The organism is Microvirga sp. KLBC 81 (assembly GCF_003075415.1).
GTDB lineage: Bacteria > Pseudomonadota > Alphaproteobacteria > Rhizobiales > Beijerinckiaceae > Microvirga.
In genome coordinates, this window is the sequence record NZ_QDAH01000004.1 from 111,961 (window position 1) to 167,420 (window position 55,460).

55 protein-coding genes and 4 tRNA genes (2 of these 59 only partly in view) are annotated in these 55,460 nt (G+C 62.7%); 35 read left to right on the plus strand and 24 right to left on the minus strand.

What is annotated here, in order from left to right; all coding sequences use genetic code 11:
- Together DC522_RS04525 and DC522_RS04530 are read left to right on the plus strand one after the other, a co-directional pair.
- Positions 1-696, plus strand: the 3' portion of a protein-coding gene (locus DC522_RS04525) for an enoyl-CoA hydratase-related protein (RefSeq protein ID WP_116527510.1). It extends 96 nt beyond the left edge of the window; only the last 696 of its 792 coding nucleotides appear in the window; the start codon falls outside the window, past its left edge; the stop codon is at positions 694-696.
- Positions 697-707: 11 nt separating this feature from the next.
- The gene (locus tag DC522_RS04530; protein ID WP_116527511.1) at positions 708-914 is read left to right on the plus strand and encodes a hypothetical protein; all 207 of its coding nucleotides are present in this window, start codon (positions 708-710) and stop codon (positions 912-914) included.
- 29 nt (positions 915-943) lie between these two features.
- Here DC522_RS04530 and DC522_RS04535 read toward each other — a convergent pair whose 3' ends face one another.
- A complete protein-coding gene (locus tag DC522_RS04535) occupies positions 944-1,552 on the minus strand; it encodes an AraC family transcriptional regulator (RefSeq protein ID WP_116527512.1) in 609 nt (202 codons plus the stop codon).
- Between the two features lie 113 nt (positions 1,553-1,665).
- On the opposite strand from DC522_RS04535, the gene DC522_RS04540 reads away from it, so the two are divergent.
- Together DC522_RS04540 and DC522_RS04545 are read left to right on the plus strand one after the other, a co-directional pair.
- On the plus strand, positions 1,666-1,977 hold the full coding sequence (locus DC522_RS04540) for a hypothetical protein (RefSeq protein WP_116527513.1): 312 nt from the start codon (positions 1,666-1,668) through the stop codon (positions 1,975-1,977).
- Between the two features lie 263 nt (positions 1,978-2,240).
- Entirely contained in the window at positions 2,241-4,802 is a 2,562-nt protein-coding gene (locus DC522_RS04545; RefSeq protein WP_116527514.1) for a caspase family protein, read from the plus strand.
- A 69-nt stretch (positions 4,803-4,871) separates the two neighbouring features.
- On the opposite strand, the gene DC522_RS04550 is transcribed toward DC522_RS04545, so the two are convergent.
- The 3 genes from DC522_RS04550 to moaA all read right to left on the minus strand — a co-directional run bounded on the left by DC522_RS04550 (position 4,872) and on the right by moaA (position 7,741).
- A complete protein-coding gene (locus tag DC522_RS04550; RefSeq protein ID WP_116527515.1) occupies positions 4,872-5,738 on the minus strand; it encodes an NAD(P)-dependent oxidoreductase in 867 nt (288 codons plus the stop codon).
- Between the two features lie 60 nt (positions 5,739-5,798).
- The gene (locus DC522_RS04555) at positions 5,799-6,539 is read right to left on the minus strand and encodes a transporter substrate-binding domain-containing protein (protein ID WP_165820050.1); all 741 of its coding nucleotides are present in this window, start codon (positions 6,537-6,539) and stop codon (positions 5,799-5,801) included.
- A 164-nt stretch (positions 6,540-6,703) separates the two neighbouring features.
- On the minus strand, positions 6,704-7,741 hold the full coding sequence (gene moaA / locus DC522_RS04560; RefSeq protein WP_116527517.1) for a GTP 3',8-cyclase MoaA: 1,038 nt from the start codon (positions 7,739-7,741) through the stop codon (positions 6,704-6,706).
- Positions 7,742-7,839: 98 nt separating this feature from the next.
- Between moaA and DC522_RS04565 the strand changes: the two genes are divergently transcribed.
- Positions 7,840-8,208: a gamma-butyrobetaine hydroxylase-like domain-containing protein gene (locus DC522_RS04565; protein WP_116527518.1), complete on the plus strand. Its 369-nt coding sequence runs from the start codon at positions 7,840-7,842 to the stop codon at positions 8,206-8,208.
- Positions 8,209-8,262: 54 nt separating this feature from the next.
- Here DC522_RS04565 and DC522_RS04570 read toward each other — a convergent pair whose 3' ends face one another.
- Entirely contained in the window at positions 8,263-8,850 is a 588-nt protein-coding gene (locus DC522_RS04570; RefSeq protein ID WP_116527519.1) for a L,D-transpeptidase, read from the minus strand.
- Positions 8,851-9,098: 248 nt separating this feature from the next.
- Between DC522_RS04570 and DC522_RS04575 the strand changes: the two genes are divergently transcribed.
- A tRNA-Val gene (locus tag DC522_RS04575) sits at positions 9,099-9,173 on the plus strand.
- A gap of 66 nt (positions 9,174-9,239) precedes the next feature.
- On the opposite strand, the gene DC522_RS04580 is transcribed toward DC522_RS04575, so the two are convergent.
- Entirely contained in the window at positions 9,240-9,941 is a 702-nt protein-coding gene (locus DC522_RS04580; protein WP_116527520.1) for an HAD family hydrolase, read from the minus strand.
- 93 nt (positions 9,942-10,034) lie between these two features.
- Between DC522_RS04580 and DC522_RS04585 the strand changes: the two genes are divergently transcribed.
- From DC522_RS04585 to DC522_RS04595, 3 genes are all read left to right on the plus strand, one after another.
- Complete coding sequence (locus DC522_RS04585) at positions 10,035-10,490, plus strand: hypothetical protein (protein ID WP_116527521.1); 456 nt, start codon at positions 10,035-10,037, stop codon at positions 10,488-10,490.
- 124 nt (positions 10,491-10,614) lie between these two features.
- Positions 10,615-11,310 carry a ribose-5-phosphate isomerase RpiA gene (gene rpiA, locus DC522_RS04590; protein ID WP_116527522.1) on the plus strand — a complete coding sequence of 232 codons (696 nt, stop codon included), beginning with the start codon at positions 10,615-10,617 and terminating at the stop codon, positions 11,308-11,310.
- 30 nt (positions 11,311-11,340) lie between these two features.
- On the plus strand, positions 11,341-11,844 hold the full coding sequence (locus DC522_RS04595; RefSeq protein WP_116527523.1) for a DUF2059 domain-containing protein: 504 nt from the start codon (positions 11,341-11,343) through the stop codon (positions 11,842-11,844).
- A gap of 67 nt (positions 11,845-11,911) precedes the next feature.
- Here the strand turns inward: DC522_RS04595 and DC522_RS04600 are convergent, their stop codons facing one another.
- The 3 genes from DC522_RS04600 to DC522_RS04610 all read right to left on the minus strand — a co-directional run bounded on the left by DC522_RS04600 (position 11,912) and on the right by DC522_RS04610 (position 14,931).
- On the minus strand, positions 11,912-13,411 hold the full coding sequence (locus tag DC522_RS04600) for a tripartite tricarboxylate transporter permease (RefSeq protein ID WP_116527524.1): 1,500 nt from the start codon (positions 13,409-13,411) through the stop codon (positions 11,912-11,914).
- 8 nt (positions 13,412-13,419) lie between these two features.
- Complete coding sequence (locus DC522_RS04605; RefSeq protein ID WP_116527525.1) at positions 13,420-13,893, minus strand: tripartite tricarboxylate transporter TctB family protein; 474 nt, start codon at positions 13,891-13,893, stop codon at positions 13,420-13,422.
- A 66-nt stretch (positions 13,894-13,959) separates the two neighbouring features.
- Positions 13,960-14,931 carry a tripartite tricarboxylate transporter substrate binding protein gene (locus DC522_RS04610; protein ID WP_116527526.1) on the minus strand — a complete coding sequence of 324 codons (972 nt, stop codon included), beginning with the start codon at positions 14,929-14,931 and terminating at the stop codon, positions 13,960-13,962.
- A 155-nt stretch (positions 14,932-15,086) separates the two neighbouring features.
- Between DC522_RS04610 and DC522_RS04615 the strand changes: the two genes are divergently transcribed.
- The 3 genes from DC522_RS04615 to DC522_RS04625 all read left to right on the plus strand — a co-directional run bounded on the left by DC522_RS04615 (position 15,087) and on the right by DC522_RS04625 (position 19,222).
- Positions 15,087-16,331, plus strand: coding sequence for an O-antigen ligase (locus DC522_RS04615; protein WP_116527527.1), 1,245 nt, complete (start codon positions 15,087-15,089; stop codon positions 16,329-16,331).
- A complete protein-coding gene (gene gor / locus DC522_RS04620) occupies positions 16,328-17,713 on the plus strand; it encodes a glutathione-disulfide reductase (protein WP_116527528.1) in 1,386 nt (461 codons plus the stop codon). The genes DC522_RS04615 and gor overlap by 4 nt, the downstream gene beginning before the upstream one ends.
- A gap of 123 nt (positions 17,714-17,836) precedes the next feature.
- On the plus strand, positions 17,837-19,222 hold the full coding sequence (locus DC522_RS04625; RefSeq protein ID WP_116527529.1) for a class II 3-deoxy-7-phosphoheptulonate synthase: 1,386 nt from the start codon (positions 17,837-17,839) through the stop codon (positions 19,220-19,222).
- Between the two features lie 70 nt (positions 19,223-19,292).
- On the opposite strand, the gene DC522_RS34235 is transcribed toward DC522_RS04625, so the two are convergent.
- A complete protein-coding gene (locus tag DC522_RS34235; RefSeq protein ID WP_133239225.1) occupies positions 19,293-19,493 on the minus strand; it encodes a hypothetical protein in 201 nt (66 codons plus the stop codon).
- A 75-nt stretch (positions 19,494-19,568) separates the two neighbouring features.
- Between DC522_RS34235 and DC522_RS04630 the strand changes: the two genes are divergently transcribed.
- Entirely contained in the window at positions 19,569-21,302 is a 1,734-nt protein-coding gene (locus DC522_RS04630) for an NAD+ synthase (RefSeq protein ID WP_116527639.1), read from the plus strand.
- Positions 21,303-21,550: 248 nt separating this feature from the next.
- Positions 21,551-22,891 (plus strand): glutamate--tRNA ligase, encoded by a 1,341-nt coding sequence (gene gltX, locus DC522_RS04635; RefSeq protein ID WP_116527530.1) that lies wholly within the window; start codon positions 21,551-21,553, stop codon positions 22,889-22,891.
- Between the two features lie 120 nt (positions 22,892-23,011).
- Here the strand turns inward: gltX and DC522_RS04640 are convergent, their stop codons facing one another.
- The 3 genes from DC522_RS04640 to DC522_RS04650 all read right to left on the minus strand — a co-directional run bounded on the left by DC522_RS04640 (position 23,012) and on the right by DC522_RS04650 (position 26,083).
- Positions 23,012-23,773 carry an ABC transporter permease gene (locus DC522_RS04640; protein ID WP_116527531.1) on the minus strand — a complete coding sequence of 254 codons (762 nt, stop codon included), beginning with the start codon at positions 23,771-23,773 and terminating at the stop codon, positions 23,012-23,014.
- Entirely contained in the window at positions 23,770-24,741 is a 972-nt protein-coding gene (locus DC522_RS04645; RefSeq protein ID WP_116527532.1) for an ABC transporter ATP-binding protein, read from the minus strand. Before DC522_RS04645 ends, DC522_RS04640 begins: the two co-directional genes overlap by 4 nt.
- 217 nt (positions 24,742-24,958) lie before the next feature.
- Complete coding sequence (locus tag DC522_RS04650) at positions 24,959-26,083, minus strand: DUF2865 domain-containing protein (RefSeq protein WP_116527533.1); 1,125 nt, start codon at positions 26,081-26,083, stop codon at positions 24,959-24,961.
- Between the two features lie 153 nt (positions 26,084-26,236).
- On the opposite strand from DC522_RS04650, the gene DC522_RS04655 reads away from it, so the two are divergent.
- Together DC522_RS04655 and DC522_RS04660 are read left to right on the plus strand one after the other, a co-directional pair.
- The gene (locus DC522_RS04655) at positions 26,237-26,620 is read left to right on the plus strand and encodes a VOC family protein (protein WP_116527534.1); all 384 of its coding nucleotides are present in this window, start codon (positions 26,237-26,239) and stop codon (positions 26,618-26,620) included.
- Positions 26,621-26,679: 59 nt separating this feature from the next.
- The gene (locus tag DC522_RS04660) at positions 26,680-27,186 is read left to right on the plus strand and encodes a CreA family protein (protein ID WP_116527535.1); all 507 of its coding nucleotides are present in this window, start codon (positions 26,680-26,682) and stop codon (positions 27,184-27,186) included.
- Between the two features lie 749 nt (positions 27,187-27,935).
- On the opposite strand, the gene DC522_RS04670 is transcribed toward DC522_RS04660, so the two are convergent.
- A complete protein-coding gene (locus DC522_RS04670) occupies positions 27,936-28,262 on the minus strand; it encodes a hypothetical protein (protein WP_116527537.1) in 327 nt (108 codons plus the stop codon).
- Between the two features lie 294 nt (positions 28,263-28,556).
- Between DC522_RS04670 and cysS the strand changes: the two genes are divergently transcribed.
- The 4 genes from cysS to DC522_RS04690 all read left to right on the plus strand — a co-directional run bounded on the left by cysS (position 28,557) and on the right by DC522_RS04690 (position 32,904).
- Positions 28,557-30,026, plus strand: a complete 1,470-nt coding sequence (gene cysS / locus DC522_RS04675; protein ID WP_116527538.1) for a cysteine--tRNA ligase — start codon at positions 28,557-28,559, stop codon at positions 30,024-30,026.
- A gap of 148 nt (positions 30,027-30,174) precedes the next feature.
- Complete coding sequence (locus tag DC522_RS04680; protein WP_116527539.1) at positions 30,175-30,684, plus strand: GNAT family N-acetyltransferase; 510 nt, start codon at positions 30,175-30,177, stop codon at positions 30,682-30,684.
- Entirely contained in the window at positions 30,681-32,276 is a 1,596-nt protein-coding gene (cimA, locus tag DC522_RS04685; protein ID WP_116527540.1) for a citramalate synthase, read from the plus strand. Before DC522_RS04680 ends, cimA begins: the two co-directional genes overlap by 4 nt.
- Positions 32,277-32,454: 178 nt before the next feature.
- On the plus strand, positions 32,455-32,904 hold the full coding sequence (locus DC522_RS04690; RefSeq protein ID WP_116527541.1) for a DMT family transporter: 450 nt from the start codon (positions 32,455-32,457) through the stop codon (positions 32,902-32,904).
- A 10-nt stretch (positions 32,905-32,914) separates the two neighbouring features.
- Here the strand turns inward: DC522_RS04690 and DC522_RS04695 are convergent, their stop codons facing one another.
- On the minus strand, positions 32,915-33,523 hold the full coding sequence (locus tag DC522_RS04695) for a TIGR00730 family Rossman fold protein (protein ID WP_116527542.1): 609 nt from the start codon (positions 33,521-33,523) through the stop codon (positions 32,915-32,917).
- Between the two features lie 128 nt (positions 33,524-33,651).
- On the opposite strand from DC522_RS04695, the gene DC522_RS04700 reads away from it, so the two are divergent.
- From DC522_RS04700 to DC522_RS04730, 7 genes are all read left to right on the plus strand, one after another.
- A complete protein-coding gene (locus tag DC522_RS04700; RefSeq protein WP_116527543.1) occupies positions 33,652-34,920 on the plus strand; it encodes a LysM peptidoglycan-binding domain-containing protein in 1,269 nt (422 codons plus the stop codon).
- A gap of 89 nt (positions 34,921-35,009) precedes the next feature.
- Positions 35,010-36,923: an ABC transporter ATP-binding protein/permease gene (locus DC522_RS04705; protein WP_116527544.1), complete on the plus strand. Its 1,914-nt coding sequence runs from the start codon at positions 35,010-35,012 to the stop codon at positions 36,921-36,923.
- 52 nt (positions 36,924-36,975) lie between these two features.
- Positions 36,976-37,677: a phosphatidylserine decarboxylase gene (locus tag DC522_RS04710; RefSeq protein WP_116527545.1), complete on the plus strand. Its 702-nt coding sequence runs from the start codon at positions 36,976-36,978 to the stop codon at positions 37,675-37,677.
- 172 nt (positions 37,678-37,849) lie between these two features.
- Positions 37,850-38,704, plus strand: a complete 855-nt coding sequence (locus DC522_RS04715; RefSeq protein WP_116527546.1) for a phosphatidylcholine/phosphatidylserine synthase — start codon at positions 37,850-37,852, stop codon at positions 38,702-38,704.
- A gap of 154 nt (positions 38,705-38,858) precedes the next feature.
- Positions 38,859-39,509 carry a Maf-like protein gene (locus tag DC522_RS04720; protein WP_116527547.1) on the plus strand — a complete coding sequence of 217 codons (651 nt, stop codon included), beginning with the start codon at positions 38,859-38,861 and terminating at the stop codon, positions 39,507-39,509.
- A 20-nt stretch (positions 39,510-39,529) separates the two neighbouring features.
- On the plus strand, positions 39,530-39,730 hold the full coding sequence (gene yacG / locus DC522_RS04725) for a DNA gyrase inhibitor YacG (RefSeq protein ID WP_116527548.1): 201 nt from the start codon (positions 39,530-39,532) through the stop codon (positions 39,728-39,730).
- Between the two features lie 106 nt (positions 39,731-39,836).
- Positions 39,837-39,912, plus strand: a tRNA-Phe gene (locus DC522_RS04730).
- 842 nt (positions 39,913-40,754) lie between these two features.
- Here the strand turns inward: DC522_RS04730 and DC522_RS04740 are convergent.
- Complete coding sequence (locus DC522_RS04740) at positions 40,755-41,165, minus strand: hypothetical protein (RefSeq protein ID WP_116527550.1); 411 nt, start codon at positions 41,163-41,165, stop codon at positions 40,755-40,757.
- Between the two features lie 369 nt (positions 41,166-41,534).
- On the opposite strand from DC522_RS04740, the gene DC522_RS04745 reads away from it, so the two are divergent.
- The 8 genes from DC522_RS04745 (at position 41,535) to DC522_RS04780 (ending at position 46,345) form a co-directional block, all read left to right on the plus strand.
- Complete coding sequence (locus DC522_RS04745) at positions 41,535-41,873, plus strand: hypothetical protein (RefSeq protein WP_205769502.1); 339 nt, start codon at positions 41,535-41,537, stop codon at positions 41,871-41,873.
- A 2-nt stretch (positions 41,874-41,875) separates the two neighbouring features.
- Positions 41,876-42,223 carry a hypothetical protein gene (locus DC522_RS35370; protein WP_205769503.1) on the plus strand — a complete coding sequence of 116 codons (348 nt, stop codon included), beginning with the start codon at positions 41,876-41,878 and terminating at the stop codon, positions 42,221-42,223.
- Positions 42,214-42,290 (plus strand) — tRNA-Pro (locus DC522_RS04750). Before DC522_RS35370 ends, DC522_RS04750 begins: the two co-directional genes overlap by 10 nt.
- Positions 42,291-42,330: 40 nt before the next feature.
- Complete coding sequence (locus DC522_RS04755; RefSeq protein ID WP_116527551.1) at positions 42,331-42,636, plus strand: ETC complex I subunit; 306 nt, start codon at positions 42,331-42,333, stop codon at positions 42,634-42,636.
- Positions 42,637-42,658: 22 nt separating this feature from the next.
- Positions 42,659-42,735: transfer RNA gene (locus DC522_RS04760), tRNA-Arg, on the plus strand.
- A gap of 206 nt (positions 42,736-42,941) precedes the next feature.
- The gene (locus tag DC522_RS37070; RefSeq protein WP_305777706.1) at positions 42,942-43,250 is read left to right on the plus strand and encodes an HGGxSTG domain-containing protein; all 309 of its coding nucleotides are present in this window, start codon (positions 42,942-42,944) and stop codon (positions 43,248-43,250) included.
- Between the two features lie 1,443 nt (positions 43,251-44,693).
- Positions 44,694-44,954: a hypothetical protein gene (locus DC522_RS34240; RefSeq protein ID WP_133239226.1), complete on the plus strand. Its 261-nt coding sequence runs from the start codon at positions 44,694-44,696 to the stop codon at positions 44,952-44,954.
- 437 nt (positions 44,955-45,391) lie between these two features.
- Complete coding sequence (locus DC522_RS04780; RefSeq protein WP_245443956.1) at positions 45,392-46,345, plus strand: glyoxylate/hydroxypyruvate reductase A; 954 nt, start codon at positions 45,392-45,394, stop codon at positions 46,343-46,345.
- A 65-nt stretch (positions 46,346-46,410) separates the two neighbouring features.
- On the opposite strand, the gene DC522_RS04785 is transcribed toward DC522_RS04780, so the two are convergent.
- From DC522_RS04785 to DC522_RS04820, 8 genes are all read right to left on the minus strand, one after another.
- Positions 46,411-47,835, minus strand: a complete 1,425-nt coding sequence (locus DC522_RS04785; RefSeq protein ID WP_116527555.1) for an aldehyde dehydrogenase family protein — start codon at positions 47,833-47,835, stop codon at positions 46,411-46,413.
- Positions 47,836-47,874: 39 nt separating this feature from the next.
- Complete coding sequence (locus tag DC522_RS04790; protein WP_116527556.1) at positions 47,875-49,578, minus strand: GMC family oxidoreductase; 1,704 nt, start codon at positions 49,576-49,578, stop codon at positions 47,875-47,877.
- 54 nt (positions 49,579-49,632) lie between these two features.
- Positions 49,633-50,439: an ABC transporter permease gene (locus DC522_RS04795; RefSeq protein WP_116527557.1), complete on the minus strand. Its 807-nt coding sequence runs from the start codon at positions 50,437-50,439 to the stop codon at positions 49,633-49,635.
- 4 nt (positions 50,440-50,443) lie between these two features.
- Positions 50,444-51,262, minus strand: a complete 819-nt coding sequence (locus tag DC522_RS04800) for an ABC transporter permease (protein ID WP_116527640.1) — start codon at positions 51,260-51,262, stop codon at positions 50,444-50,446.
- 239 nt (positions 51,263-51,501) lie between these two features.
- Positions 51,502-52,551, minus strand: a complete 1,050-nt coding sequence (locus tag DC522_RS04805; protein ID WP_116527558.1) for an ABC transporter substrate-binding protein — start codon at positions 52,549-52,551, stop codon at positions 51,502-51,504.
- A 49-nt stretch (positions 52,552-52,600) separates the two neighbouring features.
- The gene (locus tag DC522_RS04810) at positions 52,601-53,905 is read right to left on the minus strand and encodes an FAD-binding oxidoreductase (RefSeq protein WP_116527559.1); all 1,305 of its coding nucleotides are present in this window, start codon (positions 53,903-53,905) and stop codon (positions 52,601-52,603) included.
- 16 nt (positions 53,906-53,921) lie between these two features.
- On the minus strand, positions 53,922-54,653 hold the full coding sequence (locus DC522_RS04815) for an HAD-IA family hydrolase (protein WP_116527560.1): 732 nt from the start codon (positions 54,651-54,653) through the stop codon (positions 53,922-53,924).
- A gap of 41 nt (positions 54,654-54,694) precedes the next feature.
- Positions 54,695-55,460: the 3' portion of an ABC transporter ATP-binding protein gene (locus DC522_RS04820; RefSeq protein ID WP_116527561.1), read on the minus strand. 314 nt of this gene lie beyond the right edge of the window; 766 of the gene's 1,080 nt are visible here — the last part of the coding sequence; its start codon lies beyond the right edge, outside the window — the gene reads right to left on this strand; the stop codon is at positions 54,695-54,697.

Below are 55,460 nucleotides of genomic sequence, written 5' to 3' on the forward strand. Positions count from 1 at the left end.
CATGCCGAACTGCGGGAGATGCTCGAACGGTGCGAGCAGGACGAAGCCGTGCGCGTCGTTGTGGTGACCGGGGAGGGCAGGGCCTTCTCCTCGGGCCAGGACCTCACCGAGAATCTCCCCAAGGACGAGAAGGGCCGCATCGACCTCGGACCGCCGCTCGCTCGCGACTACAATCCCTTGGTTCTGAAGCTCGCCAATTATTCGAAGGTCACCATCGCTGCCCTCAACGGTCCGGCGGTCGGCGCGTCCATGAATATCGCGCTCGCCTGCGACATCGTCGTGGCCGCGCGCTCGGCCTATCTGCAGGAGGCCTTCGCCAAGATCGCGCTCGTGCCGGATGCCGGCGGCACCTGGATTCTGCCCCGCCTTGTCGGACCCAAGCAGGCGCTGGCACTCATGCTCACAGCCGAGCCCATTCCCGCGGAGGAGGCGCTGCGCATGGGACTGATCTTCAAGGTTTTCGACGACGCCTCCTTCCCGGTGGATGTCGCGGCCTTCGCGGCAGGCATCGCCGCAGGTCCGGGACTTGCACAACGCCTGACCAAGCAGGCCGTGGCGCAGAGCCTCTCGAACGATCTGCAGGCGCAGCTCGAGCTTGAAGCGCAGCTGCAGCGAGAGGCAGGTTTCAGCCGTGACTTTCTCGAAGGAGTCACCGCATTCCGCGAGAAGCGCGCGCCTCGGTTCGAGGGACGGTGAGGGGAGAAATCATGCGTCGTCTTCCGTGGATCGTGATCCTCGCAACTTTAAGCGTCGTTCTGACAATCATCGTATCGCGTGATCCTGAGCGCGCCGAGCGCTTGTCAGAGATGTACCGGAGCGTCGCGTTCACCGGCGAGACGCGCGAGATGGTCATCATGCTGCTCGCGCTCGGCCTTGGAGCCTTCATCGTCTATCTCGCCGTGACACGCCGATGACGGGTAAATGCTCTCTATCCTGTTCTCATTCAGATGATACGCGCTAAGGTCTCCCTGGGCGAGACGCCGAAGGTCCGTTTGTAAGCAGCCCCGAACTCTCCCATATGCGAGAAGCCGCAGCTCAGGGCAATCTGCGTGACGGTGCTGAGAGATGGATCAGCTGCAATCAGCGCTCTGTGCACCTTCTGCAGGCGGATCGATCGCAGAAACGCCATTGGAGTGGTGTGGCGGAAGCTCTGGAAACCGTTCTGCAGGCTTCGGGCACTCACGCCCGCTTGCGCAGCGATGTCAGCTAAAGACAATGGCTCGGCGAAGTGCGCCTCGATGAAGGCTTCTGCTCGCTTCACGTAGAAGGGAGCAGCCGCCGATTGCGGCTGAAGAAGTGCATCCGAATAGTTGTGCCGGTGGCCATAGAGCAGGCTTGTGAAGACCAACTGTTCGAGCTGGTTCCAGACTGCCGGCACATGCCGGATGAGCGAATGCGGGTTGCTGAGTTCAGCCGATGCGTATTGGACAGTCCGGAGCCAGCTTTGGCCAGCCCCCGTATCGAGACGTAGGTTGATGTCGAGATCGATCCGCTGTTTCAGATCCCGGCCGAGCAGTTTTGCGCAGTAATCCGATAATCTGCGACGGTCCACGAGGAGAGCGCGGGCATCGCAGTCCTCCGAGAACTGAAGGGAACGTTTGGGTCCGGAGAGAAGATGATGCTTTGGTTTCCCGAAACGGTGAACTCGTCACGCCCATAGAGTAGTTGAGCACTACCCGTCTGAGCCATGACAAAGGCGATGTTGTTGAGGCGATCATCCGTCTCATCCGGAGGAAGATCGATGAACAGCTTTCGCCCAAATCGAACGTCAAAGACGCCAAGATTCTGAAGGCCACGAAAACGAAACCCACCGTCAAGCTGCCCGACCCGTGTCATTGGGGCAAGCCTCTGGGACGCAACGAATTGGCTCAACGCCTCTTCGAGTTCCTCAAGTTTTCTAGTCGTGCAAGAATGATCGGCGATAAGCATTCCGGTCTGAGCGGACGCGGGCTGGAGAAGGTTGTTGGCTTTACCTGAGAGAGTTATATTGTCCATGACTGCAGCTCGACAGTTTCTAGGCTTACACAGATGGCCCAGCATGTCCACGATCCGATCCGTCATCTGAACCAAGCAGCTATTGCCGCCCTCGATGGACCCGTATTCGGCGCCTCCATGAGCATTGCGCTCACCCGACACTGAAGCGCCTCAATGCGTTCTCGTTTGTTCACGAGGCATTCAAGTACAGCATCTCATCTTCAATCCGAAATGCCCGTTCTCCGGGTGAATAAGGTTCGCGCATCGTGTACCAACTGAAACGTACTATCGTTCTTGCCGTCTTCGTTCTGGCCTCCCTGGCTGGTTCGATGCCTTACGCCTCGGCTCAGCAGCAACAGCAGCGCCTTGCCCTGGTGATCGGCCAGAGCGCCTATGACGGCCGTCAGCTCGCCACCGCCGCCAATGACGCGGGCCTCATTGCCCAAACGCTCACCAGCGCCGGCTTCGAGGTTGTCCAGGGCCGTGACCTGAATGCCAACGATCTGCGCAGCGTGGTGCGGGACTTCCTCGACAAGGCCCAGGCCCTCGAGGGCGATGCCGCCATCATGGTCTATCTTTCGGGCTTTGGGATTCAGCTCGAAGGCGAGAACTATCTCCTGCCGGTCGATGCCCGCATTCAGCGCGATGTGGATGTGCCGATCGAGGGCTTCCGCCTGTCGGACCTCGTCCGCTCGCTGGAGCGCACTCCGGCTCAGGCCCGCATCATCGTGGCCGATATGGCGCGGGATTATCCGCTCCCCACCGGCAGCGATCCGATTGCTCGCGGCCTTGCGCTGATGGAGCCGCCCGCCGGCTACCTGATCGCCTTCTCGTCCGCCCCGAACATCACCTCCAGCGATGCGCCCGGACCTTATGGCCATTACGCTACCGCTCTGGTGGAAATGATGCGTCAACCCGGCGTGCCGGTGGATGAGGTATTCAACCGCGTCCGCCTGCGCACGCATGAGACCACGAAGGGCCTGCAGACGCCCTGGCACAAGACCAATCTCGGCAACACTCCATTCGTGTTCTTCGAGCCCGAGGAATCGGCCGCCGTACCCCCACCCGTTCGCGAGGTGCGTCGTATCGAAGAGGTTCCTGCCGAAGAGGCCTACCACATCGCCGTCGAGCGCGACACGATCCAGGATTATCAGGCGTTCCTGCGCCGCTATCCCGATCATCCGCTCGCTCGTCGCGTCTCGGCGCTGCTGGCCGCGCGCCGTGAGGCCATCGTCTGGCGCCAGACCGTCAACCGCAACACGAGCGAGGCCTACTGGACCTATCTGCGCCGCTACCCGAACGGCCCGCACGCGGCTGACTGCCGCCGCAGGCTCGCGCGTCTCTCCGCGCCGGTTGCTCCGCCGCCGGTGTTCGAAGAGGTCGTTTACGAGGACCTGCCGCCTCCGCTTCCCGTGGTGGAAACCGTCGAGGTCGTCGAGGTCGTGACGATCATCCGCGAGGTGCCGCCTCCGCCACCTCCGCCGGTCTATCTGCTGCCGGCTTATGAGGAGGATGTGGAGTTCGTCACGATTATCCGTGAACCGCCCCCGCCTCCGATCCTGGTCGGCGTGCTGCCGATCCCGGCTCCGATTCCGGTGCCGCGTTATGCCCGTCCGCCGCGCTCGTTCTATGAGCCAATTGCGCCTGTGACGCCGCGGGGTCCGGTTGCCATTCCTGTGCTGCCGCCTCGGATTGCTTCTCCGCGTGGGCCGACGGCTCGTGAGCTTTCAGGCGCTCCGGACGCGCCCCGGTTCAGGCCTTCCCGCGGCCTTCGTCCGGAGCCGGTCGTGCCGCGTCAGCCCGGCCTGGCCGCTCAGCCGCAGCCGATTCCGGTTGCCGCACGTCCTGCCCCGCCACGTGCGCCCACCGCGCGTGAGCTCTCTGGCGTTCCGGACGCGCCTCGGATCCGTCAGCCTCGCCTGCCGAGCCGCCCGATCCCGGTGCCGACGGCGGCGCGGCCGGAAGCGGATCGCCCTGCGCCTGCGGCTCCCGGAGCCGCTGCGCCCGTGGCGCCTCGCCCAACACCGCCGGTGCCATCAGCGTCCGGGCGACCTCCTGCTGCGGATGAAAGGCAGGACGAAACACCGAGGCCGTCGCTTCCGGCCGCGCCGCGACTGGGTCGTCCGCCTGTCCCATCGGCTCGGGATGTGCCCGATACCGAGCCGCGCGCCCTGCGCCCCGGTATCGAACAGGATCGTCCTTCCGCAGCCCGTCCGGCGCGTCCCGATGTCGAGCGGGATCGACCATCCGCAGTGCGTCCGCCGCGTTTCGATACCGAGCGGGAACGTCCTGCGGCACCGCGCCCACCCCGTCTGGGCGTCGAGCAGGAGCGTCCTGCCGCGTCGCGTCTGTTGCGGCCGGAAGTGGATGACGACCGCTTGGATGGACCTCGTCGGCTGCGCCCGACAGTCAGAGAGGAGGAGCGTCCGCGTCCGCCTCGTCCTGCAGCTCAGCCCAGGCCCGAGCCTCGGATAGAGGTGGAACGCCCTGTGCAGCCCGCACGTCCGCGTGTGCCGCAGGTGCGGCCCGAGCCGGAATTCAGACCCGCGGCCCCGCGAGTGCCCCGAGCACGGCCCGAGCCTGAGTTCAGGCCTGCGCCTGAGCCGAGAGAGATCCGGCCGCCACGGCCGATGGTGCAGCCCCGTCCTGCTGCGCCTGAGTTCAGGCCGGCGCCTCCCGCGGCCAGGCCGCAGCCTGCCGCGCCCGCATTCCGGCCCGCTCCCCCTCGGGTGCCGTCGGCAAGGCCTCAGCCCGAGAGGCCGTCAGCTCCTGAAGCAGCGCCGCGCAGGCGCGGTTGCCAGCCCGGGCGGCCCTGTCCTCAGGATTGAGCCAAACATGACGAAAAGCGCCGGAGCCCTTAAGGGCTCCGGCGCTTTTTTATGAAGCTGAGGTGTGGCTTATTTCTCGAGTCGTGCGATGAGGCTCGACGTATCCCAGCGGTTGCCGCCCATCTTCTGAACATCGGCATAGAACTGATCGACGAGTGCGGTCACCGGCAGGCTCGCGCCGTTCTTGCGAGCTTCGCCCAGCACGATCGACAGGTCCTTGCGCATCCAATCCACCGCGAAGCCGAAATCGAACTTGCCCTGATTCATAGTCTTGCCTCGGTTCTCCATCTGCCAGGAGCCGGCGGCTCCCTTGGAGATCACCTCCAGCACGGCCTCGATGTCGAGGCCGGCGCGCTTGCCGAAGTGGATGCCCTCGGCTAGGCCCTGCACGAGGCCCGCGATGCAGATCTGGTTGATCATCTTGGTGAGCTGGCCGGCGCCGGCTTCGCCCATGAGGCGGCAGGCGCGGGCAAAGCTCATGATGACGGGCTCCGCCTTGGCGTAGACGTCCGCATTGCCGCCGCACATGACGGTGAGCACGCCGTTCTCAGCCCCCGCCTGGCCGCCGGAGACAGGCGCATCGATGAAGGAAAAGCCCTTGTCGCGTGCCGCAGCATAAAGCTCGCGGGCCACTTCCGCCGAGGCGGTGGTGTGATCGACGAAGATCGCACCCGTAGGGATGCCATGGAAAGCGCCGTCCTCACCGATGGTCACCTGGCGCAGATCGTCGTCATTGCCCACGCAGGCGAAGACGATCTCCTGGCCTTCCGCTGCCTCGCGCGGCGTCTTGGCGGCGCGACCGCCGTTCTCGGACACCCATTTGTCGGCCTTGGCCGCCGTGCGGTTATAGACCGTCACCTCATGCCCCTTGGCCGCGAGATGTCGCGCCATGGGATAGCCCATTACGCCCAGACCTAGAAATGCCACCTTCGCCATCGTGTGCTCCCGTTTCATCCCAGAAGTTCTAGAAACCGAAAGGGCAGGGGTCAAACGGGTCTATTTGATATCGAAGGAAAAATATTTGGCGCGGATCCGATCATAGGTGCCGTCCGCCTTCACCTGCGCGATGGCGCGGTTGAAGCGAGCGCGCAGATCCTCGTCTTCCTTGCGAAGACCGATACCGTAAACCTCGCGGCGATAGGCGGGCTCGGCCGGGGCGTCGCCAAGCACATGGCAGCATTCGCCCTCGCGGCTTTCGAGGAATTTCGAGAGCAAAAGCTCGTCTCCGAAGACAGCATCGAGCCGTCCCACGAGCAGATCGAGATTGGCTTCCTCGGCTTTCGCGTAGAGGACGATCTCGGCGTCCCTGTAGAAGGTCTTCAGGTAAGTCTCGTGATCGCTGCGCTCGGTGGTGCCGATCTTCTTGCCGGCAAAAGCCTGCGGCGTGACTTCGCCGGGCTTGATCTCCTTGGAGCCGATAAAGACAGCCGGAATGCGATAATAAGGATCGGAGAAGGCAATCCTCTTCTGGCGTCTCTCGGTGATCTCCAGCGACGACATAATCGCATCGTACTCGCCGCGGATCAGGCCCTTGATGATGCCGTCCCACTCACGCTGAACGAGCTCGCACTGGGTCTGCATCACATCGCAGAGGCTTTTCAGAAGATCGATCTCGAAACCCTGCAATTCGTTGCTGGTCGGGTCGATGAAGTTGAAGGGGGGATAGGCGCCTTCAATCGCGACGTGGATCACGGGCTTCTGAGGGGGCGTCGCTTCTTGAGCGGATGCCACAGGCACGGCAAGCCCCAGAAAGAGACCTGCAAGTATTGCCAGTTTCCGCCCGAAATGAAACGCGTTCACAGTTCTTCAGCCCGCTGATGTAAGGCCGGTATCTCTTGAAAGGCCTGAACAGTCAATCGACAGAAAGCACCAGTATTCTGATTCAGTCGCCGCAGAACGACTTACCCTCCCGTCATGCTCATGTGGCGTCTGACGGCAGGGCGGGAGTGGTCCCGGTCGATGATGAAATCGTGCCCCTTGGGCTTGCGGGCGATGGCGTCGGCGATGGCCTGCGTCAGCAGCGTGTTGTCCGCCGAGGCGCGAACGGGCGCGCGAAGATCGGCAGCGTCCTCCTGGCCCAGGCACATGAAGAGCTGGCCCGTGCAGGTCAGCCGCACCCGGTTGCAGCTCTCGCAGAAATTGTGCGTCAGCGGCGTGATGAAACCGAGCTTGCCGCCGGTCTCGGCCACCTTCACGTAGCGGGCCGGGCCGCCGGTGCGCTCGAGGAGATCGTGCAGGGTGTAGCGCGCCTCGAGCCGCTGCCGCACCTCCGAGAGAGGCAGGAACTGATCCACACGCTGCCCGTCGATTTCGCCGAGCGGCATGACCTCGATGAGCGTCAGATCCATCCCGCCTGCATGGGCCCAATGGATCAGGCTCTCGATCTCTTCCTCATTCACACCTTTCAGCGCCACGGTGTTGATCTTGATCTTCAGCCCCGCAGCCTGCGCGGCATCGAGTCCCTGCAGCACCTTCGACAGATCGCCCCAGCGCGTGATCCGGTGAAACCTGTCGGGGTCGAGGGTGTCGATCGACACGTTCACCCGTTTCACACCGTAACCGCTAAGCTCCCGCGCGAAGCGTGCGAGCTGCGATCCGTTGGTGGTGACGGTGAGTTCGTCGAGTGCGCCGGACTCGAGATGTCGGGAAAGAGAGCGGAACAAAGTCATGATGTCCCGCCGCACCAGCGGCTCGCCGCCCGTGATGCGCAGCTTGCGCACGCCATGTTCGATGAACACCGTGCAGATGCGGTCGAGTTCCTCGAGGCTCAACAGATCGCGCTTGGGCAAGAACGCCATATCCTCGGACATGCAATAGACGCAGCGAAAATCGCAGCGGTCCGTCACCGAGACGCGCAGATAGGTGATGGCACGCCCGAAGGGATCCAGCAGGGAGCTGCCGGAGGGGGGCGATTGAAACTGGATCGGTACTCCCTGCATCAGGGGCCTGCCTCATGGTTGCGCGCGAGGATTTGCTTTAGACTTCATATGTAGAGAGCCATCGTCAAAGCACAAAGCCGAGAAGAGGTCCAACCCCCATGATAACCGAGCGCTGGCCCACGGAGCTTCGCCTCGCCAAGGACAGGCGCAGCCTGCGTATCGTTTTCGATGATGGAACGGCTTTCGACCTGCCGGCAGAGTACCTGCGCGTGACGAGCCCCTCGGCGGAAGTGCAGGGTCACAGTCCCTCCGAGCGCAAGACCGTGCCGGGGAAGAAGGATGTGGAGATCATCGGCGTCGAGCCGGTGGGCAATTATGCGGTCAAGCTCGTCTTCGACGACCTGCACGATTCAGGCATCTATGGCTGGAACTATCTCTACGAACTTGGGGCTCGACACGAAGAGAAGTGGCGGGCCTATCTCGACGAGCTTGCCGCCAAGGGTTTGTCCCGCGAGCGGCTGCGCTGAGCGCCAAGGAAAGGGTCTTTCGCCGTCACCCCCGGACATGACGCTGTATTCGATTTAGCGCTGGACGATCACACGGGCGCCGACCTTGGCACGGTTGTAGAGGTCGATCACGTCGTCGTTCGTCATGCGGATGCAGCCGGAAGACACGGCCTCGCCGATGGTCTCGGGCTCGTTCGAGCCGTGAATGCGATAGATCGTGCTGCCGATATACATGGCGCGGGCGCCGAGCGGGTTGTCCGGGCCGCCCTCCATGTAGCGGGGCAGGTCGGGACGGCGCTTGAGCATGGCCGCCGGGGGACGCCAATCGGGCCACTCGCGCTTCATGGTGATGGAGTGGGCGCCTCTCCAGGTGAAACCTGGACGGCCCACGCCCACGCCGTAGCGCATCGCCTTGCCATCGCCGAGCACGTAATAGAGACGGCGCTCACTCGTGGAGACCACAATGGTGCCGGGAGCATAGCGGCCCTCGAAGGACACGACCTCGCGCGGGACCGGAGAGGCCAGCGCCTTCACAGCTTCGTCTTCGGCGCCGTAGAGGGGCTGGCGGGTGAGGGGGTCGATTGCAGTAAATGCCGCAGCCGGAGTCGCGAGAGCGACGAAAGCGCAGACAAGACCGGAGAGGGTTGCGCGCATGCGTCCCATGATTGCCTCGAAATGAACAAGTTTGGTGGCGGATTTTGTGATTGGTCAAAGCGTATAGCCGCGCTTCGGGTGCAGTGTTTATCAGGATTTTGCTATAAAATCCTAGCCCGGATGTGCCTTCTTTTTGCCACTTCGTAACCGAGGCGTTAAAGCCGCGCTGCCACGATCTGAATTTGAAAAATCTTCACGCGGTCCCCAAATCAGTGGCTTGACGCCGGGCCTTCGTCGCCATTAGAAGGCCCTGGTCAGGGCGCGTAGCTCAGCGGGAGAGCATTCGCTTCACACGCGAAGGGTCACAGGTTCAATCCCTGTCGCGCCCACCATTTTCTTCCTGACAATTGCAGTGCAGATCAACCTGTTCGCAGCGGCGACGCGTGCGAACCTCCGCATCAGGCTGCCAGCGGCTTCATCAGCGTCTCGACGGCAGCGAACAGCTCGTCGAAGTGATCGATCACGATGTCCGGGTTGAGGTCCTGCACCGGAATGTCCGTATACCCGAAGGGAACCGCGACGACCGGAATGCCCGCGTTCTGGGCCGTTACGATATCGGTGCGCGAATCCCCCACCATGATCGCTCGCGACGGATCGCCGCCCGCCCGCTCGATGGTCAGGGTCAGGTGCCGGGGATCCGGCTTGAAGTAAGGGAACGTGTCGCGACCGCAATTGGCCGCGAAGCGATGGCCGACTCCAAGCTCGTCGAGCAGTTTGATCGAATGCTCTTCGACCTTGTTGGTGCAGACCGCCAGGATGAAGCCTGCCGCCTCGAGCCGGTCTAGAGCCGCCGTAACACCCGGGAAAAGCTCGGTCCTGACGCGGATATTCTCGCCGTAATGCACCATGAACTGCTTGAAGAGCGTGTCGAGGTGAGACGGCGTCAGCTCCTTGCCCGCAGCCTCGAACCCGCGCTCGATCAGAGCCCGGGCACCCGCGCCGATCATGTCGCGCGCCTTTGCGAGGGGCAGGGATGCGAGGCCTTCCTGCTCGAGAATGACGTTCAGGGTCCCCACGAGATCGCCGGCCGTATCGGCCAGAGTGCCGTCGAGATCGAAGACGGCGATGGGCGGGGCGATTTGCGGGGTATGAATGACCATGAAGCTCGGTTACCTGCTCAAAGCAAGGGAATCAATTGGTGGGGATGATATGGTGCCCGTGGTTGATTCGTTCTTACCGTAATGGAGTGATGAATGCGGCTTTTTGGTTGCACGGCATTTCTGTCGATGGCCGTGGCAATGGTGAGTCTGCCGGGCTCGGCCCAGGCGGCATCTTATGATTTCGTGCCCGCGCCGCAGACCGACCTGAACCGGATCTACCGGATCGACCGGGTCACCGGTGAGGTCAGCTCGTGCCAATATGGACTTCAGGAAGGCACCATTGGTGTCACCCTCTGCTTCAGCCCGGGTGAGGGGGCAGGAGCCCAGCAGCCAGGCGAATATGGGCTCGTCGCGTCCCGCCACGAGCGCGAAGGCGGTGTGTTCCGGGTCAATTACCGAACCGGTGAGATGAGCATCTGCTACGTCTTCGACGAGCGGGTCGTGTGCACCCCGCAGGCTAGGCCGTCTTCGGCCGCGTCCACACTGGCGCCTTCCGCTGCGACACCGAGCGTCAACTCGGGCTCGGGAGCCTCTCCCCAGCGTCCTTGAACCTTCCCGCCGGGGCTTTCGTGCTCTGCCAGATATGAAACCATCTTTCTTTTCAATATCCTCGCATGCTAGACGCGGGCTGTGGCCCTCATCTCAAGCGGGGCGACATTTTTAGAGGTCCTCAGTGAGCGACAATCTCAAGCGTGCAGCAGCCGAAAGGGCAGCCCAACTCGTCACCGACGGCATGAGGCTCGGTCTCGGCACCGGCTCGACGGCGGCGCATTTCGTGGCGGCCATCGGCGCGCGCGTGCGCGGCGGCCTGAAGGTCGTCGGCGTGCCGACGTCCGAGGCGACCCGCGAGCAGGCGCAGCGCGAAGGCATTCCGCTCGCGACTCTCGACGAGATGCCGGAACTCGACCTGACGGTCGATGGCGCCGACGAGCTCGATGACGACCTGCGCCTCGTCAAGGGTGGCGGTGGCGCGCTGCTGCGCGAGAAGATCGTCGCTTCCGCCAGCCGGCGCATGGTCGTGATCGCGGACGGCTCCAAGCGCGTCGCGAAGCTCGGCAAGTTTCCGCTGCCTATCGAGGTCGTGCCCTTCGGCCTCACGGCCACGGAGCGGGCCATCGCCAAGTTGCTGGAAAGCCTCAGCATGACCGGCGAGCTGCGCCTGCGCCGCGCCGCCGATGGGGCTCCTTACGTCACCGATGGAGGTCACTTCATCCTCGATGCCCATCTTGGCCGCATCGACAAACCCAATGTTCTCGCCTCGACGCTCAACAACATTCCCGGCGTCGTCGAGCATGGTCTCTTTCTCGGCCTCGCTACCGGCGCGATCCTCGCGACCGGGGAGGGGCTCGTCGAACTCGGTCAGCTCTGACCATCAGCCTTCACGATTGGAGTCCCTTCTATGATCCGTCCCGCTTCACGCCTAGCTGCGACCTCGGTCGCCCTGTTCATGCTGGCAAGCCCCGTTTTCGCGCAGCAGGCCCAGCCGGGCGCCAGCCATCTGGCTGTCGCCCGTGAGGTCGCCATCAGCTCCCGCATCACAGATGCCTTCAATGAACTGCCCGGCCCGCTTCTCGGCCGGCTGCAGCGGATGAGCGTCACGAGCCCCGAGATCCAGAAGGACCTGGATCAGGTCGTGACCATGCTCCGTCCCGAAGTCGAGCAGAAGAAGCAGGAGCTGATCGACGCCAGCGCACGCATCATCGCCGCTAAGATGACCGAGGCCGAGCTGAAGGAGGTTGCGACCTTCTACAAGTCCGCTGTCGGTCAGAAGTACGTGCAGGTTCAGCCGATGATTCTCGACGACATCGTCCGCGAGATGAGTATCTGGTCGCAGAAGACCGCAGAGTTCATCATGACCCGCGCTCGCGAGGAAATGAGCAAGAAGGGCCATGCGCTGAACTAATTTCGGCAGATTGCAGATATGAAAAAGGCCCGGGAAACCGGGCCCTTTTTGTTGGTTGCTTTGGCTCTTAATCCTCGACGGCCTTGAAACGGCCGAGGCCCTTCATCACGAAGGGGAGGATGAGGGCGATCAGCGCAATCGCGAGCAGGGTCGCCGAGATCGGGCTCTGCAGGAGCACCATCGGATCGCCGAGGCTGATCGACAGCGCGCGCCGCAACTGGCTTTCCGCCACGGGACCCAGAATGAGGCCCACCACCACCGGGGCAATCGGGAAGTCGAAGCGCCGCATCAGGAAGCCGAGCACCCCGAACACCGTCAGCATGATGAGCTCCACCGGCGAAGGATTGGCCGCGATGGTGCCGATGGTGGCGAAGACCAGGATGCCCGCGTAGAGCCAGGGCTGAGGAATGGCCAGAAGGCGCACCCACAGGCCGACGAGCGGCAGGTTCAGCACCAGCAGCATGCCGTTGGCGATGAAGAGGCTCGCGATCAGGCCCCAGACGAGATCAGGCCGCTCCGCGAACAGCAGCGGGCCGGGATTGAGGCCATATTGCTGGAAGCCCGCCAGCAGCATGGCCGCCGTCGCGGAGGTCGGCAGGCCCAGCGTCAGCAGCGGCACGAGCGTGCCGGCGGCGGACGCATTGTTGGCGGCCTCCGGCCCGGCCACGCCCTCGATGGCGCCCTTGCCGAACTCTTCCGGGTGCTTTGTCAGACGCTTTTCGGTCGAATAGGACAGGAAGGTCGGGATCTCCGCGCCGCCGGCCGGAAGAGCCCCGATGGGAAAACCGTAGAGCGTTCCGCGCAGCCAGGGTTTCCAGGAGCGCTTCCAGTCCTCTTTCGTCATCCAGAGGGAGCCGCGTACCGCCTCGAGCTTCTCCTCCTGGATATGGCGGCGAGAGGCGACATAAAGGGCTTCGCCAACGGCGAAGAGGCCGACCGCCAGGGTCGTGACTTCGATGTTGTCGTACAATTCCGGGACGCCGAAGCTCAGGCGCGACTGGCCCGACAGGATATCAATGCCGACAAGTCCGAGCATGAGGCCGATGAACAGGCTGGTGAGGCCATGGATCGGCGAGTCGCCGAAGGTCGCGGAGACCGTCACGAAAGCCACGCACATGAGGGCGAAATAATCCTCAGGCCCGAAGCTCACGGCGATGTCGACCAGATAGGGGGCCAGGAAGGTCAGGCCCAAGGTGGCGATGGTGCCGGCGACGAAGGAGCCGATGGCGGAGGTGGCGAGCGCGGGGCCGCCGCGTCCGGCCTTGGCCATCAGGTTGCCCTCGAGAGCGGTGGCCATGGAGGCGCTTTCGCCCGGCGTGTTGATCAGGATCGCGGTGGTCGAACCGCCATACATGCCGCCGTAATAGATGCCGGCGAACATGATGATGGAGCCTGCCGGATCGAGCTTGAAGGTGATCGGCAGGAGCAGCGCCACGGTGAGTGCCGGGCCGATGCCGGGCAGAACGCCGACGGCGGTGCCGAGGAGAACGCCGATGAGCGCGAAGAGCAGGTTCATCGGCTGTATGGCGACGGAAAGGCCGTTGGCGAGCGAGAGAAAGGCTTCCATGTCAGGCCTCAGAACAGGTTTTCAAGCGGTCCTGCCGGCAGGGACAGGGTCAGGAGCTTGCCGAGCAGCAGGTAGATGAAGACGGCCAGCCCCGCTCCGATCAGGAGATCCACAAGGAAGGCGCGGCGTCCGAACGCCGCGGAGGTCGTGGCGAACAGAATGGCCGTGCCGATCATGAAGCCCCAGCCGAGAGAGATCAGAGCAATCAGGATCGCAAGCCCGCCGAGAATCAGGATGATCGGCTTCCAATCGAGGCTCTCGCGCTCCGGCAGATCTCCCCTGAAAGCCGAGATGGCATTGCCGAGGGCGAGAACGGCAAGACCGATGGATACGATGACCGGCATGACCTTCGGGCCGAGATCGTAAGGGGACAGGATCTGGAGCCTGGTCATGTCCCACCAGACCACGCCGGCGAGAACCAGGAGAATGAGCGCGATGGCAAGGCCTGCCACGTCGATGCGCCGCTGCGGAGTTGTCGTCATGGGATATCCTAAAAAGAAGCGCCGCGCTCCGAGAACGCGGCGCCTCCTACGGCATTATCGTGATTTTTAAGACTTCACCAGTCCAACCGAGGTCAGAACCTCTTTGGTGCGAGCCTGCTCGTCGGCCAGGATCTTCGCGAAAGCGTCACCGGAGATGTAGGCATCCTCCCAGCCCTTGGCCTTCAGGATGTCCTGCCACTCCTTGGACTTCGCCATCTTGTCCATGGCGTCCGTCAGAGTCTTCTTCTGGTCGGCGGAGAGGCCCGGAGGAGCAACGACAGCGCGCCAGTTGGCGATCTCGATGTCGACACCCTGAGCCTTGATGGAGGGTTTGTCGGCGGTGGCCTTATCGGCAGGCGTCGTCAGGCCGATAAGGCGCAGCTTGCCGGCCTTGATCTGGCTTTCGAACTCGCCGTAGCCGGAGATACCGGCCGTCACCTTGCCGCCGAGGATGGCCGCCAGGGCTTCACCACCGCCGGAGAAGGGGATGTAGTTGATCTTGGTCGCGTCGGCACCAGCCGCCTTGGCGAACAGGGCCGCGGCGATGTGGTCGACGCCGCCGGCCGAGCCGCCGGCCCAGGTGACCTTGGCCGGGTCCGCCTTCAAGGCTGCCGCAAGCTGCTTGGCGTCCTTGATCGGGGAATCGGCCGGAACGACGATGGCCTCGTATTCCGCCGTCAGGCGGGCGATGGGCGTCGTCTGTTCGAGGGTGATCGGCGATTTGTTGGTGAGCAGCGCGCCGACCATCACATAGCCCATGACCATGAGCTGGTTGCCGTCGCCTTTGGAATTGTTCACGAGCTGGGCGATACCGATGGAGCCGCCGGCGCCGGGAACGTTTGTGACCTGCACGCTCTTGGCGATGCCGGACTGGGTCAGAGCCTGCTGCATGGACCGGGCGGTCTGGTCCCAGCCGCCGCCAGGGGCCGCCGGGGCCATGATCTTCAGCTCCATCTGGGCCGCAGCCGATGTCACGAAGCCTGCAACAGCAGCGGCGGCTAGGGCGCCGCGCCAAAGGCTCTTGCGAAGTTGGCTCATAGTGTTTCCTCCATGGGACTTTAAGTCACGTCAGAGCGTGGTGCCGCAGACCGTAAAGGCGCTTTTCCTGAGGGGCAAGCGTCTGGGTCCTTTATCGCTGTTGAACCTTCGCGTAAGAGCCTGATGTAAGACCCTAACGGAGAGCGCACTTTCTTATGGCCTTCATTGACGTCCCCATGACCAGCCAGCGGCTTCGCGTTGCCGAACGTTTTTGGCGCGCCGCCATGGTGAGCCTGGCCATTACGCCCTTAGGAATGTCGATCGCCCACCGCTCCAGTCCTGTGTATGTGGTCCTGAGCGCTGTCCTTTGCTTGGTGGCGACGAGCCTTGAGGGACGGATCCGCCCTTTCCTGCGGCGCCTTTCAGCGGCATTGACCTCGCCTCTGGGGCTCGCCGTGCTTGCGTTCGTTGGCTGGACCCTGATGTCCGTCGGTTGGAGTGAGTTCGGATCCGTTTCCCTTCGCGCCTTCGGGGAATTTTGGCTGCCGATTGCGGCCGCCCTGATCCTGGCTCTGACCTTACCCAAGTATCTGACGCGGCAGATGTTTTGGATTCTGGCCGGCACCTTCCTGTTGTCGGGCATCATCATTGTGGCGGAGCTCGGAACGGGCTTGGTTCTGCGCAAGGCCATCGGCGTGCGTGCCGATCCCTTTATTTTCAATCGCCCTGTGTTGACGCTGCTCATGCTGGCCCTGCCTCTGACGGCCTGGATCCTCGACGATCTGCGGAGAGGGGCGGTCTGGGGCTTGGCTCTGCTGCTGTTCCTCACTGCAGTCGTGATGCAGTCCGAAAGCGATGCCGCCGTTCTGGGGCTGGCCATCATCTGCCTCACCTTTCCCATGGCCTGGTTTGTGCCACGAGTGACCTTTGTCTTGGTGGCCTTCGCCGTCCTGGTGGCCTTCTGCGTTTCTCCTCTCGTCGGTCCCATTGCGGCTCAACTGATCCCCCCCGCAATGCATGAGAAAATGGCCAGCAGCCACTCGAAGGAGAGGGTGGAACTCTGGCAGAGCTTCGGCTATGTGGTGCGGGAGAAGCCCATTCTGGGCTCCGGCTTCGGCATAAGCCCGCGCATGGCGGAAACCACCATTGCTCAGAAGGTGCCAGTGGAGCATCAGCGGATGCTGAACATCGGGCATCCTCACAATGCAGCTCTGCAGATCTGGGTGGAGCTTGGTGCGATCGGTGCCGCTATTGCGGTGTTTATTGCGTTTCTCACCCTGCGGGCGGTCTGGCGGTTACCCCACCTGACCAGGTGCGCTTCCATGGCACTGATAGCCGGAGCAGGCCCGGTAGCACTCGTTGGTCATGGCGCTTGGCAGGGATGGTGGGCAGCATCGCTTGGCGCAGCCATTATATGGATGCAAGCTGCCAGCCGATTCCAAACGGAGACCAAGTCATGACCCAGTTCGATGTAGATCTTTTCGTCATCGGAGGGGGGTCGGGTGGTGTCCGCGCCGCTCGCATCGCCGCGAACTACGGCGCGAAGGTGATGATCGCGGAGGAGTACCGGATCGGTGGAACCTGCGTCATTCGCGGCTGCGTGCCCAAGAAGCTCATGGTCTATGCCAGCCGCTTCGCCGACGAATTCCACGATGCGGCCGGGTTCGGCTGGACTGTTGGCGAAACGAGCTTCGACTGGGCGACGCTCATCCGCAACAAGGACGAAGAGATCGACCGGCTGGAGGGGATCTACCGGGCCAATCTCGAAAGGGCCGGGGTCGAGACCATCAACAGCCGCGCCGTGATCGAGGATGCGCATACGATCCACATTCTCAAGACCGGCGCCCGGATCCGCGCGCGCTACATCCTCGTAGCGGTCGGCGCGCATCCGACCCTGGAGCCCGCCATTCCGGGCGGTGAGCTGGGCATCACCTCGAACGAGGTCTTCCATCTGGAAACCCAGCCGAGGCGCATCATGGTTGTCGGCGGCGGCTATATCGCCGTGGAATTCGCCGGCGTGTTTGCGGGGCTCGGGAGCGACGTGACCTTGGTTCACCGGGGCGACAAGCTCCTGCGCGGCTTCGACGAGGATGTGCGCGATGCCCTGGGTGAGGCCTATGCTCAGCGCGGGATCAATCTCGCTCTCAAGACGACTGTGACGCGCCTGGACAAGGCTGCAGACGGCATTGCCGCGACCTTGTCCGATGGCTCCGTGGTTACCGTCGACCAAGTGCTGGTTGCGACAGGCCGACGGCCGAACACGAAGGGGCTCGGCCTCGAGAAGGTAGGCATCACTGTCGACGAGGTGGGGGCGATCCCGGTCGATACCTATTCTCAGACGCTTATCCCTTCGATCTATGCGGTCGGCGACGTGACCAATAGAGTCAATCTCACGCCCATCGCCATCCGCGAGGGACACGCCTTTGCAGACACTGTGTTCGGCAGAAAGCCCACTATCGTCGACCACGACCTGATCCCCACGGCCGTCTTTTCGACCCCCGAAATAGGCGTGATCGGCTGCGGCGAGGCGGCAGCCCGACAGGTCTACGGGGATATCGATGTCTACAAGACGGCGTTCCGGCCCATGAAGGCCACCCGGTCGGGCGGCTCCGAACGGGTGCTCATGAAGCTCGTCGTCGACAAGGCCACCGACAAGGTCGTAGGCGTCCACATCATGGGGCACGATGCGGGCGAGCTGATTCAGCTTGCTGGGATTGCCGTTACCATGGGGGCCACCAAGGCCGATTTCGACCGCACCGTCGCCGTTCATCCGACAGCTGCGGAGGAGCTGGTGACCATGCGCACGCCAGTGGTGGTCAAGAAGCCGGTTGCGGTAGGGTGAACGGAGTTTCGAAAAGACGCGGCCTTTCGGCACTCGCCTTTTTATTTATGTCGTGTATAGGTGCCTTTTCGTGCTGCTTGTTGCGGTGAACGAGAGGATACAAACGACACGGGGGTAAGTGTCATGACTGAGCGGTGGACGCCTGATAGCTGGAGACACAAGCCGATCCAGCAGGTCCCGGCCTATCCGGACCCGGAGGCGCTTGAAAGCGTGGAGCAGCAGCTCGCCGGCTTTCCCCCGCTGGTTTTTGCGGGCGAGGCCCGCAAGCTGAAGCGCGAGCTGGCGAAAGTGGCCAAGGGCGAGGCTTTCCTCCTCCAGGGCGGCGACTGCGCCGAGAGCTTCGCCGAACACTCCGCCGACAACATCCGCGATTTCTTCCGCCTGTTCCTGCAGATGGCCGTGGTGCTCACCTATGCGGGCGGCTCGCCCGTGGTGAAGGTCGGCCGCGTGGCCGGCCAGTTCGCCAAGCCGCGCTCCTCCGCGACCGAGACCATCGACGGCGTCGAGCTGCCGAGCTACCGCGGCGACATCATCAGCGACATCGCCTTCACGCCTGAGGCCCGCACGCCCGATCCGCGCCGCCAGCTCATGGCGTACCGCCAGTCGGCCGCGACGCTGAACCTGATCCGCGCCTTCGCGACGGGCGGCTACGCGAACCTCGAGAACGCGCATCGCTGGATGCTCGGCTTCGTGAAGGATTCGCCGCAATCCTCGCGCTACAGCGAGCTGGCCGAGCGCATCACCGAGAGCCTCAACTTCATGCGGGCCATCGGCATCGATCCCGAAACGCATCCCGAGATGCGCTCGACGGATTTCTACACCAGCCACGAGGCCCTGCTGCTCGGCTACGAGGAGGCCCTGACCCGCGTGGATTCCACCACCGGTGACTGGTACGCCACCTCCGGCCATATGCTCTGGATCGGCGACCGCACCCGCCAGACGGACCATGCCCATGTGGAATACATGCGCGGCATCAAGAACCCGATCGGCCTCAAGTGCGGCCCGTCGCTCACGCCGGACGGGCTTCTCAAGCTCATCGACACCCTGAACCCTGAGGACGAGGCTGGCCGTCTCACCCTGATCTGCCGCTTCGGCGCGGACAAGGTGGCCGATCATCTGCCGGGCCTGATCCGCGCGGTGCAGAAGGAAGGCCGCACGGTGGTGTGGTCCTGCGATCCGATGCACGGCAACACGATCAAGGCTGCTTCGGGCTACAAGACGCGCCCCTTCGAGCGCGTCATGGGCGAGGTGAGGGACTTCTTCGCCATCCATCAGGCGGAAGGCACCCATGCCGGCGGCATCCACCTGGAGATGACCGGCAAGAACGTGACGGAATGCACCGGCGGCGCCCGCGCGCTCACCGATGCGGACCTCTCCGACCGCTACCACACCTATTGCGACCCGCGCCTCAACGCGGAGCAGGCACTGGAAATCGCCTTCCTGACCTCGGAACTGATCAAGCGCGAGCGCCAGTCAAGGGAAAGGCCCACCGCTCTGGCGGCTGAGTAAAAATAAAAGAAAAGGGGCGTTTTCGGCGCCCCTTTTGCTTTATCCGTGAGGCTGCTGAGCAATACTCAACTCAGCTCAGCCAGCCCATGAAGAAGAGAATAAGGATGATCGGCAGAGGAATGCCGATGAGCCAAAGCAAAGCGCCTTTAAACATGGTTGCCTCCATTGTCCAAAACGTGTGAGGACAACGACCTGAGCTATATTGGGTTCCGCAAATTGCTGCGAGCCGCTTTTTCTGCCGTTTCAGCTTTGATGGATCGGAGCGATCCATTCGGCGTTAAGCTCACGGGATAGCTCAGGCTTTGCATTGCTGCGCATCCGGCAGCGCGCTAATTCTTCGGGTGCCATGGCTCAGAACACACTCAAGATCGCTCTCGCGCAGCTCAATCCCACCGTCGGCGATGTCGCCGGCAACGAGCAAAAGGCTCGTTATGCCCGCGCGGAGGCTGCCCGGATGGGAGCGGATCTCGTGATGTTCGCCGAACAGTTCCTCGCGGGCTATCCCGCCGAGGATCTCGTGCTCAAGCCTGCCTTCCAGGATTCTTGCCGCGCCGCGCTCGAGCGCCTCGCCCGCGAGACGGCGGATGGCGGTCCTGGCATGCTCATCGGCCTGCCATGGCGCGAGAAGGACGAACTGTACAACGCCTATGCGCTTCTCGATAACGGTGCGATCTCGGTACGCTTCAAGGTCGATCTGCCCAATTACGGCGTCTTCGACGAGAAGCGGAATTTCGAGTCCGGCCCCTTGCCGGGACCCGTTAATTTCCGCGGCATCCGGCTGGGCATTCCGATCTGCGAGGATATCTGGACCGGCGACGTGGTCGAGTGCCTGGCCGAAACGGGAGCCGAGATGCTCCTCGTTCCCAACGGCTCGCCCTATTGGCGCGGCAAGACGGACGAGCGCTTCAACATTGCCGCCGCGCGCGTGACGGAAAGCGGATTGCCGCTCGTCTATCTCAATCAGGTCGGTGGCCAGGACGAACTCGTCTTCGACGGCGCCTCCTTCGTCCTCAACGTCGATTGCTCGCTTGTCTGCCAGTTGCCTGCCTATGAGGAGATGATCGCGCTCACCTTCTGGGAAAAGGGCGAGGAAGGCTGGTTGTGCCGCGAGGCCCCCATGATGACGGTGGAGGAGGGCGAACAGGCTGATTATGCCGCCTGCGTCCTCGGCCTTCGCGATTACGTGGACAAGAACCGCTTCCCCGGCGTGGTCCTCGGGCTTTCCGGTGGCATCGATTCCGCGATCTGTGCCGCCATGGCCGTCGATGCGCTGGGCGCTGAGCGCGTGCATTGCGTGATGCTGCCCTACCGCTACACCTCGGGTGAATCCTTGCGTGATGCGGAGGCCTGCGCGAAGGCCTTGGGCGTGCGCTACGACATCCTGCCCATCGCCGATCCCGTGGAGGGCTTCGAGGCCGCGCTCCAGCCTCTCTTCCAGGGCAGGGAGCGTGACATCACGGAGGAGAACCTCCAGAGCCGCGCGCGCGGCACCATCCTCATGGCGATCTCGAACAAGTTCGGCGCCATGGTGGTGACCACGGGCAACAAGTCCGAGATGTCGGTGGGCTATGCCACGATCTACGGCGACATGAACGGCGGCTTCAACCCGATCAAGGATCTCTACAAGATGGAGGTCTACCGCCTGTCCGCGCTCCGCAACCGGTGGAAGCCGAAGGGGGCTCTGGGCCCGGATGGCATCGTGATCCCTGAAAACATCCTCACCAAGACTCCTTCTGCGGAGTTGCGCGAGAACCAGAAGGATCAGGACTCGCTGCCGCCGTATGAGGATCTCGATGCGATCCTGCGCGGCCTGGTCGAGGAGGAGCTTCGCGTATCCGACATCGTCGCCAAGGGCTATGACCTTGAGGTGGTGAAGAAGATCGAGCGCCTGCTCTACATCGCCGAATACAAGCGCCGACAATCGGCGCCGGGCGTGAAGGTCACGCGCAGAAATTTCGGCCGCGACCGCCGCTATCCCATCGTGAACCGCTTTCGGGATCAGGGCCTCGTCGCCGATCAGAGGGACGAAGCCCTGGAGCGGGCCATCGGCAAACCACGCATGGGCTCATTGGACGTTTAGAGCCCTCGACACCCTCCACGTCATCACCGGCCTTGTGCCGGTGATCCCGATCGTGTGAGACGGTGCGCTCTTCGGATCGGGATGGCCGGGACAAGCCCGGCCATGACGTGAGGAAGGCTTTCGCATCCGGTCGCACCACCTCCACCCCTTATCCCTCCCCGCAAGGGGGAGGGGAAATGACGGAGAGCCTCTTGTCTGAACTGTTCACCTCTTGCACTGCCCGGCTCCCTTCGCCATAGGGTTCGCTTATGTCCAAGCCCATCGTTCGCTTCGCCCCGTCTCCGACCGGGCACATCCATATCGGCAATACCCGCGTGGCCCTGCTCAACGCGCTCTTCGCGCGTCGGGAAGGCGGCACCTTCATCCTGCGCTTCGACGACACGGACCTCGTGCGCTCGAAGCAGGAATACGCCGATTCCATTGAGGCCGATCTCCAATGGCTCGGCATCCCGCCGGATGTCACCGTGCGGCAGTCGCAGCGTTTCGATCTCTATGATGCCGCGGCGGAGCAGCTGAAGGATGTCGGCCGTCTCTACCCTTGCTACGAGACGCCGGAGGAGCTGGAGTTTCGCCGCAAGCGTCAGCTCGCCCGCAGCCTTCCGCCGATCTACGATCGCGCTGCGTTGAAGCTCACGGACGAAGAGCGCGCGAAGCTCGAAAGCGAAGGCCGCAAGCCTCATTGGCGTTTCCGTCTCGACCACACGAACGTGGTGTGGAACGACCTCGTGCGCGGCGAGTGCCACGTGGATTGTGGATCACTCTCCGATCCCGTGCTGGTGCGCGAGGACGGCACCTATCTCTACACGCTGCCATCGGTGGTCGATGACATCGACCTCAAGATCACTCATGTGATCCGCGGCGAGGACCACGTCACCAACACGGCGGTACAGATCCAGATCTTCCATGCACTCGGTGCTGGTATTCCCACCTTCGCGCATCACAGCCTGCTGATCACCGCGAGTGGTGAGGGTCTTTCCAAGCGCCTCGGTCACCTCTCGGTGAAGGGCCTGCGCGATGCGGGCCTTGAACCGCAGGCGGTGGCGTCGCTTGCCGTGCTTGTCGGTTCCGCTGAGGCCGTGCGTCCCGTGGCCGATCTCAACGAACTCGCCAAGCTCATCGACTTCTCGCACATTTCCCGCGCGCCTGCGAAGTTCGACGAGAGCGAGCTGGAGCATCTCAACGCGCGTCTCATCCATGAGATGCCGTACGAGACCGTGCGAGAGCGTCTTGCGGCGCTCGATGCGGATCTCGGCGAAGTATTCTGGAATGCCGTGCGCGGCAATCTCACGAAGGTTCGCGATGTAGCGGAATGGGCCAAGGTCGTGCGTGGGCCGGTGACACCCGTCATCGAGGATCGCGCCTTCATCGATGCGGCCGCCGAAGTGCTGCCGGATGGGCCGTGGGATACCACGACCTGGAAAGCCTGGACAGAAGCCGTGAAGACGAAGACAGGGGTAAAAGGCAAAGCGCTGTTCATGCCGCTGCGCCTCGCGCTCACGGGTCTCGATCACGGTCCGGAACTCGGCAATCTCCTGCCGCTGATCGGCCCCGAGCGGGCGAGGGCTCGGTTGTCGGGGCAGGCGGCGTAACGAGCAGGAAACACTCTTGTCATGGCCGGGCTTGTCCCGGCCATCCCGATCCGAAGAGCGCACCGTCTCACACGATCGGGATCACCGGCACGAGGCCGGTGATGACGTGGAGAGTTAGCATTACGCCTTGATCTTGTAGCCCGTCCGGAAGATCCACCAGACAGCGGCAAGGCAGACCGCCATGAACACCAGCGTCATGCCGAGGCTGATGCCGACATCCACGTCGGCGACGCCATAAAAGCTCCAGCGGAAGCCGCTGACCAGATAGACCACCGGGTTGAACAGAGCGACCTTCTGCCAGAAGGGCGGCAGCATGTTGATGGAGTAGAAGCTGCCGCCGAGGAAGGCCAGCGGCGTCACGATCATCAGGGGGATCACCTGCAGCTTCTGGAAGCTGTCGGCCCATATGCCGATGATGAAGCCGAAGAGGCTGAAGGTGACGGAGGTCAGGACCAGGAAGGCGATCATCCAGACGGGATGTTCGATGGAGAAATCCACGAACAGCCGTGCGGTGACGAGAATGATGGTGCCAATGATCACCGACTTCGTGGCTGCCGCGCCCACATAGCCGATCACCGTCTCTATGGCCGAAATGGGGGCCGAGAGGATCTCGTAAATAGTGCCGGTGAATTTCGGCATGTAGATTCCGAACGACGCGTTGGAGATGCTCTCGGTCAGGAGCGAGAGCATGATGAGACCCGGTACGATGAAAGCGCCATAGCTCACGCCATCGATATGGGCCATGCGCGATCCGATGGCCGAGCCGAAGACGATGAAATAGAGCGAGGTCGAGAGAACCGGCGAGGCGATGCTCTGCATCAGCGTGCGCCAGGTGCGGGCCATCTCGAAGAGATAAATGGCCTTGATGCCGTAAACGTTCACGAGCGCCCCCTCACCAGGCTGACGAAGATGTCCTCCAGCGAGCTCTCGGAGGTGTGAAGATCTTTGAAATCAATGCCATGCTCGTTGAGCTGGCGCAGCAGTGTGGCGATGCCTGTCTCCTCGCTCTGCGTATCGAAAGTGTAGACGAGGTCCGTGCCATCGGCGGAAAGCTGCAGGTGCTCGGATTGCAGATCGGTGGGCAATGCTGCGAGCGGGCTCTGCAGGTGCAGGGTCAGCTGCTTCTTGCCGAGCTTTTGCATGAGCACGTCCTTGTCCTCGACCAGGACGATCTCGCCCTTGTTGATCACCCCGATCCGGTCGGCCATCTCCTCGGCCTCCTCGATGTAGTGGGTGGTGAGAATGACGGTGACGCCACTCTCGCGAAGGCCGCGCACCATGTTCCACATGTCCCGCCTGAGCTCCACGTCGACACCTGCGGTCGGCTCGTCGAGGAAGAGGATCTTCGGCTCGTGCGAGAGTGCTTTTGCGATCATCACGCGGCGCTTCATGCCGCCGGATAGCGCCATGATCTTCGTGTCCTTCTTCTCCCAGAGGGAGAGGTCCTTGAGGATCTTCTCGACATAGGCGGGGTTCGCGGGCTTGCCGAAAAGGCCGCGGCTGAAGTTCACCGTCGCCCACACGCTCTCGAAAGCGTCGGTCGTAAGCTCCTGTGGGACGAGGCCGATCTTGGTGCGGGCGGGACGGTAGTCGCGGATGATGTCGTGCCCATCGGCCGTTACAGTACCGGTGCTCGGATTGACGATGCCGCAGATGATGCTGATGAGCGTCGTCTTGCCTGCGCCATTGGGGCCGAGCAGCGCGAAGATCTCGCCCCGGCGGATATCCAGGTCGATATTGCGCAGGGCCTGGAAACCCGAGGCGTAAGTTTTGGAAAGCCCCGAGACCGAGATGATCGGGTCGGATGCACCGGAGGCGTTCGGGATTCGCGAATGATCGAGCGGTTTCATGACGAGCCTGATAGCATAAAAATGCCGTACGAACTCCCCCGTCATCACCGGCCTTGTGCCGGTGATCCCGATGGGTGAAGCGCTGCGCTTTTCTGTGTTGGGATGGCCGGGACAAGCCCGGCCATGACGAGGGGTGTCAGAGGAGAAGAGGGCGCTCTCTGTTCTGTCTGCGATCCCGAATCGGCTTCGCCGTCCGGGATGACAGACCAATCCGTCCTCAGTTCTGCGGGTTCGGCACCGGAATGAGGTTCGGCGCAATCACGCGCACTGTCTTCTTCTGGCCGCTGTCGGTGACGACCTCCTGCTTGTTGCCCTCATTCTCGCCGACCACGCGCGTGGTCTCGATCGATTGCGGACCGATACCGGAGGATTCCTTGCTCGCGGTCGGAGCGGAGGCCGCGCTCTCAGCCGCGGCCTTCTCTTCCTCGTCTGCCTTCTTGTCTGCAGCCTTGCGGGCCTGCACGGCCTTCGGACGCGACATCTCCTCCGCCTTCTCGGCCGTCACGATCACGTCGCCCTTGCGCTGCTCCAGCATGCCCTCGGCCTTGCGCAGTACGACCGCCCAGCTCTCGTTGGGCTTCTTGCAGGCGCAGCTCTCGTCGAAGGACTTGCGGAACTTGAAGGCGTTGGCGAGCGACGTGTAAGCCTTATTGCTCGAGAGCGAGACGGCGCGTGTCAGGCCGTCGTCGCCGCCCGGATAAGCATAAGCCGTCGTTTCCGTGCCGGGGCAGAGGGCCTGGCACATCTCGTCGGCGCTCTGCTGGCCGCCGGGCGGGGTGGTGAGGGGGAAGAACGAGCCGTCGCAGGTCTTCACGCAAATCAGACGACCGCCGCCGAGGGCAGGCCGTCCTTCATCGGCGATGATCGGCTGGCCTTCGGGGGCGATCTCCTGCTGCTGCTGACCGCGCGGGGGACCGAAGAGCGATTCGAAGAAGCCGCGGGGCTGCTCGGTGGAGCAGGTCTGCTGCACGGCAGCCTGAAGCTGGCGGCGGCGCGCCTCCACATCAGCGGGATCGAGGGACTGCTGGGCAAGGCGGGCATAGCCGGCCTCGAGCTGGCGAATCTGTGCGGCGATGGAGCCGCACTCGCGCGGGGCAGGGCCCGCAAAGAAGCCCAATGGACCCCGCTCGCAGCCGATGGAACTGTAGTAGCGCACCAGACGGTTGATCTCCGCCCGCTGGGCCTGCATCTGCCCGGACGGCGCCCCGCCGCCGCTGCGCTCGAGATTCGCCAGTTCCGCGCGATAGCGCTGGCACTCGGGCGATTGGGCGAGGGCTGCCTGTCCGGCGGCCAGGAAGGCCGTCACGGCAAGGAGGGTGCGGAGAAAGAATGTCTTTGTCATCAAGCTGATCGCAGAATCGGGTCCGATACGGCGCCATGGCCAGGAAGCTGGTCATCTGACGCCGGAATGGGGCCCTATTGTGATTACCGTCTTGCCGGCTCCGGGGGAAGGCCTCTAGCCTGCCCGTCGAAAACGACCCTGACGAGGCCCTGCATGTACTCCCATACGACTGTTGGAGCAAATGACCTGGCGCGAGCGCGCGCCTTTTACGATGCCGTGCTGGCTCCCCTGGGGCTCGAGGTTCGGTTCACGGACGAGGATATGGTGGGCTATGGCCTGCCGGGCGGCCGTCCCCAGCTCTTGGTCGTACGGCCCTTCGACAGGGAAGAGCCCTCCGTGGGCAACGGCTCCATGATCGCCCTGCTCGCTTCCAAGCGGGCACTGGTCGATGCCTGCTATGAGCTGGCGATGAAGCAGGGCGGGACGGATGAGGGCGGGCCTGGATTGAGGCCCCATTATCACCGCAACTATTACGGCGCTTACTTCCGCGATCTCGACGGCAACAAGATCTGCATTTGCAGCCATCACGCCGAATAGCCCTCGTCAAAGGCAGACAGCATTCCCACATGACAGCGTAACATCAGGAGACAACGGGAATGCTTGCTCGAATCGCTCTGGCCCTGACCCTCGTCGTGGGGGCAGTCACCGGCGCTGCGGCCCAGGAGCCGGATCTGATTTTCAAGAAATCCACCGTCTGGCGCGCGCTGACGCCTGACGACAAGCTCGCCGTCTACGGCATCGACGATCCCCTCGTGGAAGGCGTGGCCTGCCATTACACGACCCCCGAGCGGGGCGGCATCTCCGGCACCCTCGGCATGGCGGAGGAGGTGTCCGACATCTCGCTCGCCTGCCGTCAGGTCGGTCCGGTGAAGTTCAAGCAGCGGTTCGGCCAGGGCGACGTGGTGTTCAGCGAGCGCCGCTCGCTCATCTTCAAGCGCATGCAGATCGTCCGCGGCTGTGACGTGAAGCGCAATACCCTGGTCTACATGGTCTATTCGGATCGGCCGATTGAAGGTTCGCCGAAAAACTCGACTTCCACCGTACCTCTGATGCCTTGGGGCGCCGAGGTTCCGCCGAAATGCGGCGACTGGCTGAACAGGTAAAGGGGGCGTTTGTCCTTGCAGTCATGCCCAGCCTTGTGCCGGGCATCCAGGTCTTTATCGCCCTGTGCCCTGAGGGCGTGGATGACCGGATCATGGCCCGGCCATGATGGGGAGAGCGTCATTCCCGGCCGGAGATGGCGCAGCCATCGGAGGGGAAGGGAAACCAGAGCGTAGCGCGTGAGGGTGGATCCCGTTCCCGGTCCTTGCGGACCGCCGGGGATGACCCAGGAAGGCGATGGCGGAGGGCGATATCAAAGAGCGCGCGGAAGCGGCCTCGGGGCTGGCGAGCCTGCCGAGGGTGAATGGGTCGAGGGGGGCGCGAGGAGCGGTCCGGCTCGATGTCTGATGATGATGCTTGGAACCCGACGGCTCCTCGCGCACGGCTTCTTTAGGCGGACACCGCAGCGGTCGCTCGGGACCTGCGGGCGGCCTCCTGCCGGTGGGCTGGCGTTCAGCCTCCTCCGCAGGACCGTGCCCCGGCTCCGCCACCTGCGACGCCTCGCGAGCGCGCCCCTCGGTGAGCCGGGACAGGACAGGATATAGCCGAGCTTAGGACAATTGTCAAGAACGAACAGAGAACATTCTTTCACCGACACTCCCTCGTCATGCCCGCGCTTGGCGCGGGCATCCACGTCTTTGGAAGCGCTGCGGATCCAAGACGGGGATGACGCGGAGGGTGTCATTGACGATGTGAACAAGAGCGGATAGCCGGGACACGCCCGACCATGACGATAAGCCAGTATAGAGCATTAGTTCGAGCAGGTGATCGAGATCGGACGATGCTCGGGAACTGTGACGGATACCTTGCGGATCGAGCCGGTGGTCTCCTCAGCCTCGACCTGGCGGAAGGAAGTCGCGCGGGTGTAGCCTTGAGCCTCGCACCAGGTATCTGCCACAACTTGGCCACAAGCCTGGTTTGAGATGAGGCATTCCGCGACGCCGTAGCCATCGGCGGCGGGAACCAGGAAGGTCGCTTCGGTCGATGAGGCCTGAGTGCCGTTGGGAAGCAGCGTCATGGACGCGGCTCCAATGAACATGGCTGTGCCCAATCCGAGCACGGCAAATGCGCGGCGCATAGAAAACCTCATTGATTGAATACGTGCTTTATTGTCACGGAGCCCCGTGAATAAAGCTCTAACGGGTTTGGTAAAGACCCGTTTCTTGCATGCCTGCAAAGCAATTGTGCTCTTCAGCACGGGAACCTTGACGCCTGTCGCCGGACGGGGCATTGATTGGTTCATGAACACGGCAACGATCCTCATTTCCGGGATTATTTGCGGCTAGCGCACCACGCTGGCTGGAGCCGTCTCGTTCTCGTTCCAAGAATGAAACCAACCTCCGGCCTTGTGGCCTGACAGGGATTTGGTTTCATGGCGCCCCAGCTGAAGCTCTACAACACGCTCACCCGGTCGAAGGACGCGTTCGTCCCGATCGACCCCAAGAACGTGCGCATGTATGTCTGCGGCCCCACGGTTTACGACTATGCGCATATCGGGAACGCCCGCCCCATCATCGTCTTCGACCTTCTCTTCCGTCTGCTGAGGCATGTTTACGGTACGGAAGAGGTCACGTATGTGCGCAACATCACGGATGTGGACGACAAGATTAACGCCCGCGCCGCCCGCGATTACCCGGACCTGCCCCACAACCACGCCATCCGCGAGGTGACCCGGAAGACGGAGGAGCAGTTCCACGCCGATATCCGCGCGCTCGGCGTCCTGATGCCTGAGGACGTGAACGTCCCCGGCAAAAGGCCAAGCTTCGTGGAACCTAGGGCCACCGAGCACATCGACGAGATGCGCATGATCATCGAGCGGCTGATCGAACGGGGTAACGCTTACGTGGCAGAGGAGCACGTGCTCTTCTCCGTCGCCGGCATGCAGAAGCTTCCCGGCCTGCCGAAATACGGTGCCCTCTCCAAGCGCTCCCTCGACGAACTGCTCTCCGGTGCCCGCGTGGACGTGGCGCCCTACAAGCGCGACCCCATGGATTTCGTGCTCTGGAAGCCCTCCGGTCCGCAGGATCCGGCCTGGCCGTCGCCGGCCGGCATCAGGACCCCGGGCCGTCCCGGCTGGCATATCGAGTGCTCCGCCATGTCGTGGAAGCACCTGGTCCAGGCCTTTGCGACGCGGCTTTCCTGCAGCGATCCGACGGAGCGCGAGATCTTCGACATCCATGGCGGCGGGATCGACCTCGTGTTCCCGCACCACGAGAACGAGATCGCGCAGAGCTGCTGCGCGTTTCAGACGCCGCGCATGGCCAATGTCTGGATGCACAACGGCTTCCTGCAGGTGGAAGGCGAGAAGATGTCGAAGTCCATCGGCAACTTCTTCACCATCAACGACCTGCTTCAGCAATGGCCGGGCGAGGTGCTGCGTTTCAACATGCTGCGCACCCATTACCGTCAGCCCATCGACTGGACCGAGAAGGGCCTGGAGGAAACCCAGAAGACCCTCGACCGCTGGTACGAAATGGCGGGCCATGGGCGATCGGCTCAGCTGTCGGAGCAGATCGTCGAGGCGCTCGCGGACGATCTCAACACACCGAAGATGCTTGCGGAGCTTCATGCCCTCGACGGGCAGGGGGCCCACGAAGAGCTCGGCGCGAACCTGCGCGCGCTCGGCTTCCTCCTCGAAGGAGCCGAGGCATGGAAGGCGCGAAAGCAAGCCTCGCTCACCGTCGATCCCGCCGTGGTCGAGGGCTTGATTGCCGCTCGCAAGGAGGCGCGCGCCGCGAAGAACTGGGCCGAGTCGGACCGCATTCGCGACGAACTCGCCGCGCTCAATGTTGTCGTGAAGGACAACAAGGACGGCACTACCACCTGGGAGGTTGGGCGATGACCTTTCAATCTCTCCACCGTCATGGCCGGGCTTGTCCCGGCCATCCCGTTCTGGAAGAGCGCTGCGCTTCTCCTTATCGGGATCACCGGCACAAGGCCGGTGATGACGAAGGTGTAAGCTGCAGCTTATTCGTGCAGGAGATGTGCTGATGGGACAGTCTTTGCCGAAACCGGGGCTTCGTCCCTTCCTTCCCGCCGACGTACCGGTGCTCGTCGAGATCTTCCAGGCGAGCATCGAGGAACTGACGGGCGAGGATTACAGCGACGCCCAGCAGGAAGCCTGGATGGGGCAATCCGAGGAAGAGGATTTCGCCGAGAAACTGGCGAAGGATCTCACCCTCGTGGCGACGCTCGAGGGGTCGGCCGTCGGCTTCATTGCGCTGAAAGACAACGAGTTGATCGAGCTGTTCCATGTGCATCCCGCCGTGGCCGGGCAGGGGATCGGCACGATGCTCTATGATGCGGTCGAGAAGCTCGCGACCGCACGCGGCGCGGCGCGCCTCGTGGCCGAGGTCAGCGACAACGCGCAGCCCTTCTTCCAGAAGCAGGGCTTCCAGCCGCAGCGCCGCAACACCCTCTCGCTCGGCGACGAGTGGCTCGGCACCACCACCATGGAAAAACGCCTCGCACCCGCCGAGGACAGGAAGATGTCGTCATGAGCGTTGAACGCGTCTATCTCTTCGACACCACCTTGCGCGACGGCGCGCAGACCACGGGTGTGGACTTCTCACTTGAAGACAAGCGCGCGATCGCCACGCTCCTCGACAAGCTCGGCATCGATTACGTGGAAGGCGGTTATCCGGGGGCGAACCCGCTGGATACCGCCTTTTTCTCTGAGAAGCGCACGAAGAAAGCCAAGTTCACGGCGTTTGGCATGACGAAGCGGGCAGGGCGCTCGGTTTCGACGGATCCCGGCGTTTCGGCGCTTCTGGAGGCTGAGGCCGATGCGATCTGCTTCGTCGCCAAGTCCTGGGACTATCACGTTCACGTGGCGCTCGAGACGACGCTGGAGGATAACCTCGCCGGCATTCACGACAGCGTCGAGGCGGCGCGGGCCAAAGGCCGCGAGGTGATCGTCGATTGCGAGCATTTCTTCGACGGCTACAAGGCCAATCCCGATTATGCGCTCTCCTGCGCGAAGACCGCTTACGAGGCCGGTGCGCGCTGGGTCGTTCTCTGCGATACCAACGGCGGCACACTGCCTCATGAGGTGATGGAGATCGTCAAGGCCGTCACCAAGGTTGTGCCAGGCACCCATGTGGGCATTCACGCTCATGACGATTGCGGCTGCGCCGTTGCCAATTCCCTGGCGGCGATAGAGGCGGGCGCGCGCCATATCCAGGGCACGCTTAATGGTCTGGGCGAGCGCTGCGGCAATGCCAATCTCATCACGCTCATCGGCGCGCTGAAGCTGAAGGACGGCTACGCCTCTCGCTTCGAACTGGGCGTGACGGACGAGGCGTTGAGCGGACTCACCCATGTCTCTCGGCAGGTGGACGAGATCCTCAACCGTCAGCCCAACCGCCACGCGCCCTTCGTCGGCGCGAGCGCCTTCGCGACCAAGGCAGGCATTCATGCCTCCGCCGTGCTGAAAGACCCGCGCACCTACGAGCATGTGGAGCCGGAAGTCGTCGGCAACGTGCGGAAAGTGCTGGTGTCGGATCAGGGTGGCCAATCAAATATCCTTGCCGAACTCAAGCGCTGCGGCTTCGAGCTGGAGAAGGGCGATCCGCGTATCGCCCGCGTGCTCGACGAGGTGAAGCGGAAAGAAGCAGAGGGCTTCGCCTTCGAAGGAGCGGATGCCTCCTTCTATGTGCTGGTCAAACGCATGCTGGGCGAGGTGCCGGCCTTCTTCGATGTGGAGCGTTTCTCGGTGAACGTGGAGCGCCGCTACAACGCGATGGGCGAACTCGTCACGGCCTCGGAAGCCATCGTGAAGGTGCGTGTGGGCGATGAGGTTCTCATCTCCGCCGCCGAAGGCAACGGCCCCGTGAACGCGCTCGACGTGGCGCTTCGCAAGGATCTCGGCAAGTATCAGAACCTGATTCAGGATCTGGAACTGGTGGACTATAAGGTGCGCATCTATCAGGGCGGTTCGGACGCCGTGACACGCGTGCTCATAGAATTCACGGATGCCACTGGCGAACGCTGGACCACCATCGGCGTCTCGGCCAACATCATCGATGCCTCGTTCCAGGCACTGACCGATTCCATGATCTACAAGCTGCTCAAGGGTGGGGCGACGCTTTAGCGACCTGCCTTAGGAAACACTGCCCTCATCCTGAGGAGGTCGCGCAGCGAGCGTCTCGAAGGAGGATCCAGTGTGCTCTGGAATCTCCTTCGAGACGCCGCTTTCAGCGGCTCCTCAGGATGAGGTTGGAGTTTGAACATCAGCCGCAAACAGCCTCATCCAAAGACCGGGACGATCCATGAACATCTCGCTCCTGCTGCCGCTCGCCGGCATTCTCATCGGCGGCGTCTTTCTGTCGTCGCAGGCTCCCATCAATGCCGCACTCGCCCGTGCGCTCGGCGATCCCCTGCTGGCCGCCTGCATTTCCTTCGGTGTCGGCTTCTTGGTGCTTGCCATCCTCAGCGCCTTTCGCGGCGTATGGCCTTCCGGCAGCGCCCTGGCTTCCGCGCCCTGGTGGGCGTGGCTCGGCGGATTCTTAGGCGCGTTCTATGTGGCAATCGTGATCTGGGGCGTGCCGCAGCTCGGTGCGGTGAGCACCGTGGCGGCTCTGATCCTCGGCCAAGTGGTTGCGGCTCTCGTCCTTGATGCGATTGGAGCCTTCGGCCTGCCCGTACAGGCGATTTCCTGGCAGCGCATTGTCGCGGCAGGTCTCATCCTGGGCGGGCTCGTTCTCTCCCGCGCAGGATGAGCGGCGTTCCTTAGAACTTCGTCTCGATCAGGTCGGCATTCTCGACGATGCCGATGCGCCGCGCGGCGGCCTCGATCATCGGAATCACATCCTCGACCTGTTCAGCCACGAGGTAGCTGAGTTCGAGGCCTTGGCGGATAAAGCCCTGTTCGCGCATATGGGCGAAAAGCGTGAGCAGGGGCTTCCAGAAGCCCTTGGTGCTGAGCATCAGGATCGGCTTCGTGTGACGGCCGAGCTGTGCCCAGGTCATCTGCTCGACGAGTTCTTCCAGCGTTCCGATGCCGCCCGGCAGCGCCACGAAGGCATCGGCCTTTTCGAACATCAGACGCTTGCGGGTGTGCATGTCCGGCACGACGATGGTTTCCTGCACCGCGTCGAGAAGCTTCTCGCGGGATTTCAGGAAGTCCGGGATGATGCCGGTGACATAGCCGCCATGATCGAGAACGGCCTGAGCGACGGTGCCCATGAGCCCCACATTGCCGCCTCCATAGACGAGATTGATGCCCTGCTCGGCCATGGCGCGGCCCAAGGCCGCGGCATTCGCAGCAAAGACGGGATCGTCTCCGAAACCGGAGCCGCAATACACACAGATGGATTTGACAGGCTTTTGATCTGACATGGGCATTTCGGGGAGGCGGGGAGCCTCCCGCGTTGAATCATAAAACATTATATTCCCTTTATGGCCGTAGCCTTTTGAAAGATAAACGGCTTAAATGCATGAAAGTGCCGGAGTTGAGAAAAAGCGTTATGGCGCAGGCGACAGAGCTTAAAGGAACCATCGCGATCATCGGCGCGGCAGCCGCCGGCGTCGTCGCGGTTCTTGTTGGCGCGCTTTATTGGGCGTGGCCCGGCGCTCCTGAGCAGACTCGCGGTGCGGCAACGCCTCAAGCTACTCTCCAGCAGCCTGCCCCGCAACAGAGTTCTGCTCCGCAAGCTCCGCCTGCCAAAGCCCCCGAACCGAAAGCCGCCGATGCGAAGCCTGCCGAGGCTCCCATCGTTCCGTCCTTCGATCTCGTGCGCGTGGAGCCCAACGGCGAGAGCGTGATCGCCGGGCGGGCCGCTCCAGGGGCGACCATCGAGCTCTTGAGGGGCGATCAGGTCCATGCCCGCGCCGTAGCCGATGCCTCGGGCCTCTTTGCCATTGTGCCGCCGGCCCTGCCGCCAGGCTCCCATCAAGTCGTGCTGCAATCCATCGCGCCGGATGGGGTTCGCCAGCGCTCGCACCAGAGCGTGACGGTGGTGATCGATGCGTCCCAGAAACGGCCTCTGGTGACCCTGACCTCGCCGGATCAGCCGACGGTGGTTCTCTCGAATCCCGAGCCGCCCGAGCCGCAGGTTGCACAGACCACGCCAAAGCAGCCCGAGCAGCTGGCGCAAACGGCAGAGCCCGCTCAAGCGGCTCCTCAACCGCAGCCGCAGGCGAATGCCGCGCCCGAACCCCAGGCTCAGCCTGCGCCTCGGCCTGAGATCAAGATCGTCAGCGTTGAAACCGAGGCAGGGAGGCTCTTCGTCTCCGGCCAATCGGCTCCGGGTGCGACGGTGCGCCTTTATCTGAACGATACCCTCATCGCACCCGGTGGGGCAGGAGGCGACGGCAAGGTGTCCTTCTCCATCGGCTCCGGCGTACGGCCAGGCGAATATCGAATCCGCCTCGATGATGTGGACCCGGTCTCAGGCCAGGTGAAATCCCGGGCCGAAGTGGGCTTCACCGTCCCGGTTCAGGTCGCCTCGGCCCAGCCCGAAGCTCCGGCTGCATCCGCTCAGCCGCAGGCTGATGGGAAGTCCGCGACCGATGCCCAGGTCGCTGCGTCCGGCACGGTCGTGATCCCCAACATCAACACGGCCATCATCTCCAAGGGCGACAATCTCTGGCGGATCAGCCAGCGGATCTATGGCTCGGGCTACCGCTATACCGTGATCTACGGGGCGAATAAGGACCAGATCCGCAATCCAAACCTGATCTACCCTGGTCAGGTGTTCGTGCTTCCTGCCGATCAGAACCAGAAGACCAACTAGGTCAGGGCAGGGCTGCGGGCGGAGCGGGGTGAATTCCTGTTTCCGATCCCTTATATCGGGGTCCGACAACTCATTCGGATTCTCTGGTCATGCTCCCCACCACTTCCGTCCCTTCGACAAGCGCCGCCGTGCGAAAAGCCAGCGGCTTGGCTGCGACCTGGACGAAGCTCTGGCCTTATCTCTGGCCGCAGGGGCGGCCCGATCTGCAGCGCCGCGTCTTCATCGCCTTCGGCCTGCTGCTCGTGGCCAAGGGCGTGACCATGGTCACGCCTTTCGCCTTCAAATGGGCGACGGATGCGCTCGTGGCCGTGACGAGTAGCGGCAATCAGGCCACCGAAGCCGCGGCCACCTCAGGCTCATGGCTCTGGAAGTCGCCGATCCTGCTCACGATCATCTACGGCGTCACCCGCATCCTCATGGCGGTGCTGACCCAGGTGCGTGACGGCCTCTTCGCCAAGGTCGCCATGCATGCGGTGCGCAATCTCGCGCTCCAAGCCTTCGAGCACATGCATCGCCTGTCTCTGCGCTTTCATCTCGAACGCAAGACCGGCGGTCTCACCCGCGTGCTGGAGCGCGGCCGCGAAGGCATCGAGGAATTGTCGCGCCTCATGGTGCTGACGCTCGTGCCGACCATTCTCGAATTCGTGCTGGTGCTCGGTCTCCTCGCCTGGGAATTCGACTGGGTCTATTCGCTCGTCGTCTTCGTGATGGTGGTGATCTATCTCGCCTATACCTACAAGGCGACGCAGTGGCGGATCTCGATCCGCAAGCAGATGAACGACTCCGATACCGATGCCAATACGAAGGCGGTCGACTCGCTGCTGAACTACGAGACGGTGAAATACTTTGGGGCTGAGCAGCGGGAAACCGCGCGATACGACCGCTCCATGGAACGCTACGAGAAGGCCTCGACGCAGACCTATACGTCGCTCGCCGTGCTCAACGCAGGCCAAGCCGTGATCTTCTCGATCGGCATGGCGATCGTGATGGTGCTCGCGGCGCAGGACATCATGGCGGGCCGCGTTTCCGTCGGCAGCTTCGTGCTCGTGAACGCCATGCTGGTTCAGCTCTACATTCCGCTGAACTTCATGGGCATGCTCTATCGCGAGATCAAGCAGGCGCTCATCGACATCGACGACATGTTCCGGATCATCGAGCAGAACCCCGAGATCCAGGACAAGCCAGGCGCGAAGCCGCTCGAGATCAAGCAGGCCGTCGTGCGTTTCGAGGACGTGCATTTCTCCTATATTCCGGAGCGTCCGATCCTCAAAGGCGTGAGCTTCGAAGTGCCGGCCGGCCATACGGTCGCCATCGTCGGTCCCTCGGGCGCAGGCAAGTCCACCATCTCGCGCCTGCTGTTCCGCTTCTACGAGCCCACGAGCGGCCGCATCCTCATAGACGGGCAGAACATCGCCGACGTGCAGCAGGCCTCGCTCCGCAAAGTGATCGGCATGGTCCCGCAGGACACGGTGCTGTTCAACGACACCATCGGTTACAACATCCAATACGGCCGCTGGGACGCGACCCCGGAGGAGGTGAGGGAGGCCGCGCGCCTTGCTCAGATCGACCGCTTTATCAGCCTTCTGCCGGAGGGCTACGACACGCCGGTGGGCGAGCGCGGCCTGAAGCTCTCGGGCGGCGAGAAGCAGCGCGTGGCCATCGCCCGCACGATCCTCAAAGGCCCGCCGATCCTGGTGCTCGACGAAGCCACCTCGGCGCTCGACACCTTTACGGAGAAGGAAATCCAGGACGCCCTCGACCGGGTGAGCCGTGGCCGTACGACCTTGGTCATCGCCCACCGCCTGTCCACCGTGATCGGGGCCGACGAGATCATCGTTCTCGACCATGGCCGCGTGGTGGAGCGGGGCAATCACACCAGCCTCCTGGCTCTGGGCGGCGTCTACGCCTCCATGTGGAACCGCCAGCGCGAGGCCGATCAGGCCCGCGAGACCCTGAAGCGCGCCGAGGAAGAGGAGCGTGGGGAGGAAAGCGTGGCAGGTTGACGGAAGCGCCCGCGCCTGCCATCCCACGCAAACTCGATAAAGGCTTCAAAGAATGACCGATATTCTGGAATCGATGCGCCGCATCTTCGTCCCGATCCACAAGGAGGGGTATCCCTTCATCCTGATCGCGCTGTTCGCGACCATCGTCCTGGCCTGGCTCTGGTCGCCGCTCGGCTGGATTGGCGCCATTCTCACCGTCTGGGTCTGCTACTTCTTCCGCGATCCGCCGCGCGTGACCCCGATGCGCGAAGGCCTCGTCATCTCCCCGGCCGATGGGCGTGTTAACCTGATCACCACGGCGGTTCCCCCGGCCGAGCTCAGCCTGCCGCCTGAGCCCATGACCCGCATCTCGGTCTTCATGAACGTGTTCGACTGCCACGTGAACCGCTCGCCGGTCGCGGGCCGGATCGAGCAGATCCTCTATACGCCGGGCCTCTTCCTCAATGCCGAGCTCGATAAGGCGAGCGAGGACAACGAGCGCAACGCCCTCGTCATCGAGACGGCGGGCACCCGCGTCGGCGTGGTGCAGATTGCAGGCCTCGTGGCGCGCCGCATCGTCTCCTTCGTGAAGGTGGGCGATACGTTGAGCACCGGCGAGCGCTTCGGCCTCATCCGCTTCGGCTCGCGCCTCGACATCTACGTGCCGCTCTCCGCCCAGATCCTCGTGGGGCTCGGCCAGACGGCGGTGGCCGGCGAGACGGTCCTGGCGGATCTGACTGCCAACGAGCCCGCCCGTCAGTACCGGACCGGCTAGCATTTCGTGCGGAATCGGAGATCCGCGTCAGTGAAAGTGTCGCCTGCGGGGTCGGTTTTCCGCTCCCGCGGGCCCTTGGACGGAACTGTCCACAGCAGTTTGCGCTTCTCCCATACCTGCACACTGCTCAGCTCTCCTTGCCGGTCAGGCTGGCTCCTCCTAGGTTTTTGCCATGAGTGACCTCTTTCCTCCCTTCGCCCCGGATCCGAACGAACCGCGCAAGCGGCTCTTCAAGCCCGTTCCGTTCCGGATGATCGCCCCCAACATCATCACCCTCATTGCCCTCTGCCTGGGCCTCTGGGCGATCCGGCTCGCCTTCGAGGGGCGCTATGAGCAGGCCGTGCTGGCGGTGATCGTTGCGGCTTTCCTCGATGGCGTGGACGGACGCATCGCGCGGCTCCTGAAGGGCACCTCCCGCTTCGGCGCGGAGCTCGATTCCCTGGCGGATTTCCTGAACTTTGGCGTCACCCCGGCGCTCATTCTCTACAGCTTCGTCCTGCACGAACTGCGTTCGCTCGGCTGGATCGGCTCCATCGTGCTCGCCATCGCGGCAGCCCTGCGCCTGGCCCGGTTCAACGTCATGATCGACGATCCCAACCGGCCTGAGTGGAAGAAGAACTTCTTCGTCGGCATGGCGGCCCCCATGGGCGCCATGTGTGCCCTGCTGCCGCTCTATCTCTCGTTCCTCGGCACGCCGGTCCAGAATTCCTCGGTGGCTCCCGTCGTCCTGATCTACACGGTCGGCATTGCCTTCCTCATGGTCTCGACCATCCCGACCTATTCGGGAAAGACCATGGGCAAGTACGTACCGCGCCAGTGGGTTCTGCCGATCTTCGTGCTGTCGGTGGCGGCCTTCGGCCTGCTCATCAGCTTCCCGTTCGAGATGCTGGCCCTGATCACCATTCTCTTCCTGCTGACGATCCCCATCGGCGTCATGCGCTACCGGAAGCTCGAGCGGGACGATGCCATGCGCGGAGCGGATGTCCAACCAGCCCCCTCGGACGTCGAGCCGCCTCCGGCCGCTTGATTCACTCACGCCCGGTGCCATGTTGTGACCGGGCGTAGCCTTATGCCCAGAGCATCGGGCAGGGCCCAAAAGCGGGTCCATTTTTCCGCACGATGCGCTACAGAACAAGCAATGATCGTGAAGGGCTGACAGGCCCTGGAGCGTGGAGATCAAAGTGGCGTCTTCTTCCGAGGTGTCGAATACCAGCTGGCGTCCGAAGCTCGTTCTGGCTTCCGCCTCGCCCCGCAGGCTGGCCCTGCTGCAGCAGGCCGGCATCGAGCCCGATGCCCTCCTGCCCGCCGATGTGGACGAGGCGCCCTTGAAGAACGAGGGTCCGAAGGACCTTGCCAAGCGCCTCTCCCGTGCCAAGGCGGAGGTCGCCCGCAAGACCGCCCGCAACCGGGAGGACCTGAAGGACGCCTATATCCTCTCCGCCGATACGATCGTGGTGGCAGGCGGGCGCATTCTGCCCAAGGCCGAGGTGGTGGACGAGGCGGCGGCATGCCTGCGCCTGCTCTCGGGCCGGGCGCATCGGGTCTACACCTCCATCTGCCTCATCACCCCGAAGGATTCGGTGCGCGAGCGCCTCGTGGAAACCCGAGTGCGCTTCAAGCGTCTCTCGCGGGAGGAGTTCGAGCGCTATCTCGCCTCGGGCGAATGGCGCGGCAAGGCGGGCGGCTATGCCATCCAGGGCCTTGCCGGGACCTTCGTGGTGAAGCTCGTCGGTTCCTACACCAACGTGGTGGGCCTGCCGCTCTACGAGACCGTGGCGCTGCTCGATGGGGAGGGGTTCCCCGTGCGCTTCACCTGGCTCAACGCCGCCTGATTCCCAAGAGGAGGAAAGGCATGGATCCCGCCAACGAGAACAAGCCGCTGGCCTCGTCCGGCAGGTGCCCGATCTGCGGCAAGCCGTCGAGCCTGGAATTCAAGCCCTTCTGCTCCAAGCGCTGCGCGGATGTGGACCTGAACCGCTGGCTCTCCGGCGGCTATGCCATTCCGTCCGTGGATGACCCGGAGGACAAGGGCGAAGACGACCGCGAAGACTGACGAAAATTTTTTTCATGAAAATTTCTCGTCCAGGCGGCTGGACAGGCGGCAAAGGTCTGACTATACAACCGCCCACGACGCGCACGGCACAAGCCGCGCATCGGATGCCCAGGTAGCTCAGTTGGTAGAGCATGCGACTGAAAATCGCAGTGTCGGTGGTTCGATTCCGCCCCTGGGCACCACTCTCTTATCCTTACGCGTCAATGATTTGAGTGCTGATGGTGCTTTTGCGCCGCCTGCGGTGTTACCGCGCGTGTTATCGGATCGCGTCGCCGTTGAGGCTCAACGCCCACCATGTCGTTTGAGCTTGGCCAGCTAACAGAATTGGTGTTCGGTCACCGGCAGTACCTGACGGTGGGGGACTTGCCGCGCAGTGTTGCTGAATATCTTGGCTGCCATCCAGGAATCGTCTTCCTTCGCCGACGTGAAGCGCAGAAGATCTGGATCAAGCACCCGGAGGTTAGTCCGCTTGATCTGCTCCAACTGCCTCTCGTCGTCACAAAGGGGTGCTATTACGCCGATCCCAAGCGGCGGAGGTGTGTGACAGTCCTCTATCAGAACCCACATAAGCACCGACCCTATGTATTGGGCCTGAAGAGCGCTGCGCAAGGTTGCGAGGTCTGGGTTTCGACCTTCTATCAAACAACCGAGAGAGAGGCCCAAAAGATGTTCGGCAAATGGGAGGTTCTGCGGCCTGCGAAAAAGTATGACGGCCTCCCCTGGGCTAAGGGAGGCCGTCATTTCCGCACACGGTAGGGCCTGCCGGGAACCCTACAATTTCACCCACCTGCCCAAGGCGGTGCTACGGCTGGCAGATTGCAGGACCGAAGTCCTTTCACCGTGTCTCGCGTGCAGCGGCGCAATAATACGGGCGACGGGCTACCGATCTATTAAGAAGAGCTTTTTCCAGACTGTTCCCCGGTCCGACCAAGGCTGGTCCACAGGCGGAGTCGCGCAGAAAGACCTGATTCGACTGCAGTTCTTGAGAGCTTTCCACATCCGCCTTCCGGGACAGATCGCTGGCCTAGTCAGCCTCATTTCTCTGTCGCTGCGCTATCCGTAGCTCCGCCACCCGGCTCGTCTGAACAATCTTCCCGCGGTTGTAGCGCATGGTCGTGCTGAGCTGGGGAGGGGCCGCCCTCATCACGTTTTCGGCCTGTGCGCCCGCCTCAAAGGCTTCTGAGACGGCTCCAACGTGGCTGTCCATGTTCCAGACGTCATCTGGCCAGCCAGCCTTACGAGCGATCTTCTTGAACGTCCTGCTGAAGTGCGACTTGCGCCGCGGCTTGCCAGAACCCTTGTCGAGGATCACGGGGCCGATCCGCCGCTCCGAGGGCATGCCGGCCAGCTCGGAAATGATGTCCGGGTAGAGCTTCAGGTCGTGCTCCGCCGTCTCTGAGCCGTTCAATTTCGGGGTGGGCTTCTTCAGGATCAAGTTGCTGTCGATTTGGCTTCAGGTGAGCCCCCATTCCCAAACCCAAGTGCCGTTCGTGACCGTGCCTTTAATCGCTCCCGGTCTTCGACATTCGGTTTCACCCACTCGCCAATGAGGTCCTTCTACCGGAGGCGAAGCTCGAATTGGAGAGTGACTGTCAGGGCGGGGGAGGGGCGCCCGGCCTCATGAGCGGCTTCGCGGAAGGCCGCAATCTGAGCGTAGGTAGAATGCTTTTCCCTTGCCTTCGGTGATTTGATCTCCATGTGTTTAAGGACTTAGGTCAGCTTCAGGCGGTCGTCATCCTTGTAAGCGGGGCAGTTTGGGGGGCGAGGGATTCCTCCGGACCGGCTTTCGTGATTCACTTCATGCATGACGGTGCCGCCCCCTAACCTTGCCAAGTCCCTGTCTCAGAAGGCCCTGCGCCGGCTGGTCTCGGATCTGGCCGGCACGCTCGAGCGCGTGGAGCAGGAGCTCTCGCAGCTGCGGACTCACAACCAGGCTCTGCAAGAGGAGGTCGAGCGGCTGCGCCTCGACAACAGCAACCTGCACGCCAGCAATCAGGCCTTGAAGGACGAGATCGCCCGGCTCAAGAACCTGCCGCCGCGCCCGCCGTTCAAGCCGTCCGGCCTGGAGAAAGCCACTTGGCCGCGGCCCGCCGGTCCGGGTCGCGCTTCAAAGGCTACAGGCTGGTCACACGACGGGATCTGATCGTGGCCGCCGAGGTGGTGCGCTACAAGCGGGAACGCTGGGTCACGCCGCAGGGCCAGACCATCATTGCACCCTTGCCGCCCGGTCTCACCGGCGGGTTCGGGCCCGGTGCGCGGCGGTTCTGCCTCGCCCTGCACACGCAGGGCCAGGTGACCGCCGAACGGCTGACCGAGCTTGGGTGTAGCGCCGGGGCGGATGCCGGGCAATGCGTCGGGAATTTCGTCGGGACCCACGGTCCCAACATCTGCCGAAACGTGCCGTTTGTCGCCGCTTTGTTCTTTTTTACAGGCTTGCATTCGGAGCGGAAAATCCTTAGAGGACAAAGGCCGTTAGGTGGTTTCGGGGCGTAGCGCAGTCTGGTAGCGCATCTGCTTTGGGAGCAGAGGGTCGCGGGTTCAAATCCTGCCGCCCCGACCATCCTCACTGGTAAGAGTCTTGGAGAGAGTGCGAAAAACCAATGCCCGCTCGGATTTACAAGCCCGCCAAATCCGCAATGCAGTCCGGCATGGCCCGGACCAAGCAGTGGCTTCTCGTTTTCGAGCAGGACAGGCCCCGTGAGATCGAGCCCTTGATGGGCTGGACCAGCTCAGGTGATACCCGTCAGCAGCTCCGCCTCTGGTTCGACACCAAGGAGGAGGCCATTGCCTATGCCGAGCGCGAAGGCATCGCCTATCGGGTCGAGGAGCCGCACGAGATCAAGCGGCGCACGATGTCCTACTCCGACAATTTCAAGTTCAATCGCGTCGGCCCCTGGACCCACTGAAGGCCCAGGACCGCGGCTCGACGGCCCCTTAGCTCAGCTGGATAGAGCAACTGCCTTCTAAGCAGTAGGTCGCAGGTTCGAGCCCTGCAGGGGTCGCCATTATTTTGAACCCTTTCACCATGGAATGGTGCCAATCGCCCGATGCGAGCTTCCGGTTCATGCAAGGTGGCAAAGCGTGGACCAGGAGCTCTTTGGCTTATCCCTCTGGCAGCGTAACGAATCAAACGTCAGCGGGGCAGATTGGGGGCGAGGGATTCCTCCGGACGGGCATTCGTGATTCACTTCAGGCATGAGCGTGCCACCCGGTGGTTCCGCCAAGCCCCTGTCTCAGAAGGCCCTGCGCCGGCTGGTCTCGGAACTGGCCGGCACGCCCGCGCGCGTGCAGCAGCCCGCGGTGTGGCGCCAAAACCCGCTATGGGCGGTCATGTGAGGCGCCCGCCGTTCGGGGCAGGCAGCGGTGCCGGATGCACGGTGGAGCCTCAGGATCCGGTGCCCCGCGCGGCAACCGGAATGCGCTGAAGACCGGGTTGTACACCCGGGAGATGTTCGCGCAGCGCCAAGCGGTGCAGGCGCTGTTGCGGCGCTCGCGCCAGATGCTCGAAGATTTGGAGTAGGTGTACAGGTCGCCTAAGGTCGCCGTGAGGAGGTGGACATAGGCCTCAATGGCAACTCCTCTCGAATTGATCGACAGGTTCGCGGGCGGTGCCCACCAGCAGGTTGGCGATGGACCCGATGGTTCGTGTGCAACCGTCAGGGGGCTTGGCCAATCAAGTCCAGTGGCATCGCCTCCGTGGGATCGCGTGCTTTCTCGAGGCGCTCAACCCTTTTGGCCGGAGGCGATCTCGTCCTGGCCCAGTTCTGCGTTCTGCTGCAGGTCGCAATCGGGTGCCTCAAGACGGATCCTCATACCGAAAGGGTTGCGATCGCGCGAATGGATCCTCGCCTGATCGGTGGAGCCGGGATCAATACAGCCATCTCAATTCGGTTCTTGGTCATGCTTTTTGCCCGTGTGACCATCGCCCTCCCGGCTTTGACGGTGGCCCTCGCACTTGCTGTGGTTGCCGCGGCGGAGAGGGTGAGCTGGAGGCAATAACAGTCTGCCATTCTGATTGCTCCCCGGGATGGCTGTGGGAATTGGTCTGAGACTCGAAGGGAGCGTGCCGCCAATGGCGGCCTGCCGAACCGAATGGGGCTAGCGCATCGTGCGGAAAAGTGGACCCGGTTTTACGCTTCAACGATGCGCTCTCTAGAGAAGGGAGCATCGGACCCAAAAGTGCAAGTCCACTTTTGGGTCCGATGCTCTAGGCTCCCCTGTCGCGATACACTTGGTGTGAGGAGGCGGGGGCCGGGACGGAATCTTGTGCTGATGGCACTGCCGATGGGGTCCGGTACCGGGGTCGTTCCCGTCTTAGAGCGTCGTGCGGAAAAGTGGATCCGGTTTTCGCTGACGCGGACCTCCGGTTCCGCTCTCAATGATGCTCTCATTCAAGGAGAAAGCATCGGATTGGTCCCAAAAGTGCAAATCCACTTGTGGGTCCGATGCCGTAGAGTTGAATTGGCTTCCAATGGCCTCCCGCGGCGAAGCGCGGCAAGTGTGAGACCAGAGGTAAAGATGGGGCCGGTCCGGGCTCTCTGGTGTTCGGCTGCAAATACTCAGGCGTTCGAAGTGGCCTCGAAATCGACCAGCCGACGGAATAACAAAGATAATATAGTAAATTTTGATAATGATGCATCATCGTCATTGTAGATATTAGTTATAATAGCATCTAGTCATTGAATTTTGATGCAAATAATGTTACGTTAACGAATAATAACCCTGATATGAAGTCGCAACACAATGCTTTGTCTTGTTGTTTATTTATTAGATCGGATTCTGTCCATCTGTTTGCCTGGTTTTCGCGTTGCGTGATCTTGAGCCACAACGCAGTGCCGCTGCTCCTGGCGCTTGGTTGGCTCAACAGGTCACAGCGACCTGCTCGAGCAAGGGCTATCACAGCAGCTGATCGGAGCGTCGTCGTTCAAACGAGGGCCACAGGTCCCTTTCCGGGAGAGGTGCCATGACCAGTGCATCCTGCCGCGGCCTGCTGTGTCGGCTGTCGCCGTCAGAGCCTGATCTGCCCAACGGCAGACCGGCCACTGTTGCCTCCCTCGGACTGCCGGTGCGCCTTGTTGCCGTCGACGCGGAGCCTGAGCGCCGGCTCAAAGTCTGGGAGCGGACAGGTGACGTGTGTGTTGTGTGTGAGCTGCTCACGCATGAGGCCTGCGCCTTGGCGAAAACACGGGATGATCACCATCGGGCAGCCCAGGCCAAACAGTAGAAGATCCGTCACATCGGGGCTCAAGTCTCGCAGAGACCTCTGCCATTCGGACGGACCAGTCCGTGGAAGCGGACGCTGTCAGGGCGGATTGTGCCACGGTAAGCGGACGATGGCGCCGCTAAGCGGTCAGCCCCGCTGCGGGATCCGAGTTGAATGTCAGTGGAGCAGGGGATGCAGCCACAGGCCGAAAAGTTGCATAGATCGTGGATCACACCTGGGCGCGGGTCCAATCTTAAGGTCTCTCCTCCGGTGGTCGCGAGACGCAGAAAATTCCGCATCGCAATCCCGCTGTGGAATAATGAACTCGCCTTGGCCGCGTCTAAGACATCAATCGCCTGTCATCTGCTCATAGGATGATGCTGCGCGCTGGAAGATGCGGCGGGCGCACGTTGCCATCGCTCGAACAGGACAGGTCGCCTGCAGGAGCCCGAAAGCCGATGATGTCGTCCCGGATGTCCGAGAACTTCGAAGTCACATACTGCGCCGATCCCGCTCGGGGTGCGACATGGAAGCAAATCTTCCGGGATGAGCTTCCACAGACGACCTTTCGGATTTGGCCGGAAGCGGGAACGCCCGAAAGTGTCGAATACCTGATTGCGTGGACGCCCCCGCCGGGCATCGCAGCATCATTTCCGAATCTCAAAGTGCTGTTCAGCACTGGAGCCGGAATCGATCAGCTCGACCTGGGTAACATTCCAGACGGCGTCCAAGTCGTGCGCATGATCGACCCGAACCTCACCAGCGGAATGGTGGAATTCGCCACGATGGGCGTTCTCGCGCTCCATCGGGACATTCCCCATTATCTCGCGGACCAGCGGGCTCGCCTCTGGGCTCCCCGCCCGGTTCGGCGCGCGGCGGACCACATTGTCGGCATCATGGGGCTTGGCGTGCTCGGCCGCGCAGTCGCCGATGCCCTGAAGCCCTTCAACTTCACCCTGAAGGGATGGAGCGCCTCGCCGAAGTCGATCGATGGCATGCGGACATTCGCAGGCATCGAGGAGCTGCCCGCCTTTCTGTCCGACTGCGACATATTGGTCTGCCTCCTGCCTTTAACTAGCGAAACGGAGAGCCTGCTCTGCGACACCACGTTCAAGCTCCTTCCGCGTGGCGCGCGGCTACTCAATCTCGGCCGGGGTCGTCACCTAGTCGAGGAGGACCTACTCCTGGCGCTCGAGAGCGGCCAGATCGACTGTGCGATGCTAGATGTGCTGCGGGCGGAGCCACCTGAGGCAGGCCATCCCCTCCTCGGGCATCCCCGTGTCATCGTGACGCCGCACATCGCGAGCACGACGCATCCGGTGACGGCGGCGCAGCGCGTATGCGCTCTGATCAAGCAGCACCGTCGGGGGCTGCCTCTTGAGGATGCCATAGATCGCCGGCGCGGTTATTGAAAACGCCGGAAACGCGCATTGGCCTCGGACTGAAGGGCGACATCCTTCCGCCCGCGCTCGCGGCGCTATTGGTAGCCGACGATTCCCTTGATCTCCAGGAACTCGCTCAGGCCGAACTCGCCGTATTCGCGGCCGTTGCCCGATTGCTTGTAGCCCCCAAACGGCGCCGCGGGATCCCATCTCGGCGAGTTGATGTAGACGCTGCCGGCGCGAAGCCTGTGCGCCACTCGGCGCGCTTCGTCGAGGGACCCGGCCTGGACATAGGCCGCGAGACCAAACACGGTGTCGTTCGCGAGATGGATGGCCTCGTCCTCGGTCTCGTAGCCGAGGATCGAAAGCACCGGCCCGAAGATCTCCTCCCGCGCAATCCGCATGTCGTGGCGAACCGAGGCAAAGACCGTCGGGCACACGAAATAACCCTGATTGAGTCCATGCGGCCGCCCGGGTCCGCCCGCCACGAGTTCGGCGCCTTCGGCGATGCCTGACTCGATCATGTCCTGGATCTTGTCGAACTGGATCTTGCTGACGACCGGCCCCATCGTGGTCTCTGGCCTTGTCGGGCTGCCGACGACGACCCCCTCGGCGGTTTCCCTGGCCAGGGCAATCGCATCGTCCATACGTTCGAAGGGCACGAACATCCGGGTTGGCGCATTGCACGATTGGCCGCTGTTCTCGAAGCATTTGGCGGCCCCCGAACGGACCGCTTTCAAGAAGTCCGCACTGCGCAGGATGATGTTTGCGGACTTTCCACCTAATTCCTGCTGCACCCGCTTGATAGTGGGAGCGGCCGCTTGCGCGACCACGATCCCGGCCCGCGTCGAGCCCGTGAAGGAGACCATGTCGACATCCGGATGGGACGCCAGAGCCAGCCCGACAGAGGGCCCGTCGCCGTTCACCAGGTTGAACACGCCCTTCGGCGTGCCCGCCTCGTGAAGGACCTCGGCGAAAAGAATGGCATTGAGAGGCGCAATTTCGGAGGGTTTGAGCACCATGGTGCAGCCTGCGGCGAGGGCGGGCGCTACCTTGCACGCGATCTGGTTGATCGGCCAGTTCCACGGCGTGATCATTCCGACGACCCCGATGGGCTCCCGGACGATCTGGGTGGTGCCGATCATGCTGGTAAATTCGAACGCTTCCAGTGTCTTTATGGTCTGGCGGAGATGGGCCGCGCCGATTCCGGCTTGGGACGATCTCGCCAGCCGCAGCGGGGCGCCCATCTCGCGCGAGATGATGTCGCCGAACTCGTCCATGCGGCTCTCGAAGGCTTCGAGGATCCGCCTGAGCAAGGCAAGCCGCTCGGCCTTGGTCGTGCTCGAAAAGGATGGGAAGGCCGCCCTAGCCGCCGAGACGGCGCGGTCCACGTCGGCGGCCGTGCCCACCGAAATCCGCGCGAAGGCCTGCTCGGTCGCGGGATCGACAACATCGAGGGTCGCAGGGACAACGGGATCGACCCATTCGCCGTTGATGTAGAATTTCAAAGCGTTCGACATCGCCACTCCTTCAATCGGTCGCCAAGCGCGGGTGCTTCCTCAATGGTGTTGCCCCTTCACGAAATCGGCAATCCTCTCGGCCATCATGATGACGGGGATGTTCGTGTTCGCGCGCGGGATGCTGGGCATGATGGATGCGTCACAGACGCTCAAATTCTGAACGCCATAGACCGTGCCTCTCGGACTGGTCACTGCCATCCGGTCCCCGGTCGCCCCCATCCGGCATGTCCCCGAGGGATGCCAGGTGCCGCCGACATAGGCGCTTACGAAGGCGGTGAGCGCCGCGTCGTCGCCGATGAGCTTGTCGAGCGTCGCCCCAAGGGTCACGATATTGTGGATAACGCCGGGCCGCAGCGGGCCGGCCCGGTCGAGCAATGCGGAGAGGATGCCGCGCTGCAGCGAGCCGATCATACCGGGAGCCGCCGCCTTCGCGACGCGAGGTGAATAGCTCGCCGGGAAGGCGGCTTCGCACGTTCCGCGCATCATCGGGTCGCGTAAGACCTTCGCGCCGAGGCGGAAAGCCGCCTTGAGCCGCTCCAGGTCGCGCGGGTCCGACAGCATGTTGAAATCCACCGCGGGCTCGGCGCGCGGGTCCGGAGAGACCAGCTTGAGATGTCCCCTGGAATACGACTTGTTCACCCAGAAGAACATCGTGCCGATTCTCTGCCCGACAGAGTGCCAGGCCGACCGGGACAGAATGGCCGCATGCATGTCTCCTGGCGGAGTGCCCTGCAGGCGGGACGAGAAGCGCAATATGGCCTGCTCGTGGTGCTCGCTTGGATCTGCTGCCCGTGCAGCCGGAGGCAGATAGGCCGAGACCGCTATCGACGGATGCTCCATGAGGTTCCGGCCCACGCCGGGACTGTCGCTGATGACCGGAATACCCAGTCTTGCCAAATCCTCTGTTGGCCCGATCCCGCTACGCATCAGCAGAGCCGGAGAGTGGATGGCGCCGCAGGATATGACGACTTCGGCCGCTTGCAGGGTTTCCGCTTCGCCGCCGTTTGCGGCGGCCAGCACGGCGCCTGTGGCTTTGGAGCCCTCGAAGATCACGCGCTCCGCCATCCTGTCCGTGATGATGCGAAGGTTTGGGCGTTTGCGGACCTCAGGCGTCAGATAGATGATCGACGTCGGCACGCGCTCACCACTGTCGCTCACCGCAACCGCTCCGGGATAGACGCCATCCTCCCAAGGCCCGTTCTGGTCGGGCAGAACCGAGTATCCGTGCAGCTGCAGGGTCTCGGACACGGCCTTCACGAAGGGCGACATGCGCTCGGGCGTGATCCTGCGGATGGGAACAGGGCCGTTCTTGCCGTGCAACGGCCCGTCGAAATCACAATCGCGCTCGAGCTTGATGAAATAGGGAAGGCACTCTTCCCATCCCCATCCCTCAGCCCCGAGCTCGCGCCACTCGTCATAGTCGCTCGGAGCCCCCCGATTGGCCATGAGGGCGTTGATGGCGGAGCCTCCTCCCAGCAGGCGTGCCTGCTCGTAGCGCCGCGGCGAGCGTTCGCCTCGAGTGGAAGGTGAATGTCCCATAAGGGCAGTCAATGAACTCCAGATGTTCCTGGTATCGAGATAGGCGTGCCCCGGATACCGGCTGCGGATCTCCGCCGGAACGTTGTCCGGACGTATGTCGCGGCCCGCCTCCACGAGCACCACCCGCTTGCGCGAGTCCTCGGACAGGCGGGCCGCTAGAACGCAGCCTGCGGAGCCGCCACCCAGGATAAGATAGTCAATCACGTCGAGAACCTATTCAGGATATGCAGCTACGCAGGAACGAACCTTTTGCCGAGATCAGTGACCGGCCGGCGCCTCTCCCGTTTTGGTGCGCCCCTCCCGCGAACTGAGCGAGATCAGCATGACGAGGATGAAGGACACTGCGGTAAGGAGAGAGCTGATCGAGGCGATTGTTGGATCGATCTCATCCCGCAGGGCCGTGAACATGCGCTTGGTGAGTGTCTGGTTGTCGCCGCCGGAAATGAACAACGCCACGATTGTCTCGTCCAGGGCCGAGATGAACGCAAACAGCATTCCTGAAATAACGCTCGGCTTGATCTGCGGCAGCGTGACGGCAAAGAAGCTGCGGAACCGGTTCATGCCGAGGCTGCGGGCGACCATCTCCTGCGTCGGGTCAAATTTCCGCAAGCCGACGAGCACCGCGGTGATGACATAGGGAATTCCAAGCATCACGTTGGCCAGAACCAAGCCGGACATCGTCGCGATCAGGCCGATCTTCATGTAGACGAAGAAGACTCCAACGGCGATGATCACAATCGGAGTGACGAGCGGCAGCAGCAGTACGACCTGGAGGCTGCGCACGAACGGCGACTTCGCGTTGTGCAGGGCATAGGCGGCAGCTGTGCCGAAGACGGTCGAGATGATGGCCGTCAGGAAAGCCAGGATCAGGCTGACCTTGGTGGCCTGCATCCAGGCGACACTGCTCACATAAGCCTCGTACCACCGGAAGGAGAAGCTCGGAGGCGGGAAGGTCAGAAACCGTGTTCCCGAAAACGACATCGGCACGATGATTAGCACCGGTATCATCAGGTAGAGCAGGATCAGGCCGACGACGGAATAAAGCAGGATACGCGTTGAGGGCATGGGCCTACCTCATTCCCATCAGGCGCTCAACCGGGATAACGCGGCTGGCAGCCCAGAAAATCACGAACACGCAGAAGAGCAGGACGACGCTGATCGAGCTTGCCGCGCCCCACTGGTTGTAGAGTTCGACGTTGCGGCTCACCAGATTCGAGATCATGAAGATGCGCCCTCCGCCGAGCAGTTCCGGGGTGATGTAGAAGCCGAGCGACAGGACGAAGACCAGCACGACTCCAGCGATGACGCCCGGCAGCGACAGCGGCAGGAAGACCCGGTAGAACACATGAGACGGGCTGCCGCCGAGGCTTGCCCCTGCCATAACCAGCTCGCCCGGTATCTTCTGCATCGCGGCGTAGAGCGGCAGGACCATGAAGGGAAGCAGGATGTGGACCGTCGCGACGATGGTCCCGAATTCGTTGTTCACGAGCTGCACCGGAGAGTCGATCAGGCCCAGGGACTGGAGACTGCTGTTGATGATGCCGGTGCGCTGCAAGAGGATGAGCCACGCATAGGCCCGCACCAGCACGCTGGTCCAGAATGGCAGGATTACCATCGCGAGGATGATGAGACTCCACCTTTTGGGCGCGGCCGACGCGGCATAGGCTACAGGATAGCCCAAGAGCAGGGTGACAATTGTTACAATGAACGAGATTCGGAAGGTCTGCGCGAATGTGCTCCAGTAGACCGGCTCGGTCGCGATGCGGCGGTAGTTCTCGAGAGTGAAGCCGTCATGATAGATGGATTGCCAGGCGAGCCATGACAGCGGCACAAGCAGCAGCACCACAACAACGGCCAGGGCGGGCGCCAGGAGCAGAAGCATCAGCATTTGCTCTTGGCGGTCATGCCGCTGGAAGGTTTCGGTTCTCGATTTGAACAAGAAAAGGCCTCCGAGCGGATAGGGCTTTTTCCGCAAAGGCGGATATTGCTTTGCGGAAATTGGGGCAGACAAGGACACATGAAGCGGTTCGCGATCCTCACTGATCGCGAACCGCCCTGGAGCATCAGACCTGAAATTTGACTTCACTTTTGCAACCCCATCTGATGCTTCTCTTCAAGCGCGGCGCATCAGCGCTTCTGGATGAACTCCGCCCAGCGCTTCTGCACTTCCTCACCCGCGGGCGAGCTCCACCATTCGGTGTCGATGAGAGCCTGCTTGGCAGCATTCTCAGGCGCGCTCGGGAGCTCCGCCGCGCGCTCGGTCGGAATCTTCCCGGTCTTGAATGCTTCCGGGTTGCCTGGGCCATAATCGATCTCGAGCGGCAGGTTCGCCTGGAACTCGGGAGAGATCGCCTCATTGACGAAGCGCACCGCTGTCTCCAGGTTCGGCGCGTTCTTCAGGATGCAGAGCGACGTGTGCTGCAGAAGCCCCTGGTTATAGGTGAATCCGACATCGGCACCCTCCTTGGCGACGGCGCTTACGCGGCCGTTCCAGGCCATCTCCATGTCGATCTCGCCGTCGCTGAGCAGCTGCGCTGACTGGCCGCCGGAGGTCCACCACACGGTGACGTGCGGCTTAATCTCCTCGAGCTTCTTGAAGGCGCGGTCGACATCGAGAGGGTAGAGCTTGTCGGGCGCAACGCCGTCGGCCATCAGGGCGGCCTCGAGCGTCGCGAGCGGATGGTTGCGCAACGCACGGGTGCCGGAGAACTTCTTCACGTCCCAAAAATCGGCCCAGCTCTTCGGCGGGTTGCCGCCGAACTTCTTCTTGTTGTAGGCGAGGACGCTCGAGTAGAATTCGTAGGCCACCGAGTACGGCGTCTTGTAGGCGGCGGGCATCTTCTCCGCATTGGGGATCTTGGAGAATTCGAGCTTCTCGATCAGGCCCTGCTCCCCGCCGCGGATGCAGTCTTTCGTCGGCGTGTCAACGACGTCCCAGATCGGCTTGCCGGTGGCGCCCTGCGTCTTGATAACCGGCCACGCGTCCGGAGCGCTATCCTGCTTGACGGTGATCCCGAGCTTCTTGGCAACCGGATCGAGAATGGCCTTGGTCTGAGCCGCCTGATAGGCGCCGCCCTGGGAGACGAACGTAACCTCCTCGGCGAGGGCCGGGGTCGACAGGAGCGCGGCGCCGGCGACAGCCGACGCAAGAATGGATTTTAAGTGTCTTTTCAGCATTTGGTTCTCCTCTGTTTATATGGGTCCACGACCGTCTTCATCCTGGGCCTTACCGCCCGATTGCATCCAGGAACTGGTACCAGCCGGCCACCAGCCGGACGGCAGGTTCGCGGATGACATAGAAGGGAACCTTCTTGAGATGCTCCGTCCTCAGAAGGCCGATGTCCGGTTCTCCGCCGGTTACGATTTCTGCCAGGTACTTTCCCATGAGGGTCGACATGGCGACGCCAGTGCCGTTGTAACCCATTGCGTAGATAACGCGCTCGTCGAGGCGTCCGACATGGGGGATGCTGTCCAGCGTCATGCCCACGAGTCCCGACCAGCGGTGAGTGACCTTCACCATGGCAAGCTCAGGAAACTGAAGAACCATCGCTCTTTCCAAGGCCGCGAAGGCGCTTGGCGAATCGTTCCTGCCGAATGCGCCGCGTCCTCCGAACAGGAGCCGGTCGCCCGATTTGCGGAACCAGCGCATCATGCGCCGTGTCTCGGTGTAGCTTCGTCCCGTCGCGAGAAGGCCCTCGCCGGGCGTTCCCGTGAGCGGCTCGGTCGCAATGATCGCGCTGCGGAACGGGATGAGGGTACGCTTGACGTTCGCCGTGGCGGGCGTGAGATCGGAATAGGCGTTCGTCGCAATCACGGCCTGCTTGGCCCGAATGGAGCCACCGGGAGTTTCGACGACGAGGCCGTCCCGGACTTTGCGGATCGCCGTGGCGGGGCTCTGCTGGAAGATTGTCACACCGATCCGGTCGATGCCGGACGCCAGCCCACGGACGAAGTTAAGGGGATGGATGATCCCGCCATGGGTATTCAGCAAGCCGCCGACAAAGCCTTTGGAGCCGGTCTCCTCTACCATCTCCGCGGGAGCGAGTATCGACACCGAGTGGTCGCCGAGGGCGCCCTTGAGCCAGTCGACCTCTTTCCTGAGGGCCTGAAGGGAAATCTCGTTATGAGCGCAGCGCAGGCTTCCGCTTTCCCGGAAGTCTGCCCCCTTGATGTCGTAGGCTTCGACGAGTTCGCCGACATGCTCGATCGCTTCGAGGCCGATGTCGTGCATCCGCCGCGCGGTGTCGATGCCCCACGATTGTGCGATGTCGGCAAAGGCGAGCCGGAACTTGCCGGAGACGACACCGCCATTGCGGCCGCTGGCGCCCCATCCGATGTGGTTACCTTCGAGCACGACGGGGCTGAGTCCCTTGCGCGCCAGATACCGGGCCGTCGAGAGGCCCGTATATCCGCCACCGATGATCGCCACGTCGTACTGGTGGTCGCCCGCAAGCGAAGCGAAGCGGGGCCCGGTTTCAGCCGTGTGGGTCCAGAGCGAGGAAATCTCGGGAGAAGGTTTGAATAGCACCATGATGGGGCGGTCGCTGCTAGGCGGCTGTCGCGGTCTTGGCGAAGCCCTGGATTTCCGCGTCCACTGCGTCGGCAAGCTGCTTCAGGGTCGAGAAGTGGTAGTCGGGCTTGGTCAGCACCTTGGGCTCGGGCGTGCCGCCAAATCCCTTCAGACCCTGCCGGCGCTCTATCCAGCAAACCTTGTAACCTAGCTCCCGCGCGACTCCGATGTCGTGATACTGGCTCTGAGCCACATGGAGGATCTCTTCAAATTTGTATCCGTGCGCGGATTGACGGCCACAATTGAAGGCGAAGAAGCGCGGATCTGGCTTCGCGACGCCTGTTTCGTCACAGGTGACGCTGTCGTGGAACGGGTTGCCCAGCGTATGGGAATAGGCCGAGAAGGCCGTGCGGTCGGCATTTGTCATCGCGACGAGGCGGAAATTCTTGCGCAGACGCCTGAGCGCATCGACGGAGTCGCTGAAAGCGGGCCAGCGGAAGACGGAGAGCTGGAACGCGTCCGCCGTCGCCTCGTCGTTCTTGAAGCCGAGCTCGTTGGCCAGGGACAGGTAGACATCCTTCATTGCGAAGCTGGAGCGGCCATAGAACTTGTCGCGGCCGCGCTTGTAGGCCTCGAAGATCTTGTCGTCCGTCGCCTCGACCGCTTTCGGGCCGCCGATATGCCGAATGGCGTCCAGAACGCCCTTTTCGAAATCGATAAGCGTACCGACCACATCGAACGTGAGGACTTTGAAGGAAGTGAGTGACATCTGCATGCTCTCGTGAGGTTTTGAGGATTGAAGTCTTGCGATTACGTTCTTGGAACGATGATCGTATCCTGGGGGTGCAGGGCGACGGTCATGGGCGCGCCGACCGGTTTGATCTTCTGTCGGCTGGTGTGATTACAGGCCTGCCGCACGCTCAGCGTCTTGCCATTTTCGAGTTCGAGGAAGACGCGGATGCTCTCGCCCTGGAACAGCACCTCGGTGACGGTGCCGGCCAGATAGTTCATGCCGTCGGGCGCCTCCCCGTCGACGATGATCAGCTTCTCGGACTGAACGGCGAGGAACGCCTCTCCCGCGGCCGGGATCGCGTGATCGGAACGCAGGGCGATCTTGCCGATCCTGACCTTGCCGGGTCCGACCTTATCGACGGGAACAAGGGTGGCCTCACCGATGAAACTCGCAACGAACGAGTCCACGGGCCAGTCGTGCAGGCGCTCGGGCGTGTCGATCTGAACGATCTTGCCCTTGTTCATCACGGCGACGCGGTCGCTCATCGTCAGCGCCTCGCGCTGATCGTGCGTCACATAAATGATCGTGGAACCCAGCTTGCGATGGAGATGGCGCAACTCGATTTGCATGCTCTCGCGCAACTGCTTGTCGAGAGCCGACAGCGGCTCGTCCATCAGGATCAGCCGCGGCTCGAAGATGATGGCGCGCGCCAGGGCGACGCGCTGGCGCTGACCGCCCGAAAGCTCCGAGATGCGGCGCTTCTCGAAGCCCTGCAGCTCGACCATGGCAAGCGCATCGCGGACCTTGTCCGGCCATTCCGCTTTCGGGATGCGCCGCGCACGG

Coding starts and splice junctions, on each gene's coding strand:
- DC522_RS04530 (WP_116527511.1), top strand. CDS start 708: ATGCGTCGTCTTCCGTGGATCGTGATCCTCGCAACTTTAAGCGTCGTT.
- DC522_RS04550 (WP_116527515.1), bottom strand. CDS start 5,738: ATGGCGAAGGTGGCATTTCTAGGTCTGGGCGTAATGGGCTATCCCATG.
- moaA (WP_116527517.1), bottom strand. CDS start 7,741: ATGCAGGGAGTACCGATCCAGTTTCAATCGCCCCCCTCCGGCAGCTCC.
- DC522_RS04565 (WP_116527518.1), top strand. CDS start 7,840: ATGATAACCGAGCGCTGGCCCACGGAGCTTCGCCTCGCCAAGGACAGG.
- DC522_RS04570 (WP_116527519.1), bottom strand. CDS start 8,850: ATGGGACGCATGCGCGCAACCCTCTCCGGTCTTGTCTGCGCTTTCGTC.
- DC522_RS04580 (WP_116527520.1), bottom strand. CDS start 9,941: ATGGTCATTCATACCCCGCAAATCGCCCCGCCCATCGCCGTCTTCGAT.
- DC522_RS04585 (WP_116527521.1), top strand. CDS start 10,035: ATGCGGCTTTTTGGTTGCACGGCATTTCTGTCGATGGCCGTGGCAATG.
- DC522_RS04595 (WP_116527523.1), top strand. CDS start 11,341: ATGATCCGTCCCGCTTCACGCCTAGCTGCGACCTCGGTCGCCCTGTTC.
- DC522_RS04600 (WP_116527524.1), bottom strand. CDS start 13,411: ATGGAAGCCTTTCTCTCGCTCGCCAACGGCCTTTCCGTCGCCATACAG.
- DC522_RS04605 (WP_116527525.1), bottom strand. CDS start 13,893: ATGACGACAACTCCGCAGCGGCGCATCGACGTGGCAGGCCTTGCCATC.
- DC522_RS04610 (WP_116527526.1), bottom strand. CDS start 14,931: ATGAGCCAACTTCGCAAGAGCCTTTGGCGCGGCGCCCTAGCCGCCGCT.
- DC522_RS04615 (WP_116527527.1), top strand. CDS start 15,087: ATGGCCTTCATTGACGTCCCCATGACCAGCCAGCGGCTTCGCGTTGCC.
- gor (WP_116527528.1), top strand. CDS start 16,328: ATGACCCAGTTCGATGTAGATCTTTTCGTCATCGGAGGGGGGTCGGGT.
- DC522_RS04625 (WP_116527529.1), top strand. CDS start 17,837: ATGACTGAGCGGTGGACGCCTGATAGCTGGAGACACAAGCCGATCCAG.
- DC522_RS34235 (WP_133239225.1), bottom strand. CDS start 19,493: ATGGATCGCTCCGATCCATCAAAGCTGAAACGGCAGAAAAAGCGGCTC.
- DC522_RS04630 (WP_116527639.1), top strand. CDS start 19,569: ATGGCTCAGAACACACTCAAGATCGCTCTCGCGCAGCTCAATCCCACC.
- gltX (WP_116527530.1), top strand. CDS start 21,551: ATGTCCAAGCCCATCGTTCGCTTCGCCCCGTCTCCGACCGGGCACATC.
- DC522_RS04645 (WP_116527532.1), bottom strand. CDS start 24,741: ATGAAACCGCTCGATCATTCGCGAATCCCGAACGCCTCCGGTGCATCC.
- DC522_RS04650 (WP_116527533.1), bottom strand. CDS start 26,083: ATGACAAAGACATTCTTTCTCCGCACCCTCCTTGCCGTGACGGCCTTC.
- DC522_RS04655 (WP_116527534.1), top strand. CDS start 26,237: ATGTACTCCCATACGACTGTTGGAGCAAATGACCTGGCGCGAGCGCGC.
- DC522_RS04660 (WP_116527535.1), top strand. CDS start 26,680: ATGCTTGCTCGAATCGCTCTGGCCCTGACCCTCGTCGTGGGGGCAGTC.
- DC522_RS04670 (WP_116527537.1), bottom strand. CDS start 28,262: ATGCGCCGCGCATTTGCCGTGCTCGGATTGGGCACAGCCATGTTCATT.
- cysS (WP_116527538.1), top strand. CDS start 28,557: ATGGCGCCCCAGCTGAAGCTCTACAACACGCTCACCCGGTCGAAGGAC.
- DC522_RS04680 (WP_116527539.1), top strand. CDS start 30,175: ATGGGACAGTCTTTGCCGAAACCGGGGCTTCGTCCCTTCCTTCCCGCC.
- cimA (WP_116527540.1), top strand. CDS start 30,681: ATGAGCGTTGAACGCGTCTATCTCTTCGACACCACCTTGCGCGACGGC.
- DC522_RS04690 (WP_116527541.1), top strand. CDS start 32,455: ATGAACATCTCGCTCCTGCTGCCGCTCGCCGGCATTCTCATCGGCGGC.
- DC522_RS04695 (WP_116527542.1), bottom strand. CDS start 33,523: ATGTCAGATCAAAAGCCTGTCAAATCCATCTGTGTGTATTGCGGCTCC.
- DC522_RS04700 (WP_116527543.1), top strand. CDS start 33,652: ATGGCGCAGGCGACAGAGCTTAAAGGAACCATCGCGATCATCGGCGCG.
- DC522_RS04705 (WP_116527544.1), top strand. CDS start 35,010: ATGCTCCCCACCACTTCCGTCCCTTCGACAAGCGCCGCCGTGCGAAAA.
- DC522_RS04710 (WP_116527545.1), top strand. CDS start 36,976: ATGACCGATATTCTGGAATCGATGCGCCGCATCTTCGTCCCGATCCAC.
- DC522_RS04715 (WP_116527546.1), top strand. CDS start 37,850: ATGAGTGACCTCTTTCCTCCCTTCGCCCCGGATCCGAACGAACCGCGC.
- yacG (WP_116527548.1), top strand. CDS start 39,530: ATGGATCCCGCCAACGAGAACAAGCCGCTGGCCTCGTCCGGCAGGTGC.
- DC522_RS04745 (WP_205769502.1), top strand. CDS start 41,535: ATGACGGTGCCGCCCCCTAACCTTGCCAAGTCCCTGTCTCAGAAGGCC.
- DC522_RS04755 (WP_116527551.1), top strand. CDS start 42,331: ATGCCCGCTCGGATTTACAAGCCCGCCAAATCCGCAATGCAGTCCGGC.
- DC522_RS34240 (WP_133239226.1), top strand. CDS start 44,694: ATGACCAGTGCATCCTGCCGCGGCCTGCTGTGTCGGCTGTCGCCGTCA.
- DC522_RS04780 (WP_245443956.1), top strand. CDS start 45,392: ATGATGTCGTCCCGGATGTCCGAGAACTTCGAAGTCACATACTGCGCC.
- DC522_RS04785 (WP_116527555.1), bottom strand. CDS start 47,835: ATGTCGAACGCTTTGAAATTCTACATCAACGGCGAATGGGTCGATCCC.
- DC522_RS04795 (WP_116527557.1), bottom strand. CDS start 50,439: ATGCCCTCAACGCGTATCCTGCTTTATTCCGTCGTCGGCCTGATCCTG.
- DC522_RS04800 (WP_116527640.1), bottom strand. CDS start 51,262: ATGCTGATGCTTCTGCTCCTGGCGCCCGCCCTGGCCGTTGTTGTGGTG.
- DC522_RS04805 (WP_116527558.1), bottom strand. CDS start 52,551: ATGCTGAAAAGACACTTAAAATCCATTCTTGCGTCGGCTGTCGCCGGC.
- DC522_RS04810 (WP_116527559.1), bottom strand. CDS start 53,905: ATGGTGCTATTCAAACCTTCTCCCGAGATTTCCTCGCTCTGGACCCAC.
- DC522_RS04815 (WP_116527560.1), bottom strand. CDS start 54,653: ATGTCACTCACTTCCTTCAAAGTCCTCACGTTCGATGTGGTCGGTACG.